Origin of the sequence: Acidaminococcus nyctereutis (genome assembly GCF_052216985.1) — a bacterium.
Classification (GTDB): Bacteria; Bacillota; Negativicutes; order Acidaminococcales; family Acidaminococcaceae; genus Acidaminococcus; species Acidaminococcus fermentans_A.
Genome location: NZ_JBQOUY010000015.1, coordinates 1 through 56,454 on the forward strand (window position 1 = coordinate 1; position 56,454 = coordinate 56,454).

Annotated in this window: 54 protein-coding genes (1 of these 54 only partly in view); 30 read left to right on the plus strand and 24 right to left on the minus strand. The window is 55.5% G+C overall.

The window, feature by feature from the left end; translation table 11 throughout:
• Positions 1-117: 117 nt before the first annotated feature.
• From ACTUHY_RS08210 to ACTUHY_RS08220, 3 genes are read right to left on the minus strand one after another with little or no spacing between them, the layout of a single operon-like run.
• Positions 118-561: a Fur family transcriptional regulator gene (locus tag ACTUHY_RS08210; RefSeq protein ID WP_442827342.1), complete on the minus strand. Its 444-nt coding sequence runs from the start codon at positions 559-561 to the stop codon at positions 118-120.
• Complete coding sequence (locus tag ACTUHY_RS08215; protein WP_442827343.1) at positions 548-1,366, minus strand: metal ABC transporter permease; 819 nt, start codon at positions 1,364-1,366, stop codon at positions 548-550. The genes ACTUHY_RS08210 and ACTUHY_RS08215 overlap by 14 nt, the downstream gene beginning before the upstream one ends.
• On the minus strand, positions 1,359-2,033 hold the full coding sequence (locus ACTUHY_RS08220) for a metal ABC transporter ATP-binding protein (RefSeq protein WP_442827344.1): 675 nt from the start codon (positions 2,031-2,033) through the stop codon (positions 1,359-1,361). Before ACTUHY_RS08220 ends, ACTUHY_RS08215 begins: the two co-directional genes overlap by 8 nt.
• 217 nt (positions 2,034-2,250) lie before the next feature.
• Between ACTUHY_RS08220 and ACTUHY_RS08225 the strand changes: the two genes are divergently transcribed.
• The 5 genes from ACTUHY_RS08225 (at position 2,251) to ACTUHY_RS08245 (ending at position 6,181) form a co-directional block, all read left to right on the plus strand.
• The gene (locus tag ACTUHY_RS08225) at positions 2,251-3,153 is read left to right on the plus strand and encodes a metal ABC transporter substrate-binding protein (RefSeq protein ID WP_442827345.1); all 903 of its coding nucleotides are present in this window, start codon (positions 2,251-2,253) and stop codon (positions 3,151-3,153) included.
• Positions 3,154-3,311: 158 nt separating this feature from the next.
• Entirely contained in the window at positions 3,312-3,602 is a 291-nt protein-coding gene (locus ACTUHY_RS08230) for a hypothetical protein (protein ID WP_442827346.1), read from the plus strand.
• 72 nt (positions 3,603-3,674) lie between these two features.
• On the plus strand, positions 3,675-4,391 hold the full coding sequence (locus ACTUHY_RS08235) for a response regulator transcription factor (RefSeq protein WP_442827347.1): 717 nt from the start codon (positions 3,675-3,677) through the stop codon (positions 4,389-4,391).
• A gap of 4 nt (positions 4,392-4,395) precedes the next feature.
• Positions 4,396-5,556, plus strand: a complete 1,161-nt coding sequence (locus tag ACTUHY_RS08240) for a sensor histidine kinase (RefSeq protein WP_442827348.1) — start codon at positions 4,396-4,398, stop codon at positions 5,554-5,556.
• 130 nt (positions 5,557-5,686) lie between these two features.
• Positions 5,687-6,181 carry a DUF6803 family protein gene (locus ACTUHY_RS08245; protein WP_442827349.1) on the plus strand — a complete coding sequence of 165 codons (495 nt, stop codon included), beginning with the start codon at positions 5,687-5,689 and terminating at the stop codon, positions 6,179-6,181.
• Positions 6,182-6,308: 127 nt separating this feature from the next.
• Here ACTUHY_RS08245 and ACTUHY_RS08250 read toward each other — a convergent pair whose 3' ends face one another.
• Entirely contained in the window at positions 6,309-7,133 is an 825-nt protein-coding gene (locus ACTUHY_RS08250) for a type 1 glutamine amidotransferase domain-containing protein (protein ID WP_442827350.1), read from the minus strand.
• A 122-nt stretch (positions 7,134-7,255) separates the two neighbouring features.
• On the minus strand, positions 7,256-7,579 hold the full coding sequence (locus ACTUHY_RS08255) for a winged helix-turn-helix transcriptional regulator (protein WP_442827351.1): 324 nt from the start codon (positions 7,577-7,579) through the stop codon (positions 7,256-7,258).
• Between the two features lie 126 nt (positions 7,580-7,705).
• On the opposite strand from ACTUHY_RS08255, the gene ACTUHY_RS08260 reads away from it, so the two are divergent.
• Positions 7,706-8,272, plus strand: a complete 567-nt coding sequence (locus ACTUHY_RS08260; RefSeq protein ID WP_442827352.1) for a flavin reductase family protein — start codon at positions 7,706-7,708, stop codon at positions 8,270-8,272.
• Positions 8,273-8,627: 355 nt separating this feature from the next.
• Here the strand turns inward: ACTUHY_RS08260 and ACTUHY_RS08265 are convergent, their stop codons facing one another.
• Entirely contained in the window at positions 8,628-9,485 is an 858-nt protein-coding gene (locus tag ACTUHY_RS08265; RefSeq protein ID WP_442827353.1) for a LysR family transcriptional regulator, read from the minus strand.
• Between the two features lie 355 nt (positions 9,486-9,840).
• Between ACTUHY_RS08265 and ACTUHY_RS08270 the strand changes: the two genes are divergently transcribed.
• From ACTUHY_RS08270 to ACTUHY_RS08290, 5 genes are all read left to right on the plus strand, one after another.
• Positions 9,841-12,135 carry a hydratase gene (locus tag ACTUHY_RS08270; protein WP_442827354.1) on the plus strand — a complete coding sequence of 765 codons (2,295 nt, stop codon included), beginning with the start codon at positions 9,841-9,843 and terminating at the stop codon, positions 12,133-12,135.
• 544 nt (positions 12,136-12,679) lie between these two features.
• Positions 12,680-13,354 (plus strand): response regulator transcription factor, encoded by a 675-nt coding sequence (locus ACTUHY_RS08275; RefSeq protein WP_278674594.1) that lies wholly within the window; start codon positions 12,680-12,682, stop codon positions 13,352-13,354.
• Positions 13,338-14,765: a sensor histidine kinase gene (locus tag ACTUHY_RS08280; RefSeq protein ID WP_442827355.1), complete on the plus strand. Its 1,428-nt coding sequence runs from the start codon at positions 13,338-13,340 to the stop codon at positions 14,763-14,765. The genes ACTUHY_RS08275 and ACTUHY_RS08280 overlap by 17 nt, the downstream gene beginning before the upstream one ends.
• 126 nt (positions 14,766-14,891) lie before the next feature.
• Complete coding sequence (locus ACTUHY_RS08285) at positions 14,892-15,590, plus strand: hypothetical protein (protein ID WP_442827356.1); 699 nt, start codon at positions 14,892-14,894, stop codon at positions 15,588-15,590.
• A 15-nt stretch (positions 15,591-15,605) separates the two neighbouring features.
• Positions 15,606-15,935: a hypothetical protein gene (locus tag ACTUHY_RS08290; RefSeq protein WP_278674589.1), complete on the plus strand. Its 330-nt coding sequence runs from the start codon at positions 15,606-15,608 to the stop codon at positions 15,933-15,935.
• A 273-nt stretch (positions 15,936-16,208) separates the two neighbouring features.
• On the opposite strand, the gene amrS is transcribed toward ACTUHY_RS08290, so the two are convergent.
• The 12 genes from amrS to rsxC form a co-directional block, all read right to left on the minus strand.
• Positions 16,209-17,051 (minus strand): AmmeMemoRadiSam system radical SAM enzyme, encoded by an 843-nt coding sequence (gene amrS, locus ACTUHY_RS08295; protein WP_442827357.1) that lies wholly within the window; start codon positions 17,049-17,051, stop codon positions 16,209-16,211.
• Positions 17,048-18,445 carry an AmmeMemoRadiSam system protein A gene (gene amrA, locus ACTUHY_RS08300; RefSeq protein ID WP_442827358.1) on the minus strand — a complete coding sequence of 466 codons (1,398 nt, stop codon included), beginning with the start codon at positions 18,443-18,445 and terminating at the stop codon, positions 17,048-17,050. Before amrA ends, amrS begins: the two co-directional genes overlap by 4 nt.
• A gap of 62 nt (positions 18,446-18,507) precedes the next feature.
• Positions 18,508-19,155: a uracil-DNA glycosylase gene (locus ACTUHY_RS08305; RefSeq protein WP_442827359.1), complete on the minus strand. Its 648-nt coding sequence runs from the start codon at positions 19,153-19,155 to the stop codon at positions 18,508-18,510.
• A 38-nt stretch (positions 19,156-19,193) separates the two neighbouring features.
• Positions 19,194-19,721: a Gx transporter family protein gene (locus ACTUHY_RS08310; protein ID WP_442827360.1), complete on the minus strand. Its 528-nt coding sequence runs from the start codon at positions 19,719-19,721 to the stop codon at positions 19,194-19,196.
• Complete coding sequence (locus tag ACTUHY_RS08315; RefSeq protein WP_278674579.1) at positions 19,702-20,079, minus strand: NusG domain II-containing protein; 378 nt, start codon at positions 20,077-20,079, stop codon at positions 19,702-19,704. Before ACTUHY_RS08315 ends, ACTUHY_RS08310 begins: the two co-directional genes overlap by 20 nt.
• Positions 20,080-20,088: 9 nt before the next feature.
• Entirely contained in the window at positions 20,089-21,090 is a 1,002-nt protein-coding gene (locus tag ACTUHY_RS08320; RefSeq protein WP_442827361.1) for an FAD:protein FMN transferase, read from the minus strand.
• A gap of 13 nt (positions 21,091-21,103) precedes the next feature.
• Complete coding sequence (locus ACTUHY_RS08325; RefSeq protein ID WP_278674576.1) at positions 21,104-22,021, minus strand: RnfABCDGE type electron transport complex subunit B; 918 nt, start codon at positions 22,019-22,021, stop codon at positions 21,104-21,106.
• Between the two features lie 18 nt (positions 22,022-22,039).
• Complete coding sequence (locus ACTUHY_RS08330; protein WP_012937509.1) at positions 22,040-22,615, minus strand: electron transport complex protein RnfA; 576 nt, start codon at positions 22,613-22,615, stop codon at positions 22,040-22,042.
• A complete protein-coding gene (locus ACTUHY_RS08335; RefSeq protein ID WP_278674574.1) occupies positions 22,608-23,204 on the minus strand; it encodes an RnfABCDGE type electron transport complex subunit E in 597 nt (198 codons plus the stop codon). Before ACTUHY_RS08335 ends, ACTUHY_RS08330 begins: the two co-directional genes overlap by 8 nt.
• 5 nt (positions 23,205-23,209) lie before the next feature.
• On the minus strand, positions 23,210-23,779 hold the full coding sequence (locus tag ACTUHY_RS08340) for an RnfABCDGE type electron transport complex subunit G (protein ID WP_278674572.1): 570 nt from the start codon (positions 23,777-23,779) through the stop codon (positions 23,210-23,212).
• Positions 23,776-24,810, minus strand: a complete 1,035-nt coding sequence (locus tag ACTUHY_RS08345) for an RnfABCDGE type electron transport complex subunit D (RefSeq protein ID WP_442827362.1) — start codon at positions 24,808-24,810, stop codon at positions 23,776-23,778. The genes ACTUHY_RS08340 and ACTUHY_RS08345 overlap by 4 nt, the downstream gene beginning before the upstream one ends.
• 26 nt (positions 24,811-24,836) lie before the next feature.
• Positions 24,837-26,204 (minus strand): electron transport complex subunit RsxC, encoded by a 1,368-nt coding sequence (gene rsxC / locus ACTUHY_RS08350; protein WP_442827363.1) that lies wholly within the window; start codon positions 26,202-26,204, stop codon positions 24,837-24,839.
• Between the two features lie 298 nt (positions 26,205-26,502).
• Between rsxC and ACTUHY_RS08355 the strand changes: the two genes are divergently transcribed.
• From ACTUHY_RS08355 to ACTUHY_RS08385, 7 genes are all read left to right on the plus strand, one after another.
• The gene (locus ACTUHY_RS08355) at positions 26,503-27,411 is read left to right on the plus strand and encodes a radical SAM protein (RefSeq protein WP_278674567.1); all 909 of its coding nucleotides are present in this window, start codon (positions 26,503-26,505) and stop codon (positions 27,409-27,411) included.
• A 61-nt stretch (positions 27,412-27,472) separates the two neighbouring features.
• Positions 27,473-28,171: a C40 family peptidase gene (locus ACTUHY_RS08360; protein WP_442827364.1), complete on the plus strand. Its 699-nt coding sequence runs from the start codon at positions 27,473-27,475 to the stop codon at positions 28,169-28,171.
• A 21-nt stretch (positions 28,172-28,192) separates the two neighbouring features.
• The gene (locus tag ACTUHY_RS08365; protein WP_442827365.1) at positions 28,193-30,106 is read left to right on the plus strand and encodes a sigma-54-dependent Fis family transcriptional regulator; all 1,914 of its coding nucleotides are present in this window, start codon (positions 28,193-28,195) and stop codon (positions 30,104-30,106) included.
• 253 nt (positions 30,107-30,359) lie between these two features.
• Positions 30,360-31,001 (plus strand): tRNA (guanosine(46)-N7)-methyltransferase TrmB, encoded by a 642-nt coding sequence (gene trmB / locus ACTUHY_RS08370; protein WP_442827366.1) that lies wholly within the window; start codon positions 30,360-30,362, stop codon positions 30,999-31,001.
• Positions 31,002-31,017: 16 nt separating this feature from the next.
• On the plus strand, positions 31,018-32,214 hold the full coding sequence (locus ACTUHY_RS08375; RefSeq protein ID WP_442827367.1) for an FtsW/RodA/SpoVE family cell cycle protein: 1,197 nt from the start codon (positions 31,018-31,020) through the stop codon (positions 32,212-32,214).
• Complete coding sequence (locus tag ACTUHY_RS08380) at positions 32,211-34,331, plus strand: penicillin-binding transpeptidase domain-containing protein (RefSeq protein WP_442827368.1); 2,121 nt, start codon at positions 32,211-32,213, stop codon at positions 34,329-34,331. The genes ACTUHY_RS08375 and ACTUHY_RS08380 overlap by 4 nt, the downstream gene beginning before the upstream one ends.
• A gap of 110 nt (positions 34,332-34,441) precedes the next feature.
• Positions 34,442-35,260, plus strand: a complete 819-nt coding sequence (locus ACTUHY_RS08385; RefSeq protein ID WP_442827369.1) for a bifunctional 5,10-methylenetetrahydrofolate dehydrogenase/5,10-methenyltetrahydrofolate cyclohydrolase — start codon at positions 34,442-34,444, stop codon at positions 35,258-35,260.
• On the opposite strand, the gene ACTUHY_RS08390 is transcribed toward ACTUHY_RS08385, so the two are convergent.
• Entirely contained in the window at positions 35,261-35,656 is a 396-nt protein-coding gene (locus ACTUHY_RS08390) for a thioesterase family protein (RefSeq protein WP_442827370.1), read from the minus strand.
• A gap of 75 nt (positions 35,657-35,731) precedes the next feature.
• On the opposite strand from ACTUHY_RS08390, the gene ACTUHY_RS08395 reads away from it, so the two are divergent.
• Both ACTUHY_RS08395 and ACTUHY_RS08400 read left to right on the plus strand, forming a co-directional pair.
• On the plus strand, positions 35,732-37,228 hold the full coding sequence (locus ACTUHY_RS08395) for a class I adenylate-forming enzyme family protein (RefSeq protein WP_442827371.1): 1,497 nt from the start codon (positions 35,732-35,734) through the stop codon (positions 37,226-37,228).
• A complete protein-coding gene (locus ACTUHY_RS08400; RefSeq protein WP_442827372.1) occupies positions 37,225-37,983 on the plus strand; it encodes a hypothetical protein in 759 nt (252 codons plus the stop codon). The genes ACTUHY_RS08395 and ACTUHY_RS08400 overlap by 4 nt, the downstream gene beginning before the upstream one ends.
• A gap of 125 nt (positions 37,984-38,108) precedes the next feature.
• Here ACTUHY_RS08400 and ACTUHY_RS08405 read toward each other — a convergent pair whose 3' ends face one another.
• The 3 genes from ACTUHY_RS08405 to ACTUHY_RS08415 all read right to left on the minus strand — a co-directional run bounded on the left by ACTUHY_RS08405 (position 38,109) and on the right by ACTUHY_RS08415 (position 41,086).
• Positions 38,109-38,489, minus strand: a complete 381-nt coding sequence (locus ACTUHY_RS08405; RefSeq protein WP_442827373.1) for a carboxymuconolactone decarboxylase family protein — start codon at positions 38,487-38,489, stop codon at positions 38,109-38,111.
• 4 nt (positions 38,490-38,493) lie between these two features.
• Positions 38,494-39,903 (minus strand): pyruvate carboxylase subunit B, encoded by a 1,410-nt coding sequence (locus ACTUHY_RS08410; RefSeq protein ID WP_442827392.1) that lies wholly within the window; start codon positions 39,901-39,903, stop codon positions 38,494-38,496.
• Positions 39,904-40,072: 169 nt separating this feature from the next.
• A complete protein-coding gene (locus ACTUHY_RS08415; protein ID WP_442827374.1) occupies positions 40,073-41,086 on the minus strand; it encodes a LacI family DNA-binding transcriptional regulator in 1,014 nt (337 codons plus the stop codon).
• 291 nt (positions 41,087-41,377) lie between these two features.
• Between ACTUHY_RS08415 and nifJ the strand changes: the two genes are divergently transcribed.
• The 8 genes from nifJ to ACTUHY_RS08455 all read left to right on the plus strand — a co-directional run bounded on the left by nifJ (position 41,378) and on the right by ACTUHY_RS08455 (position 53,244).
• The gene (nifJ, locus tag ACTUHY_RS08420; RefSeq protein ID WP_442827375.1) at positions 41,378-44,908 is read left to right on the plus strand and encodes a pyruvate:ferredoxin (flavodoxin) oxidoreductase; all 3,531 of its coding nucleotides are present in this window, start codon (positions 41,378-41,380) and stop codon (positions 44,906-44,908) included.
• A 106-nt stretch (positions 44,909-45,014) separates the two neighbouring features.
• Positions 45,015-46,121, plus strand: a complete 1,107-nt coding sequence (locus ACTUHY_RS08425) for an aconitase family protein (RefSeq protein ID WP_442827376.1) — start codon at positions 45,015-45,017, stop codon at positions 46,119-46,121.
• A 16-nt stretch (positions 46,122-46,137) separates the two neighbouring features.
• Positions 46,138-47,934: an aconitase/3-isopropylmalate dehydratase large subunit family protein gene (locus tag ACTUHY_RS08430; protein WP_442827377.1), complete on the plus strand. Its 1,797-nt coding sequence runs from the start codon at positions 46,138-46,140 to the stop codon at positions 47,932-47,934.
• Between the two features lie 20 nt (positions 47,935-47,954).
• Positions 47,955-48,851, plus strand: a complete 897-nt coding sequence (locus ACTUHY_RS08435) for a phosphate acyltransferase (RefSeq protein ID WP_442827378.1) — start codon at positions 47,955-47,957, stop codon at positions 48,849-48,851.
• Positions 48,852-48,870: 19 nt separating this feature from the next.
• The gene (locus ACTUHY_RS08440; protein WP_442827379.1) at positions 48,871-50,217 is read left to right on the plus strand and encodes a 2-hydroxycarboxylate transporter family protein; all 1,347 of its coding nucleotides are present in this window, start codon (positions 48,871-48,873) and stop codon (positions 50,215-50,217) included.
• A gap of 76 nt (positions 50,218-50,293) precedes the next feature.
• Complete coding sequence (gene buk, locus ACTUHY_RS08445; RefSeq protein WP_442827380.1) at positions 50,294-51,400, plus strand: butyrate kinase; 1,107 nt, start codon at positions 50,294-50,296, stop codon at positions 51,398-51,400.
• Positions 51,401-51,437: 37 nt separating this feature from the next.
• On the plus strand, positions 51,438-52,262 hold the full coding sequence (locus ACTUHY_RS08450) for a YitT family protein (RefSeq protein WP_442827381.1): 825 nt from the start codon (positions 51,438-51,440) through the stop codon (positions 52,260-52,262).
• 106 nt (positions 52,263-52,368) lie between these two features.
• The gene (locus ACTUHY_RS08455) at positions 52,369-53,244 is read left to right on the plus strand and encodes an alpha/beta fold hydrolase (RefSeq protein WP_442827382.1); all 876 of its coding nucleotides are present in this window, start codon (positions 52,369-52,371) and stop codon (positions 53,242-53,244) included.
• A 388-nt stretch (positions 53,245-53,632) separates the two neighbouring features.
• Here ACTUHY_RS08455 and ACTUHY_RS08460 read toward each other — a convergent pair whose 3' ends face one another.
• On the minus strand, positions 53,633-54,592 hold the full coding sequence (locus ACTUHY_RS08460; RefSeq protein ID WP_442827383.1) for an RpnC/YadD family protein: 960 nt from the start codon (positions 54,590-54,592) through the stop codon (positions 53,633-53,635).
• 387 nt (positions 54,593-54,979) lie between these two features.
• Here ACTUHY_RS08460 and ACTUHY_RS08465 point away from each other — a divergent pair, with 387 nt between their 5' ends.
• Together ACTUHY_RS08465 and ACTUHY_RS08470 are read left to right on the plus strand one after the other, a co-directional pair.
• Complete coding sequence (locus ACTUHY_RS08465) at positions 54,980-55,378, plus strand: DUF190 domain-containing protein (protein WP_442827384.1); 399 nt, start codon at positions 54,980-54,982, stop codon at positions 55,376-55,378.
• Positions 55,379-55,428: 50 nt separating this feature from the next.
• The gene (locus tag ACTUHY_RS08470) at positions 55,429-55,905 is read left to right on the plus strand and encodes an S-ribosylhomocysteine lyase (RefSeq protein WP_442827385.1); all 477 of its coding nucleotides are present in this window, start codon (positions 55,429-55,431) and stop codon (positions 55,903-55,905) included.
• 90 nt (positions 55,906-55,995) lie between these two features.
• On the opposite strand, the gene ACTUHY_RS08475 is transcribed toward ACTUHY_RS08470, so the two are convergent.
• A protein-coding gene (locus ACTUHY_RS08475) for a LysR family transcriptional regulator (protein ID WP_442827386.1) crosses the window boundary here: on the minus strand, positions 55,996-56,454 show its end. Its footprint extends 483 nt past the window's final position; only the last 459 of its 942 coding nucleotides appear in the window; the start codon falls outside the window, past its right edge — the gene reads right to left on this strand; the stop codon is at positions 55,996-55,998.

A 56,454-nucleotide genomic window follows, 5' to 3' on the forward strand; every position in this document is an offset into this window, starting at 1 on the left:
GTTTGGGAGTACCATAATACACAGTTAGGTTTTTCATAGCAGTTAAATTCTAACACGAAAAAGGACTTTCGATTCACAAGAATCGAAAGTCCCTTTCGTTTTCATGGAGCTATTATTTCACAGCCCCTTTTTCCTGCACTCTTCACAATATCCGTACAGTTCCAGATAATGGCCCACAATCTCGAAATGGGTCTTTTGGGCCAGGTCTTCTTCGAAACCGTGGAGGGGGCAGCCGTCGATGTTCACCACTTTGTGGCAGCCCAGGCAGATCAGGTGATGGGTATGGCTGAGGGTGTACAGCAGGAAGCCGTATTTCCGGCTCTGGGGCAGCAGGACTTTTTCTGTGAGTTTCTTTTCTGTGAAAGTTTCCAGGATCCGGTATACTGTGGAGAAATTCAGGCGGGCCCCGGTCTGGAGCAATTTTTCATAGATTTCATCGGCACTGAGCACTTCCCGCTGGCACAGGAGCATGTCCAAGACCTGGAGACGGGAACGGGTGCATTTCAGGCCGCTTTGCCGGATCAGATGTTCTGCATCCAGAGGCGTTTCAGTTTTGGGCATGGTGGGCCTCCCGTTTCTGGCAGCAGGATTGGAAGAAGATCACCAGGAGGAGCAGCAGGACCGAGACAATGGCCGTGATCCCTCCTGGAGCGGCGCCGACATAATAGGAAGCGAAGAGCCCGGCCATGACGTCGAGGAAACTGAAGAAGACGGCCAAAGCCATGGTCTTCTTGAACCCCTGTCGGAGTTGGAGAGCTGTGGCCACCGGCAACGCAATCAGGGAACTGATTACCAAGATGCCCACGATCCGGAGGGAAACGGAGATGGTGGCGGCCACCAGGATGGAAAAGATGTAGTTGATTGCCCGGGCTTTCACCCCCAGGATCCGGGCTCCGTCTTCATCGAAGGACAGCAGGACCAGTTGAGGGAAAAGACCGAAAATGGTCAGCAGGGAAACCACTGTCAGGATGGCCACGATGGTCACTTCACCTTGACTGACCGTCAGGATGCTGCCGAACAAGAAAGAGTCCACATTGGCATGGACCAAACCGGAGCTGATGATGGTGATGGCGATCCCCACGGATAGGGAAAGGACGATGACCAGGGTCAGTTCCGCATATCGGCGGAATTTCTCTCGGAGCACTTCGATCAGCAGACCGAAAAAGGAAGTCAGGCAGAAGGCACTGATGATAGGGTTGGCATGGAACAAGAGACCGGTGGCCACTCCGGCCAGGGACGCATGGCTCAGAGCATCCCCGATCATGGAATAACGGCGGAGAACCAGGAAGGTGCCGATCAGGGGGCAGATTAGGGAAATCAACAAAGAGATCAGGAAGGCGTTCCGCATGAAGGCATAATCAAACATGGGCGCAGTCACCTCCATTTTCTGCCAGGTATTCCTGGATGTATTCGTGGGGGGTGCAGAAATGGCCCTGGCCCCGGACCACATGGAAGAAACTGGACGCGTTGTGGGCCGCATACCGGAGGTTGTGCTCTACGGTGATGACGGTGATCCCTCGTTCTTCATTGAGATGGTGGATCAGCGGATACAGGTCGTCCTGGCTTTTCAGGTCCATACCAGTGGAAGGTTCATCGAAGATCATCAGGTCCGGTTTTCCCAGGAGGGCTTTGGCAATCATCACTTTTTGGTACTGGCCTCCGGAAAGGGCTCCGATCAGATGGCCTTGGAGGGATGTGACGTGCATCCGGTCTAGGGCCCGGTCCACTGCGTTCCGGTCTTTGATCCCCAGGACCTGCCGAGTATAATCCAGGACTTCCCGGACGGTGATGGGGAATTGTTTGTTGACCATATTCGTGGGCTGGGGCACGTAGGCCGGCCGGCGGAAGGTGCTGCGGATGGTGCCGCTGCTGGGGGAAAGGAGCCCCAGGATCAGCTTCACCAGGGTGCTTTTGCCGCTGCCGTTTTCACCCACGATGGCCACATAGTCTCCGTCCTGGATATCCATGGACAAGTCATGGAGAAGGTAGGGCTCCTGCTCGTAGGCAAAGGACAGATGAGAAATCTGAAGCATGGTATGACCTCTTTCTGTATAAATGATGCAAATGCAAATAGTTTGCGTTTATTGACGAAACATATTCTATATGATATGATATCTCACGCAAAAATGCAAATGGTTTGCAATTTCGGGCTGCTGTGCAGCCCGGGGTCTCGCGTCTCACATCTCGCGTCTCGGGCTGAAGAAAAAAATTTGCACACTATGGAAATCTCTAAACGAAAGGAAACAATCGATGAAACGGATTTTATTTTTGCTGATGGCGGGGATTTTGGTCCTTTTGGCCGGATGCAGTAGAAAACCGGCTCCGGTCAAAACGGCAGAGGGTAAACTACCGGTGGTGGCCAGCTTCTATGCCATGAAGGAAATGACTGAAGCCATCGGAGGGGATAAAGTTTCGGTGACCACCCTGATCCCGGAAGGGACGGAACCTCATGAATTCCAGCCCACCACCCGGAGCATGAAGGACCTGAGCCGGGCCCGGGTGCTGGTGCTCCAGGGCTTGGGGATGGAACCCTGGGCCGAAGAAATGGTGAAAGCTGCGGCAAACCAGGACTTGGTCCAAGTCTTGGCAGCCCGGGATGTAGCTCCCATTGCCAATGAAGATCAGGAAGAAATCCGGGAGCATGGCCAGTACGATCCCCATGCCTGGCTGAGCCCGGTCTGCGCCCAGGTGGAAGTTGCGGCCATTGTCCGGGGGCTGTCCCAGGCGGATCCGGACAATGCAGCCTATTACCAGTCCAATGGAGAGAAATTCATCGGACGGCTGCGGCAGCTAGAGGAAACCTACAAAGAAAAATTCCAGTCGGTCCCTCGGAAAGACTTTGTCACTGGCCATGCAGCTTTTGCTTATTTGTGCCGAGATTTCGGTCTGGAACAGAACAGCGTAGAGGGAGTCTTTGCTTCCGGGGAACCCAATGCCCGGCAGCTGGCGAAACTGGTAGAATACTGCCGGGAACACCAAGTGAACACCATCTTTACGGAAGCAGCGGTCAGCCCCAAGACCAGCCAGGCCCTGGCCCGGGAAGTGGGGGCGAAAGTGGTGCCCATCCACACCCTGGAAGGGGGAGAAGGAGAAGGGGACTATCTGCAGCAGATGGAAGAGAATCTGGTGCGGATTTATGAAAGTTTGAAGTAGGGGGTCTCGGGTCTCGAGACCGGTGTGTTGCACATAACATGCAACACACCCTTCACATTTTCTTCATATTTTCCCAACAACTTGTGCATGAGGAACCGGTATAATAAAGACAAAGAAGAAACAAAACCCTCTGGACAAGGAAGAAAGGATGATCCATCATGACAGCAAAATTCAAGACTTTGGCAGTGGCAGCGGCGTTCTTTGCAGTCGGCAGCGTGGCAGGACCTCGGCTGTTTTCTGTGACGCCGGTTCATGCAGCGGAAGCAGTGACAGAAAATCAACCGGTTGTACAAGCCTTGGACGACCAGGTTGGATGTCCTTATTACAACCAGAACGGACGGCACTGGAGAGGCGGACGCCGGGGTCGGGGAGGCTGCTGGAACCAGGGCCAACAGCCCCCCTGCTGGGGAGATAATGGCCAGGGACAGAGTCAGGGTCAGCAGAGTTGACCACTGACAAAGAAGGGGGTGTTGCACAGCAACACCCCCTTCTTATATAATGTTCCCAGCAAGGAGGCGCTTATGGACAACTACTCTGTATTGTTGGTGGACGATGATCCCAAGCTGCTGGATCTTCTGGTCAACTATTTCCAAAATGAACAATTTGCGGTACTGACCGCCCGGGACGGAGAAGAAGCTCTGCGGGTCTTTCGGAAGAAGCAGCCTCAGATGCTGGTGTTGGATCTGATGCTGCCCAAAATCGACGGCCGGGATGTGTGCCGGACCATTCGGCAGGAAAGTACGGTGCCCATTATCATGCTTACCGCCCGGGATGCGGAATTCGACCGGCTCATGGGGCTGGAGCTGGGAGCAGATGATTATGTGACCAAGCCTTTCAGCATGCGGGAACTGGTGGCCCGGGTACGGGCTCTGCTCCGGCGGACTTATGGGGCCTATGGCCAGCAGAAAGAGGACAAACCGGAAACCGTGATCCGGGCCGGGGATCTGGAGCTGGATCTGGATCGGCATCTGCTGCTGCGTCAGGAAGAAGGAGGGTCCTGGAAACCCATCGAGCTGACTCCCATCGAATTCAGTCTGCTGGAAGTCCTTATGAAAAGCCCTGGCCATGTATACAACCGGCTACAATTAATGGAAAACAGCCATGGATTTGCTTTTGACGGTTATGAACGGACCATCGATGCCCACATCCGGAATCTGCGGAAGAAAATCGAGCCGGATTCCAAAAGTCCCCGGTACATCCTGACGGTGTATGGCATCGGTTACAAATTCGGAGGATAAAAGCATGCATTTTCACAGTGTGCGGAACAAGATGATGATCAGCACCTTTCTGTTGATCCTGATCTGCGCCCTGATCGTCATTGCCATCTGCAACCAGCAGATGGAGACCCATTTTTTTCAGTATCTCCAGGATCCCTCCGCCCTGGCCGGACAGCACGGGGGAGAAAACTGCGGACAGGGACTGGGCAGGGGCATGATGGGCGGTGGTATGGGGATGGGTGGCATGCGCCGTCGGATGATGCTGGGAGTGGCGGAACGGACGTTTGTGGAATCCTATCACAAATCCCTGTGGTGGATCGGTTTTCTGTTTGCTGGAATCGGGCTGGTGGTGAGTTTTTTCCTGTCCGGGAACATCACCCGTCCCCTGCGGCAGCTGTCCCAGGCAGCGGAAAAGATCCGTCAGGGGGAACTGAAGCAGGAAGTGCCGGTGGAAACCCGGGATGAAGTGGGACAGCTGGCTTCCGTATTCAACCAGATGTCTGCGGAACTGGCTGCCAACGAAAGCACCCGGCAGGAACTGCTGGCCAATATCGCCCACGAGCTGAAGACGCCGCTGGCGGTACTCCAGGGCCATCTGGAGAGCATGCTGGACGGGGTGGAACAGCCGGAGCCGGATAAACTGTTTTCCATGCAGGAAGAAGTGATGCGGCTGACCCGGCTGGTGGGGGATCTCCGGGATCTGTCCCTGGCCCAGGTCCACCAGCTGGAACTCCATCTCCAGCCAGTGGATCTGAGGGAAAAAACGGAACGGGCGGCAGAACTGCTGGAACCTCTGCTGGAGGAAAAGAAACTCCATTTTGTGAAGGAAATTGCTCCGGATCTGCCGGTACGGCAGCTGGATCCAGACCGGATGAACCAGGTCCTGTACAACCTGATTATCAACGCCATCCGGTACACCACCCCGGGGACGGCCATCCTGCTGAAAATGGAAGCGACAGGCGAAAAGGTGCGTCTGACCATTGCCGATGAGGGACCGGGGATCCCGCCGGAAGATCTTCCCCATGTGTTCGAACAGTTCTACCGGGGGGATAAATCCCGGAACCGGGCCTCCGGGGGCAGCGGCATCGGTCTGTCTCTGGCCAAAAGCTTCGTGGAAGCCCAGGGAGGGCATATAGAAGCCAGGAACCGGCCCCAGGGCGGGGCGGAGTTTGTGGTGGAAGTGTAAGGAGGGGGTGTTGCACGTTCTGTGCAACACCCCTTCATATTTTCTTCACATTCCCTTCCCACCATCTGCATATTGTATACCTATAATAATGCTATGAAATAAAACAAACCCAACGAAGGAGCGATGTGCAATGGTTATGACAAATTATATGGATCTTTTGGCGGCCAACCAGCCCTGGAACCTGATCCTCTTTATGGTGATCCCGGTGGTGCTGGCAGAATCCCTGGTGGCTACAGAATTCTATACCACTTATTACAACGGCAAAGCGGCTGGCTGGAAGGCCTGGAACCACCGGCTTGGGATTGCCGCTGGGGTGTATTTCGCCCTGGTAGTGCTGTATCTCCTGGTGAACGTGGTGCCCGGGATCCACTGGAAGGGCTGGGCGGACCAGCTGGCCATCGTTGCCTATCTACTGGGAATCGTTCCCTTGGGAGCCATTGCCCTGATGGAACTGGGGGTCACCGGGAAGCACATGACGGAACAGCAGCGGACCCTGCGGCATTTCGGCCTTTTGATCGGGTTCCTGGTGGTCAGCCATGTGGCCATGGTATTCGGCATGGTGGATCCCACCATCACCGGCTGGCAGCCCATGCCGGCGCAGATGCACCAGATGGGACATATGTAAGAAAAGAGGCAGCGCAGAATGCTGCTCTTTTCTGTCAGGGAGCAGCATAGCTGCTCTGTCACATGTGACCAGTGACCAAGGGGCTGTTGCAAGTGTGTGATTTTCACACATGCAACAGCCCCATTTTTCATTTCTTCAACGCTTTCTCCAGTGTTTTGGCCAGTTCCAGATCGGAGGCCGGATTCTGGCCGGTAATCAGTTCCCGATCTTTGACCACATGGCTCTGATTCATGCCCTGGACCTGGATTTTTCCTCCGGCCAGCTGGAGAGCCTGTTCCAGATGGAAGGGCATTTCCGTCCCTTTGGCCACTTCGCCGGGCCATTCTTCCGCATCAGAAAGGGCGGTCATGGCATAGCCTTCGTAGATCCACCCCTTGCCCAGGGTAAGGACACTTTTTACGTCCTGGTCTACCAGGGCTTTCCGGTAGCCGGCGGGATCCGGCAGGGCTGCCAGGGCGGCAGCCGGCCCGTGGCAGATCATGGCGGTGGGCTTCTCTTTGGTGTGGAAATCCTTCAGGATGGTCCCCAGCTCCTGATTTTCCATCAGGCTGCCCATAGGTGCATGGCCTCCGGGAATAAACAGGGCATCATACCGGTCCAATCCGCCCTGGATGGCCTGCTGGAAGGAAATGGGCTTCAGGCCGTTGACGAAGGCTTCCGCCCGGGCGCGTTCAGTTTCTTTGCCCTGGAAGAATTTTTTGTCATTGGATCCCTGGTCCATGATGGGATCCTTCCCTTCCGGGGTGGCCAGGACGATTTCCCAGCCTTTTTGGGCCAGGTATTCTGTGGGGACGGCCAGCTCGTTCAGGAAGAACCCGGTGGACATCCGGGTGTGGTCGGCCAGCTCTAGGGTTCCCTCACTGGAGGCAATCACCAGGATCCGGCCTTTGACCGGGGCTGCCTGGGCGGACAGTGCACCCAAGGGCAGAACCAGCATGGCAGTCAGTATCATTCTGAAAAAACGCTTCATGGTATCAGCTCCTGTTTTTCATGTTGTCTATATTTTAGAAAATAGGGGCTCTTTTGGGAAGTACGCACTTTTTGGTCCCTAAGTACCCAAAAAGGAACTCTCTGTTAAAAAGTGCCGGCCATGTACTCCCGGCCCCAACTGCAGATGGCCATAATGATGGGGCGGAGAGATTCTCCCCGGTCTGTGAGAGTATATTCGGTTTTGGGCGGGACCACTGGGTAGACGGTGCGGTGGATCAGTCCATCTCCTTCCAGTTCCCGCAGCTGCTGGGTAAGCATCTTGGCGGTGGCCCGGGGGATGTGGCGCTGGAGCTGGCTGAAACGGAGCACGGATTCCGTCATCAGGTAGTACAGGATGATGGCTTTGTATTTTCCGCCCAGCTGGCTCAGGGCCGCTTCCACCGGACAGTTGTATTTCTTTTCGTTCATGGGGCCTCCTTATAGTTTCTAAAAAGATAGTATCATACAAAAAAGTGCATTCTTGTGATTTAGATAGATCGGGGATAATATTAGCACAGTCAATCCCAAAATACAAGAAAACAGGAGGAAATTCATATGCAAAAAGATATCGGTGCGGTCATGGGGCTGTATCCCACTCCGCTGACCATCGTGGGAACTGTGGCGGAAGGCCGGGTGAACTGGCTGCCGGTGGCCCATGTGGGCGTGGTGGAGCATACCCGGTTCCTGATCAGTGTGGATAAGGCCCACGAATTTTCCGTCCGGGGAATTGAAACCAACGGGACGGTATCCGTCAGCCTGGTGAACCGGGACATCCTGGCAGCGGCCGATTACTGCGGCCTGCACAAAGGTGCTCAGGAAGACAAGTCCCAGGTGTTTCCCCATCATTTCGATGAGGTGGAAGGGGCGCCCATACCGGACAATGCCCCGCTGGTGATGACCTGCCGAGTCATCCGGAAAGTGGAGGTGGGACAGTTCAACAATTATATCCTGGAACCGGTCCATACTTATGTGGAGGAACGGTATCTGAATGAACGGGACAAGCCGGATTATGCCAAAATGCGGCCCATCCTGTTCGAATTCCGCAATGCCCTCTATCTGGAAACCGGGGATGTGGCCGGCCGGTGCTGGCAGATCGGACGGGAATTCCAGGTCCGGCGGTAGAGTTGTATCGTTTCTGTTCCAAGGCAAACGCCAGCCACGTTTGCCTACCTTCGTCCAGAGACCAGTGACCGGGGGTGTTGCACGTTACGTGCAACACCCCCGGTCTCATAAGCCGCATAGCGGCTCGGTCTCGGGTCTCGAGTCTCGAGTCGAATGAGAAATTTGCAAGCAAATTTTTTAAATGTACAAACCCTAATCTGCTAACGATAAGATATTCGTTTCTATATCCAGCACGATACTGCTTCTACACCTTCAAAAGAACCTGGCCATGGGGACAGGTTCTATCCAACGTCTCGAGACTCACGACTCGAGACCCGAGACCTCAAAAAGAGGCTGTTGCTCATGCAACACCCCCTTAATACTTCTCCTCCATAAACTCCACAAAGGCCCGGACACTGGTCAGGAGGCGGTAATTGTGACGGTAGTACATCCAGGTCTCCCGTAAAAGGGGCTTCCCTTCCGGGGTGGTGAGCACGGTAGGGGTGATCCGGGGGGTGTCCTGGCCGCAGCTCCGGGAGAGCAGGGTGAAGCCCAGGCCTTCCTGGACCATCTTCAGGCAGGTGTCCATGGCATCGGTTTCGATGATCGTAAAAGGTGGCTTCTTGTAATGGGCGTACCACCAGTCATCCAGCACGTTCTGGAGCAGGGGATCGGTCACATAGTGGATGTAGGGATAGCTGGGCAGCAGATCCATGTTGAGGGACTCCCGGCTGAAGGCGCAGAGGGGATCTTGCCACAGGAGCCGTTTTTCCTCATTCCAGTTGTGGTCTCCCCGGACAATGCAGATATGGTACTTTCCTTCCAAGAACTCCCGGTAGCGGTCATGGCTGAATCCGCTGTTCATGTGGATCTCGATCCGGGGATAGATCTTTCGGAACTGGGTCAGGATCCGGGGCATGTGGTATTTGGCAAACACATTGGAACAGGCGATGGAAAGGGTCCCTGCCGGATGGATCCGGGCGTCGGACAGACTGTCCCGGATCTTCTGGTAGGAGGACTCCATCTGGAGGAAGAATCGGTAGAGCATTTCCCCTTCAGAGGTGAACTGGATGCCCCGGGGCTGACGGAGGAATAGGGTACAGCCGAATTCTGCCTCCAGCCGTTTCAGCCGGTCGGTGAGAGCGGGCTGGGAAAGGAACAGCCGTTTGGCAGTGTGGGTGATGTTCTTTTCTTCGTACAGGGTCTTCAGCAGCAGGATGTCTTTATTGTCCATGGGAACCTCCTTACAGGATGGGTGATGAAAGATAGATTTATTTTATCGCAAAACCCCAAAAAAACCTATTTGTTTTTTGCGGGAAGAAACGGTACACTGAAAAGCAGAGAACGGATCTCGGGCAGCCCCTTGTGGGGAAAGGTCCATCTCTTAGGAAACCAGCAAGGGAAAAGGACGGCGGATAGGAATGCCGTCCTTTTTTCTGTCCGGGGTGGATCCAACGGCATGATCCATAGAAAAATTTGATGACAGATACAAAAAAACACGTATTTGTATTATTTCACGAGGAATCCTATGATAAAGCCGTGCAGAAAAGAACCATCTGATCTGAGAGAAGCAGGAGGCATGAACAATTATGGTAGAACTGATCCATGAGGGCGTTTTTTACAAGGACGGACAGCTGCTGACGGAGGCAGGACTGGCCGCCCAGGGAATCAAGGCTGACAAAGCGGAGGGGACCCGGAAGACCCTGGCCTATCAAGTGCTGGAAGCCCATCAGCAGGGAGAGGGGATGGAGGATCTCCATCTGAAATTCGATGCCTTGACCAGTCACGACATTACCTATGTGGGGATCATCCAGACGGCCATTGCCAGCGGCCTGGACCATTTCCCCGTTCCCTACATCCTGACCAACTGCCACAACAGCCTGGCGGCCGTAGGGGGCACCATCAACGAGGACGACCACGTTTTCGGGCTGTCTGCGGTGAAACGGTTCGGAGGCCAGTACGTACCGCCCCATATGGCAGTCATCCATGAATACATGCGAGAAAAAATGGCCGGTGGCGGGAAGATGATCCTAGGTTCCGACAGCCACACCCGGTACGGGGCCTTCGGGACCATGGCCATCGGGGAAGGGGGGCCGGAACTGGTGAAGCAGCTCCTGGGCCATACCTACGATGTCCAGCGGCCCCAGGTGATCGCCATCTATCTGAAAGGGAAAACCCGTCATGGGGTGGGACCTCAGGATGTGGCCCTGGCCATTGAAAAAGCTGTGTTCAAAAACGGCTTTGTGAAGAACAAGGTGATGGAATTCATGGGCCCCGGCATTGCCGGGCTGTCCATGGACTTCCGGAATGGCATCGACGTGATGACCACGGAAACCACCTGCCTGACCACCATCTGGTCCACGGACACCACCGTGAAGGATTACCTGGAACTCCACCGCCGTCCGGAAGCTTACCGGGAAATGGAACCCGGCGACCTGGCGTACTACGACGGAGCCGTGGTGGTGGACCTGGACAAAGTAGAATCCATGATTGCCATGCCCTTCCATCCCAGCCATGTGTACACCATCAAAGAGCTGAACGAAGGCGGCCGGGACTTGCTGGAAGAAATCGAAAAGCAGGCAGTGGACATGCTGGACAACAAGGAATTGTCCCTGGGTCTGTCGGATAAATATTATGACGGGAAGATGCACTGCGACCAGGGACTGATCGCCGGCTGCTCCGGCGGTCTGTACGAAAACCTGGTGGCGGCGGCCCACATCCTGAAGGGCAAGAGCATCGGCAATGAACGGTTTGCCTTCAGTGTGTATCCTTCCAGCCATCCCATCTACATGGAACTGATGCGCAACGGGGCCCTGGCCGACCTGATGGATGCCGGCGCCGTGGTCCGGTCCGCGTTCTGCGGTCCCTGCTTCGGGGCCGGGGATACCCCCAACAACAAGGGCTTCAGTGTCCGGCACACCACCCGGAACTTCCCCAACCGGGAAGGGAGCAAGCCCGGCAAGGGACAGATCGCTTCCGTGGCCCTGATGGATGCCCGGAGCGTGGCTGCCACCGCGGCCAACCATGGAGCGCTGACCCCGGCCACGGAAGTGGAATACGACGACAGCGTGCCCGCCTACCATTACGACAGCCTGCCCTATGACCACAAGGTCTTCGACGGGATTGGCCAGCCGGATAAAAAAGAAGAGTTGGTGTATGGTCCTTCCATCAAACCCTGGCCTTCCATTGAAAAACTCAATGAAAACGTGCTGCTGAAGGTGGCTGCCTACATCGATGATCCGGTGACCACTACCGACGAACTGATCCCTTCCGGGGAAACTTCTTCCTATCGGAGCGACCCCTATGCCCTCAGTGAATTTGCCCTGAGCCGGAAGGTACCGGAATATGTGGGAAGGGCCAAAGCGGTGCGGACTCTGGAAAAAGCCCGGCAGGACGGTAAGGTCAGCGGAGAACTGGAAGCAGTCTATCTTGCAGTGAAACATGCCTTGGCGCTGCCGGAAACGGTGGAGGAGATGGCAAAGGATACCTCCTTTGGCTCCGTGGTCTATGCCAATAAACTCGGTGACGGTTCCGCCCGGGAACAGGCAGCTTCCTGTCAGCGGGTGCTGGGAGGTGCCGCCAACATTGCCCTGGAATATGCTACCAAACGGTACCGGAGCAATGTGATGAACTGGGGGATGCTGCCCTTCCTGGCTTCTTATGACGATTCCCGGAAACTGGCGGTGGGTGACCTGGTATACGTCCCCCATGTCCGGAAAATCCTCCTGGGAGAAACGGACGAGTACAAAGGATTCCTTGTCCGGGACGGAAAGAAAGTGGGAGAGATTGTCCTGCACCTGGGTACGGTGGAACCTTCCCAGAAAGAGATCCTGGCTGCAGGCTGTCTGATCAACTACTACGCAGGCAGCAGAAATAAGGAATGAAAAACAAAACCAGCGGCAGAGCTGCGCTTCTCTGCCGCTGGTTTTGTTTTGAAGGTTGACAATAAAAAAGGTTGGGGGCTGGAGAAACCGGAGGAGTAAAGGTTTCTCCAGGAGAGAGGGGAACCGCCGGGGCACACATTCCGGGGTCCCTGTATGACAATCAGCTGAAAACCTTTCAGAAGAAAGGTCCTCAATGACAATCAGCAAGGGGAGTGGCTAATGGTTAGGAAAACCTAACCATTAGCCTTGAAAAAAATAAAGACAATGCGGTTAGTCTTTACTTACAGGAATTATTCTAGCATAGATCCAGGAAGGATGCAAGCTTTTTTTGAAAAATTCTTTCGGATTTTCACTCCTGTTTCTTTCCCCATGGAATATTGTACGCTGATTTTTGAAAAAATCAAGGAAAAATGCGGATAACAGCAAAAATATTACAGATTAGTTAACACTAATTTAAAAGGCAAATAGTTTCTTTCCTCTTTTTCACCGGCGTTTCATTTTCCTCTGCTATCCTGTAAAATATATAAGTAGGGAGGGATGCTGCATGAAGATCCTGGTGGTGGAAGATGAACCCACGCTGAATAAGATCATCGCCAAACGGCTGAAAATCGAAACCTATTCGGTGGACTGCGCTTTTAACGGGAAAGAGGCCCTGGACTACCTGGATGCGGCGGAATACGATCTGCTGATCGTGGATATCATGATGCCGGAAATGGATGGCCTGACTTTGGTGAAAAAAATCCGGGAAAAGGGTGGCCGGGTACCGGTCCTGTTCCTGACCGCTCTGGACAGTACCCAGGATAAGGTCACCGGACTGGACAGCGGCGGGGACGACTATCTGGTGAAACCTTTTGAATTCGATGAGCTCCTGGCCCGGATCCGCAGTCTGCTCCGGCGGAGCAATGTCCAGCAGACGGCAAGGACACAGCTGATTCTGGCGGACCTGACCCTGGATACCCGGACCCATCAGGTGACCCGGAGCGGGCAGGATATTTCCCTTACCCCAAAAGAATTCTCCGTGCTGGATTATCTCCTGCGGAACCAGGGCACGGTGCTTTCCCGGGAACAGATCCTGGAACATGCCTGGGATTTTTCCTACGAAGGCTATTCCAATATGGTGGATGTCTACATCAAGACCCTGCGGAAAAAAATCGACAAAGACTTTGAACCGAAGCTGCTCCATACAGTACGGGGGACCGGTTATGTGCTTAAAGTGTAGGATAGCCCTGGGTCGCCGGCTGCAGCGGGGATGGAAACGGCTGAAGAATCTGCCGGTCTCCCTTCGGGTCACCCTGTGGTACACCCTGTTCCTGTCCATCATCCTGGTGTTGTTTACCGGGGTAATCCTAAAGGTGGGGGTGGATTACGAAAAACGGGCTGCCGGCCGGACTCTGATCAAGGCGGTGGAAAAAGCCGGAGACCGGTACAAGGAAAAAAAAGGAAAGTTCCGGTCCTTTGACGACAATGTGTACCTGTCCCTCCAGACCCATCGGGGAGAACTCCTGGAAGGGACAGAACCGGAAGGGGCTCCTCGGGGGATGCAGCCGGTGTTCGGCCGGGGTCCCCAGGCTCTGGTCATCAATGGGGTCCCATACCATTATTTCGATCTGCCCCTGCGGCCGGATGAGCAGAAGATCCGGTCCGGCACCTTCCGGGGACCGGGGCCGTTCATCCGGGGGTATCTGACGGATACGGTGTATTCCCGGCATTACCGGGTGCTGCTGCTGGGGGCCCTGATCGCTTTGCCCCTGTTCCTGGTACTGGTGACCCTGGGAGGCTACCGGATCATCAAACGGAGCTTTGCTCCGGTCCAGGCCATCAGTGAAGCGGCCCGGGCCATTGGGGAAACTGGGGACCTGTCCCAGCGGATCCCCTTGGACGACAGCCGGGATGAAATCCACCAGATGGGACGGACCTTCAACTGGATGCTGGGCCAGATCGAAGAGCTGCTGGAACGGGAGAAACGGTTCACATCCGATGTATCCCATGAACTGCGGACTCCTACGGCGGTGATCATGGCGGAAAGCGAATTTGGCAAAGATTATACGGCCGATCTGGAGGAAGCCCGGGAGGAATTCCGGCACATCTTCCAACAGTCTCGGCGGATGAGCCAGCTGATCAACCAGCTGCTGGAACTGTCTAGGCTGGGGAATCGGAAACATTTGGAGCTGGTCCCTGTGGACCTGAGCCGGCTGGTCCAGGAAACCTTGGAAGATTACCAGAAACTGCCCCAGGCAGGGAATTTCCAGTGGAAAACCTCCGCCCAGCCGGATCTCCAAGTGCTGGGGGAGGAGGCGCTGCTGACCCGGATCCTGAGCAATTATCTGGACAATGCCCTGAAATTCACCCGGAGCCGGATCGGCGTGATCCTGGAAGAACGGGACGGCAGAGTCCGTCTGTCCGTAACGGACGATGGGAATGGACTGCCTCCGGAAGAACTGGAAAAGATCTGGAACCGCTTGTACCAGGCGGATCCGTCCCGGAACAAGAAACAGAACATGGGCCTGGGGCTGGGGCTGTCCTTTGTGGCGGCAGCTGCCAAGCTGATGAAGGGCCAGGCAGGGGCCGAAAGCCAGGTGGGAAAAGGCAGTACTTTCTTCCTGCAGCTCCCTGCTGTCCGGAAATCATGAGAACACGGGAGAGTTGTGAAATACAGTACACAACTCTCCCGTGTTCTTTCATTTCCGCTTCATTTTACCCTTATATACTGGGTCCATCAAACAGGGAATAGGAATTCCCGCTGAGGAGGGACCGACATGGACAAGGAAAGAATGGAACAGAGCAAAGTACGGCTTCAAGAAGCCGTCCATTGGGGCAGGAAACAGATCACCCCTCAGCGGTTGAAAAAGGGAGCCGGATGCCTGCTGGCACTGGCGGTTGTGGCGGGGGGAGGCAAGTTCGCCTTGCACCGGGCCAAAGCAGAAGCCAGGAGCCAGGAAGCCCAGGCACGGACGAAGATGCTCCAGAATCTGGCGGCCCAGAAGAACCTCCCTCTGGCTTCTATTGATGCGGTAAAGGAAAACATCGCCAGTATCCTGGGAACCGATGTTTCCAACATCACGTTCCAGAGCATCAACCTGGATGACCGGAAGCCAGGGGTAGGAAAGCCCTGGGACAAAAAGCTGGAGAAGAAGGAACGGAAGGAAAACAGACGGGAAATAAAGGCAGATGACAGCCGGAAGAAGCCGGAAAAACGGCCGGAAGGCGGACAGCCCGGACGGCTGGAGGAAGGGAAAGAAAGGGCGGACGGCCGGACTGGGGCCACTCCTAAACAGACGGAGGGCAGCCGAACGGAAATGGCCAACCCCGTTGCGGGAAATCATTTCCCGGGCGTATACCTGGCCCGCTGTGAAAAAGGTGGCATGGGCTACCTGTTCTTGGTAGATGCCCAAAGCGGACAGGTCATCCACGGCCGGGTCCATAAACTGAATCCTATCCAGCAGCTGCTGGGGTAAAGGAGGTCGACCATCATGACGAAAATCGTAACCTATGCCATGGCAAAACCCTATGGATCCATAATCCACCGGTTCAAAAAAATCACTAGCCTGTTCCTGCTGGGGGTCACTCTGGTGCTGGGAGCCAGCGCCCTGGTGAGCAGCCGGGCCGAAGCCGCTACCCCGCCTACGCCCCGGGAAGTCCATCAGGTAAGGCTGGAGCGGCACAAAAAGACGGCTCAGTACCGGAAGGAAGTCCGGAAAGAACGGGTCAAAGCAAGAAAGCACCGGGCCGAGGAAAGGAAGAAACACGCAGAAATCCGGAGAGAACACCGGCAGGAGAGGGAACAGGAAAACAGGTGGTGAAGAAGTGGGGGCTGCTGCACGTGCTGTGCAGCACCTCGGTCTCGATTCTCGAGTCTCGGGTCTCGAGCCGAATGAGAAATTTGCAGGCAAATTTTTGAATAGGGAAAACCTGTTCCGCCCATGATAAGATATTCGTTTCTATATCCAGCACGGCTCTGGTTTTGTATCTTCAAAAGAACCTGGACATGGTACAGGTTCTATCCAGAGGCCCGAGACTCACGACTCGAGACTCGAGACCTGAAAAGGGGCTGCTGCACATGCAGCAGCCCCTTTTCAGCAATTCCCCTCATACACGTACTTCAGCCACTGTCGGGCCAGGGCGGCCAGATGGTATACAGTTTCTACCGGGGTGGGGGGCAGGTCCAGGTGCCAGCGGGGGAAATACCGGGTAATATGCAGAGGAAGTTCCGGAGACAGGGAGGCCAGCCATTGGGCCTCTTTTTTCATATCTTCCTCTCCGTCATTTTTCCCCGGAATCACCAGGGTGGTCACTTCCACATGGCAGCCGGCTTCCACCGCCAACTGGATATTGGTTTTCACTGTTTCCAGATTTCCCTGGACCCACTGATAGAATTCTGGAGTGAAGCCTTTCAGGTCGATGTTGGCGGCGTCCACCAGGGGCAGCAGGGCTTCCCAAGGATCCTGGCAGAGAGTCCCGTTGGTCACCAGGATGGTGCAGAGCCCATTTTCCTTCAGCAGCCGGGCGCAGTCCCGGACATATTCATAACCTACTAGGGGTTCGTTGTAGGTGAAGGCCACTCCGATGCTGCCGGCTTTATCCCGGTATTCCAGGGCCAGGGCCATCAGCTGCTCCGGATCCAGATGGAGCCGGGCGGTTTCCGGGCCGGCTTGGGAAATGGAGGCGTTCTGACAGAAGGGGCAGCGGAGATTACAGCCCCAGCTGCCCAGGGATAGGATCTGGCTGCCGGGATGGAACCGGCGGAGGGGCTTTTTTTCGATGGGGTCCAGGGCCAGGGAGGTGAGGAAACCGTAATTGTCCGGGCGGATCTTCCCCTCCCGATGGCTCCGAGCCCGGCAGAAACCGGTCTGCCCGGGGGCCAGCCGGCAGCGGTGGGGGCAAAGGGAGCAGGTAAGGATTTTCTCCGGGGCCGTCATCTGTGTCTCACCACCTGGAACCGGAACAACTGAACTAGCTCTGTGGCCGCGATATTTCCTTTCTGACGGGCGATGGCAATCTGGTCATCTACGGTATCCACTCCGTCCAGATCGGGCAGCAGAAGGCCTCTCCGGTCGTCCTGGGCGCTTTTCACGATGACCCCATACTTCCGGGGATCCAGCTGTTCCGGTCCGGAAATGGGTTCCGGGGTGGTGAGTACATCCACATTGTATTCCAGATAGGGCAGTTCTTCCGGCTGGACGGCGGGGAAGCGAGGATCCCGGGTGGCGGCAGAGATCCCGTTCAGCAGGATCTCCCGGGCCAGGCAGTCCTGGGTGGGCAGGAAGGTGCCGATGCAGCCTCGGAGCTGCTCCTGGAGATGGAGAGATACGAAGGCACCAGCCTGGGTCTGGAGCATTTCCGGGGGAAGATCAGCCGGCAGCGGGGCGATTTCATGGTCCTTCACATAGGTTTCCACGGCCAGCCGGGCCAGTTTCACATAGGGATCCTCCCGGGCGATCCGCTCTTCCCGGCGCTTTTTTTCAGCGGCCAGCAGGGGGGACAGGAATTTTCTCCCGGGATCCGGTGCTCCCGGCAGGAAGGCGGCCACCCCGTAGCCCACGCCGAAGGGGCCTTCATAGGAGAGGAGACGGGATCGGACAGCGGTGCCGTCCCAGGCCCCGGCCATGATCCAGAAGGAACGGAGGCCGCATTCGGCGGCACGGGTGCACAGGGAATGGTCCAGGGTCAGGAGCCGGAAGAAATCGCCTTGGCCCAGGGCTTCCGTACACTGCCGGTCGAAGACGGGGCCTTCCGGAACATAGCCGTAAGGACCGTCTTTTTTCAGCTTATGGGACAGATCCCCGCTGGCGATGAATACTGCCCGGCGACCCAGCTTTTCCGTGGCCTCCCGGATGTACCGGCCGAAGAGATAATGGACATCGGGCCCCAGGCCGGACAGGCCGATCCGGACCACCTTCACCTTGTCCAGGGAACCGTATTTCCGGTAAAAATACAGGGGAATCATGGTACCGTGGTCCAGAGCCGGATCCCGTTCTCCCCCGAAACCGGCGGGGATCCCTGATTGCCGGGCTTCCTCATCAATCAGGGACGCCAGATCCCGGTCATACCGGACGGACAGTTCCACCTGGGGCGCCCGGAACTGGGCGAAATCCCCCTGGGCACCGCTGCCTGGGGCGATGTGGAAGTAATCCATGTACATTTCCCCATGGGGACTGGTGATGATCAGGGTATCTGGCTGGAATTCCGCCGCCTGTTTCATGACCGCCTCATAGGCAGCTGTGGTAGCGGCAATTTTCCGCTCTTCCCCCCGGCCCACTTCCGGCAGGATGATGGGGGGGTGGGGAACGGCATATGAAGCAAGGATTGTCATAGGAAACACCTCTCTTTCTTCTATTTTAACACAGAAAAGGCTGCCGCAATGCGGCAGCCTTTTCAGCTTCTTTTCCTGAACAACTCAAACAGATGCACCGGGGCTCCGCTGTTCCAGCTGTACCCGGGGCACTGCTCTTCTATCTTGGCCTTCACAGCTTCCAGGTCGTGGAAGACTTCCCATTTGGCGGCAATCTGGGACTGGCCGGTGAGCCGGAGCAGATAGGAAGGGTGGAAGGTGGCCAGGCAGGGGATCCCCTCAGCGGTGGTGAACCATTGGCCTCGTTCTCGGGTGATCCGGGCTTCCGGTCCCTTGAAATACCGGAGGGCCACACTGCCAAGGGCCAGGATCACCTTGGGCCGGAGCAGCCGGATTTCCTGTTCCAGCCATTTTTGGGCACAGAAGGCCCCTTCTTCCACGGTAGGGGTCCGGTTCCCTTTGGGCCGGCATTTGATTACATTGGTGGTGTAGACCCGGTCCCGGGTGATCCGGACGGACCAGAGGGCCCGATCCAGCAACTGGCCGCTGGGGCCGATGAGGGGACAGCCGTAGTCGTCCTCCACGCCGCCCGGTCCTTCTCCTACGATCATCAGGGGGCTTTCCAGGCTGCCGAACCAGCCCACCGGGGCCTGGCAGTCCTGGCGCAGCGGGCAGGCCGTACAGTCCTCCAGTTGTTTTTTCAGTTCGTCAAAGGTTTTTGCAGGTTCCATGGGTTTGAAGCTCCTTATATGGTTGACGAGACTGCTGCTTAAGCAGCAGTCCCTTTCTCCTTCATCCTCTCCAGGAAGAAGCTGGCCAAAAAGCCGGTGAACAGGCCGGTGGGGATGCCGATGGCGATCAGCACCGGCAGGTAGGAGAACAGGGCCGGGGTCCGCATGATGGCCACTGCCACCAGGATCTGTCCGCAGTTGTGGAGGAAGGCTCCCAAAAGGCCGATCCCGATGATGGAGAACCAATGGTGCTTCTCTCCCAAAGCCATGCCCACAAAGCTCAGGGCCGCGCCCCCCAGCCCGATCAGGAAACCGGGTGTCAGAAGCCCGGTGAAGAGCAGTCCGGTGAGGAGGATGCGGCTGGCCAGGAACAGGGTTCCTTTGCCCGGACCGTACAGGTACAGGACGATGATGGTCACTGTATTGGCCAGTCCCAGGTGGGCTCCCGGCAGAGGCAGCAGCCAGGCCAGGCTGGTTTCTGCCAGCCGGAGAGCGATGGCAGCTGCCAAAAGGACTCCCAGCTGGGTGATTTCATGGATGGATAGTTTAGCGGAGGATGGCGTCATGATCATTCTCCTTTGCTGCAGTGGTAAGAGTGACAAGGACTTTTTCCGGTACGCAGGCAATGGTCTGGCCGGAACGGGTGATCTTGCCCTGATGGACGCAGACCTGGTCCGGACAGGGGGAAGAAATCACCCGGCCGCCGTCTTTGTCGTAGGCGATCACCAGTTCCCCATGTTCCACGGGGACGATCAGCTTGGTCTCCGAGGTCACTTTTTTCAGTTCGATCCGCTGGAGCACCTGTTGGTCTTTCCGGACCACCAGGACTTTATCCTTGGCCGTACTGTCGGAACGGAACAGGAACCAGCTCCCTGCTGCCAGTACCAGCAGGACCAGGATCAGCCAAAAATCATTCTTGCGCATAAGGTCTCCTTATTTTTCCGGGGTATAGATGTCTTTCAGGCCGGAAGATACATAGGTCTTCCCCTCCAGGTCCACATAGAGCATTTCCAGGTTGGGATCTTTTTCCACCAGGGCCATGGCTTTGTCTTCCGGCAGGACAAAGAGCAGGGTGGAATAATAGTCTGCCCAGAAGGCCGAATGGGTGACTATGGTGACGGAGCGGGCATGCCAGGCGGGCCAGCCGGTCCGGGGGTCCAGGATGTGGTGGTACCGCTTCCCGTCCACTTCATAGTATCGCTGGTAATCCCCGCTGGTGGCGATGGCCGTACCATCTTTTACCGCCAGGGTCCCGATGATCCTCTGGGGATTCCGGGGATCTTGGACGCCGATTTTCCAGGGGCTGCCGTCATCTTTGGTGCCCAGCACCTTGATGTTGCCCCCGGCGTTGATGAGGGCGGTCTTGACCCGTTTGTCCCGGCTCAAGAGGTCCGCCGTCTGTTCCACCGCATAGCCTTTGGCCACTGCACCCAGATCCAGCTGGGCACCGGGGGCCAGAGTCACCGTATTGGCGGCTGTGTCTACAGTATACTTCTCAGGACCGGTTTTGGCCAGTGCCTGGGTGATTTCCCCTTCACTGGGAACGGTTTTGGCTTCTTTATGGGCGTTCCACACCTGGATCACTGGACCCAGAGACAGATCCAGATTTCGGTTCCCCATGGGCCGTACCTTGCTTAGGATGTCCATGAGATAGGGGGAGGCCTTGTGAGGCCCCTGGCCGGCACTTTCGTTCACGGCGTACAGGTCTTCCGGACCCTGTTTTGTATAGGGATCCGTCTGGTTGGCGATGGTCTGGAACAGTTGGAAGGCGTCATTGGCGGCGCTTTCCAGGTCTTTTTTGCTGTCTCCGGTGGTGGTGATGGTCACGATGGTGTCCATCATGAACCGGGTGTCTTCGTGTTTTTCGGCTTGAAAAAAGCAGCCTGCACAAGTCAGGCTGCTGAAAACCAGAAGCGAAGCTAATAGTTTTTTCATAGAAGTCCTCGTTTTATCTCTGCTTTTGGGCTTGGGCGGACGGGCACTGGTCGGCCATGGCACAGCAGGCGCAGCCGGTGGGTTCTGCCTTGGCAGGAGCTTCAGGCGTACCGGTGACAGGATTGATCTTCACCAGGCACTTCCGAGGGCACTTCATGGTGCACAGGCCGCAGCCCACGCACTTGGTGTAGTCGATGACCGGGATACTGCCGTTGGGCCCGTCTTCCAGGGTGATGGCCTGTTTGGGGCAGGTCTTCACGCAGATGCCGCAGCTGATGCAGGACACCTTGCAGTTGGTCATAGCGGCTTTGCCCTTTTCCCGGTTGTTGCACTGGACCAGGACTTTCTTGTCCGCCGGGATCATTTCGATCAGCAGCTGAGGGCAGGCTTTGGAGCAGGCACCGCAACTGACGCATTTGTTGTAGTCGAATTCCGGCAGTCCGTTCTCGCCGATCTTCAGGGCACCGAAGTTGCAGGCGTCCACGCAGGCACCGTCTCCGAAGCAGCCGAAGTTGCACTGGCCAGGGCCGCCAGCATTGGCAGCTTTCACATAGCAGTTCTTGATGCCTGCCCGGTTGGCCACAGGGGTCCGGTTGGCGGTGCAGCCATTGCAGTGGAGACGGGGGATGCTCCGGACGGCGTTTTCGTCATCGTTGCTTTCCACACCCATGACAGCGGCAATGGCTTTTTTGTTCTCAGCGCTGCAGACTACGCATTTGGTGGCGTCTTTTTCCTGACCGGAAACGATGGCATCAGCCATGGCGCCGCAGCCGGCATACCCGCACCCGCCGCAGTTAGCGCCGGGCAGCAGGTTGGTGATCTCCCCGATCCGGGGATCTTCTTCAACGGCAAATTTCTTGCTGGCCGTAGCCAGTACCAGGCCGAATGCGCCACCCAGCACTGCGACCAGAATCACAGCAGTCATAATCATAATTATTCAGCTCCTAACTCAATGGATGCCGCTCATCCCCATCATGGAAATGGACATGCAGCTGGCGGTGATCAAAGCAATGGGAAGGTTCTGGAGGCATTTGGGCAGAGCCTTTTCGTCCAGACGTTCCCGGATGCAGGAGAACAGCAGGATGGCCATGGTGTAACCAATGGACGTACCGATGGAGTTCACGCAGGAATCCAGGAAGCTGTAGTTGCTTTCCACGTTGATCAGAGCGATACCCAGGATGGCGCAGTTAGTGGTGATCAGCGGCAGGTAGATACCCATGGCTTTGTGCAGGGAGGGCATGGCCTTTTTCATGAACATTTCGACCAGCTGTACCAGGGTGGCGATGGCCAGGATGAAGACCAGGGTCTTCAGGTATTCCAGGTGATAGGGCACCAGGAGCAGATGGTAGCAGGCGTAGGAGAGCATGGTGGACAGCAGCATGACGAAGGATACGGCAGCACTCATGCCTACGGAATTCTTGAAGTTCTTGGAAACCCCCAGGAAGGAGCACATTCCCAGGAACCGGGACAGGATGATGTTAGAAACGAAGATGGAACTGAAGAGAATGCCGAAAGTACTATGCATTGTGAGCACCTCTTTCTTTGAAGTAGTTGACCGTAGCGAAGACAAAGCCCATGGTCAGGAAGGCTCCAGCCGGCAGGATGAAGATCAGCACCGGCTGGTACGCAGCGGGCAGGACGGCATGGTCGAGCAGTTTGCCGGCTCCGATCAGTTCCCGGAAGCAGGCGATGCAACTAAGGGCGAAAGTGAAACCGATGCCCATGCCGATGGCATCCAGAGCGGAAGCGATGATCCCATGGTCGCAGGCGAAAGCTTCCGCACGGCCCAGGACGATACAGTTAACTACGATCAGAGGAACGAATACGCCCAGGGCTGCGTACAGCGCCGGCACGAAAGCGTTCATCAGCATTTCCAATACGGTCACCACAGATGCGATGACCACGATATAGCAGGGGATGTGGATCTGGTCCGGAATCAGTTTCCGGATGGCAGCGATGATCATGTTGGTGAATACCAGAACGAAGGTAAAGGCACAGCCCATACCGATGGCGTTGGTCAGAGAAGTACTGGTGGCCAGCGACGGACACACACCCAACAGCTGGACGAACAACGGGTTTTCCTTGATGATACCTTTGGTCAATTCATGCAGCATCTCGATCAGTCCTTTCCGTTGGCATGATTCTTCATGTAGTCTTCCCGGGCGGCATTGACGCCGGTGACCACAGCTCTGGAAGTGATGGTCGCCGCAGTGATGGCTTTGATCTCATTGGGTTTGCCCGCTTCCTGTTTAGTGACCACAAGAGCCTCTTTCAGAGGTTTGCCTTTGAATTGGGCCTGCCAGGCGGGTTCCGTACTCTTGGCACCCAGGCCAGGGGTTTCGCTGTGGTTCATGACCTTGATCCCGGTGATTTTGTCTCCATTCTTGGAGATGCCCACCATCAGGGTCACTTTTCCGCCGTAGCCGCTGGGGGTCACGGTGTAGATGTAGCCGTTGGGCTTGCCGTTCTTGTTGGACTGCTGCACATCGGTGATCAGTCCGCCGGGAGCCGGCAGCTTCTTCAGGTCGCCCAGTTCCGGCAGCACTACCTTGTAGGCAGCCCGGGTATCGGCTTCGTGTTTTTTGGCGATGGTATCCTTGGTCCCTTCATTGGCAGCAGCTACGAGACCTACGCTGACGCCGCAGATGACGGCCAGGATGCCGGTGTATTTAACAAAGAGGTTGCTCATTTTTTCTGACCTCCTCCGAAGGATACATTCCGTACGAACCGGTCAATCATAGGAGTGACCATGTTCATCATCAGGATGGAATAGCACACGCCTTCCGTGTAGCTGCCCCGCAGACGGATCAGGGAAGTCAGGACGCCCAGTCCGATGGCATAGATGATCTTGCCCTTCTTGGTGATGGGGGAAGTGACCCAGTCAGTAGCCATGAAGAAGGCACCGATCATCAGGCCACCGGCAAACAGATGGTACAGAGGGAAAGTGGAAGGATACCCCATCACAGCGCCGTAGATCCCAGTGAGCACGGCTACCGTGGCCAGATAGAACACAGGGATACGCCAGTCGATGAGCTTTTTCCAGATCAGGTACAGGCCACCCAGGACCAGAGCCGGTACGCAGGTTTCACCCAGGGAACCGCCGATGTTGCCGATGAAGAGATCGGACAGAGGAGGCAGCTGGGAAGCAGCGGCACCGCCAGCTTGCCATACTTTTTCCGTCATACGCATCACAGCCAGAGGCGTAGCGGCGGTGGTGGCATCTGCCCCGGCCGTGGCAGCCGTTACAGCAGCCGCTTTGGTAGCGGGGATGACCCAGGTGGTCATCTGCTGGGGGAAAGAAGCCAGCAGGATGGCACGGCCGATGTGGGCCGGGTTGAAGATGTTCTTGCCCAGGCCGCCGAAGATGGCTTTGCCGATCACTACGGCGAACATGCCGCCCAGGACAGACATGTAGCTGGGCAGGGAAGCAGGCAGGCACAGGGCCAGCAGCAGGCCGGTGAGGGCTGCGGAACCGTCCTTGACGGTATCCTTCTTCACGCCCATGACCTTATTGGCCAGTTTTTCAAAGATAATGGCAGAAAGCACGCAGCAAACGATCACACGGACCGCATCTACGCGGAAATAATAGACAGAAGCCAGGACAGCCGGTACCAGTGCCAGGATGACTTCCCGCATGGACTTGCTGATGGTGAGCCCACAGTGCATGTGGGGAGACGAGGAAACGAGAACCAGCGGTTTCGGTTCTTTAATAGGTTCCATAATCGATATCCAGTCCTTTCGCGAAATTATTTGTCGAATTTATAGAAGGGGTTGTGACCGCCGTCACCTTTCCCTCTGATAAATTGCTTGCCCATCCGGATGTACTGCACCAGAGGAATATGGGCAGGGCATACGAAAGCACAGGAACCGCATTCGATGCAGGCATGGCAGAAGAACCGTTCCGCATCTTCCCAGTTCTGCTTCTTCACAGCCTGGACGATTTCCGTGGGTTCCAGCTTCATGGGGCAGGCATCCACACAGCGGGCGCAGTGCACGCAGGGATCCGGTTCATGATACTGGGCAAAAGGAGAGTTGGAATTGAAGATCAAGAGACCGCTGGAACCTTTGGTGATGGGGTAATCCAGGGAGTTGACGGCAAAACCCATCATCATCCCGCCGGAAACGATCTTGCCGGGAGCTCCTTCCAGGCCACCGGCGGCTTTTTCCACAGCGTCGCTGTAGAGGGTCCCCAGACGGACGATATAGTTCCCCGGTTTCTTCACGCCGTCACCGCTGATGGTCACGACTCTTTCGTACAGGGGGACATTGTTCTTCACAGCGCGGCAGGCTGCTACAGCAGTGCCTACGTTGTCCACGATGACGCCCACATCCGCTGGCAGGCCCCGATCAGGGCCGGTACGGCCGGTAGCGGCATAGATCAGGTGCTTTTCAGAGCCCTGAGGATATTTTTCCTTGCAGACGCAGACTTCGATGTTGGCTTCGCCAGCCACTTTCTTCTGCATCAGTTCGATGGCATCGGGTTTGTTGTCTTCGATGCCGATGACGCCTTTGGCAGCGCCGGAGGCCAGCATGAAGTACTTCAGCCCTTGGATGATCTCGTCAGCGTATTCCAGGAGGGTACGGTGATCCGCCGTGACGAAGGGTTCACATTCGATCCCGTTCAGGAGGATCGTGTCGATGGGGCAGTGGCCTTCCTTGGGAGGAGCATACTTCACCGCCGTGGGGAAGGTGGCGCCGCCCATGCCGGCGATCCCTTTTTCCCGCAGGACCTGACGGATCAGATCCGGGGTGATCTCTTCTTCGCTGCGGGGTTTGATATCCTCGCACAGGGTGTCCTGGCCATCATTCTTGATGACCACGCACTGGGAAATCATGCCGTTGGGCATATACCGATTTTCCAGCTTCATGACCATGCCGCTGACGCTGGCATGGATGTTGGTGCTGACGAAACCGCCTGCTTCACCAATCACCTGTCCGATCGTGACCTTATCCCCTGGTTTCACCACCGGTTTTGCCGGAGCACCAATGTGCTGGGAAAGAGGAATGTACACCACGTCCGGAGCCGGGCATCTTTCGATGGCCACTTTGTCGGTCAAGGACTTGCTGGGGGGTACTTCTACACCGCCCATGAAACTTGCTTCTTGTGCAGACATTCAGTTCACCTCTAACCTTTCATGTGTCAAACTTCAAGTAAAAATTATATATTGTTAAATCACAAAAAACAAGGGGCTGAAAGGACTCTCTTAAAGGAAGCAGGCAGAATACGGGGAAAAATTTTCTTCTCAAAAAGTTTACAAAAAAACATGCAGGAGAGTGTAAAATAGTTTATAATAATGGACGTAGCCAGTGGAATTTTGTACAAATGTAAGAATTCGAGGAATCTTGTGAAAAGACTGTCTATAAGGATGTATATATTGAAGAAATTTTTACAGCATGCGGGAGGAAATGCTTATGTTCGGATTGTATTTCGATGATTACGATACTCCGGTATTCCGTCCCCCCAGTGAAGCCAACAGCTTCATCCTGCGGGTGACCCGGGGGTGTGCCCACAATACCTGTACCTTCTGTGCCATGTATAAGGACGTACAGTTCGCCCTTTGCCCCAATGAAGAGATCTCCCGACAGATCGCCTTGGCGGCCCGGTATGCCCAGGATCAGGTGAAACGGATCTTCCTGGCGGACGGGGATGCCCTGGTGCTTCCTACAGAGAAGCTGCTGAAGATCTTGGCTGTGCTCTACCAGACCTTCCCCCATCTCCAGCGGGTGACTTCTTACGCTGGACCCCGGGATATCCTGCGCAAGAGCGATGAAGAGATGCGGCGGCTCCGGGAAGCGGGGCTGAAGATGCTGTATTTCGGCCTGGAAACCGGGGACGATGCCCTCCTGGCCCGGATCAAGAAAGGCGTCACGGCGGAAGAAGCCATCGCCGCCGGACAGAAGGTGGTCCGCAGCGGTATGAAACTGTCCATGATGGTGATCGCCGGCCTGGGCGGGAAAGCGGACAGTGAGCGCCACGCCGTGGAGACAGGGAAAGCGGTGACCGCCATCCAGCCCAATATGCTCAGTGTGCTGACCCTGCGGCTGTACAAGGGGACGGAAATGCTCCGGCAGTTCGAAAATGGAGAATTTGAGCTGCTCTCCCCAGCTGGCCTGGCTCAGGAAGCCCATACCATGCTGGAAAATGTGGAGATCCGGCCAGAGAGCCATACCCTGTTCCGCAGCAACCACATTTCCAATTATGTGGCCCTGGCTGGGACGCTGCCCCAGGACAAAGGACGGCTGCTCCAGGAACTGGAAGTGTCCATCGGTAAACTTTCCAAATTGACGGATTGGGAAGTTTATACTAATATGGAGTATTGAGAATGTTTCATTTTTGCCAGATCTGACAAGATCCGTTGTTTTAGGAAAAGAGGCACCTCGTATGAAACTGCATAAGTTTGTCACAGCGCTGGTCCTGGCTGTATTGGCCCTGCCCCTTTCAGTAGGCGCGGTTGCCCGCAAGGCGGCCCCTCTGAAAGTCGGGGACAAGGGCTGGAAAGTCAAGACCGTGCAGATCAAATTGAACGCCATCGGCATGAAGACCCCCCTGACCGGGAGATATACCCGGGACTTGGAGGAACAGGTACGGAACTTCCAGCGCAGCCATAAACTGCAGGCTACAGGAAGGGTGGACGATACCACCTATTTCCGGATCCAGGAGGCGGCCTTTGAAAAAGAGGGAATCCACGGCGTGAAGGGGGAAGACGTGGTCCGGACGGCTTCCCGGTACAAGGGAGTGCCCTACAGCTTCGGCGGGACCACCCCCCGGGCCTTCGACTGCTCCGGCTACGTCCAGTACGTGTTCCGGCAGCATAAAGCCCAGCTGCCCCGGACGGCGGATCTGCAGTTCGAAAAAGGGCTCTTCGTGACCCAGCGGCAACTGAAGCCGGGGGACCTGGTGTTCTTTTCCACCTACGAACCGGGAGCTTCCCATGTGGGGATCTATGCAGGGAACGGGTTGTTCTGGAATGCCACCTCGTCTAAAGGGGTCCGGCTGTGCAGCCTGTCCGATGAATACTGGAAGACAAGATATTACGGTGCCAAGCGGGTCCTGGTCCCGGTACATAAATCATATCGCTAAAGCGAATCAGGGGGTAAATCGATGATTAGGGAACGACGCAATAAGGAAAAATTGACCAGCTACTACAATAAGTTCATTGACGAGGGGATTATCGATCCCAACGTCCATCCGTGGGTCGCGGAGTCCTGGCGCCGGTGTGAAGCCCGGAAGCTGAACCATGAGACCATGCCGGCCCATGGGGTGCGGCTGTCTCCTCAGGAACTGGCGAGAGCGCTGGAAGTCCATGAGGATGTGGTGAAATATGTGGACGGGCTCTTTGAACAGAACAAGCAGTACTTCAACTCCCATAATCTAAGCATGCTGCTGGTGGATGAAGAAGGGTACGTGCTGAAGAACTATGCCCTGCCCTTCTTCCAGCGGAGCATCGAGGACATCCAGGGCATGCGGGTCCTGGAAGAAGATGTGGGGACTTCCAGCATCTGTGTGGCACGGAGCCACGATGTCCCTTTCCTGATGTTCGGGCCGGAAATGTGGATCCGGGAAAGCCATTCCGGGGACGCTTGCTCGGCTCCTATCAACGTAGCTGGCCAGGGCCGGTACATCCTGTCCCTGTTTTCCTTGGACCAGAACGACCTGCCCTATGATATCCTCCTGAGCCTTTTGATGACCATGAAGTATTCTGTGGAGAACTTCCTGACCATGCTGGCCTACTGGAAGGTCTGCGGGCTGATCTCCGAAGAGATCCCGGCCTCTGTATATTGGGTGAATCCCGATGGGTCCCTGCGCTACAGCAACGCCAATGGAAAGAAGCGCATGGAGGGCAAGGAACGGCTGGATGAAGTGTTCCTGAATTATGAGCACATCCCCATCCAGAAGGGCCTTTCCGGGAAGAGCACCATCCGCAAGGAGATCACCTGGATCACCCAGGACCGGACCTATGAAGATGTGACCAGCGTCCTGCCGGTGCGGGCCGGGGGCAAGGTGGACAGCGTGGTGATCATCACCATGGCCATCGAGGATCTGAAGACCACCATCGCCCATGCCACCGGGTACAGTTCCCGGTACAGCCTTTACAGCATGGTGGGGAATTCCAGCGAATTCCTGGCTCTCCAGCACAAGGCAGCCCGGGTGGCACGGGGAGACAACAACTTGCTGCTCCAGGGCGAACCGGGGACCGGCAAACAGCGGCTGGCCCACGGGATCCATCAGGCCAGTCCCCGGGCGGCGGCCCCTCTCATCACGGTACGGGGCCATGAAGGAGCCGAGGCGGAACTGGAAGCGGAATTCTTCGGCAGTGACGATGGAGCCGGCCATGTGACAGCAGGGGCCCTGGAATTGGCCAACGGCGGGACCCTGTTCCTGGATGAAATCGAGAAATTCCCCACCCGGCTGGAAGATGTGCTGGCCGATGCCCTGCGCAACGGAGTGCTGAACTGGGAAACCGGGACCCGGCGGAAATTCAATGTCCGGGTGATCGCCGCCTGCGATTCCAACCTGAAACGGCTGACGGACAAGGGACTGTTCTCCCGGAGCCTGTACGAACAGGTCATCGGGACGGTGATCCGGGTACCGCCCCTGCGGGAACGGGTGGAAGATGTGGAAGTGATTGCCAACCACATCCTCACGGAAATGGCAGCCCGGCACAATATGCCGGGGAAGACCCTTTCCAAAGAGGCCCTGCAGCTCCTGAACAGCTGCCAGTGGCCCGGGAATATCAAACAGCTCCAGGGAGTCATCGAACAGGCTTTCTTCCATACCTCCGGCAGCGTCATCGAGGCCTCCCATATCAAACTGCCGGGAGAACACCGGATCGAGAAATCCTGGAAGCATGATAAAGATGCCTTTGTGGCGGCCTGGAAAGCGGCCGGGGGCAATATCAGCAAGCTGGCCTTGATGCTGGATGTGAGCCGGGTGACCCTGTACCGGTATCTGAAGAAATTCAACCTGGGCCCGGAAGAGAAGAAGGCACGGGGAAAGAGAGCGAAAAAGGAATAGACGGACGGCTGTTGCATGGGCAACAGCCCCGTCATACGTCATAGGTCATACGCCGATGGAAGCGAAGCCAGCTTTGCTGGCTCTGGATTTGAGAAAATCAATTGATGTATGAAATAGGTTTTGAAGTTCCAAAATCAATTTGTGAAAATTGATTTCTAAAAGCGTATGACGAATGACGACTGACGTATGACGAAGGGTGTGTTACACAAAACGTGCAACACACCCTCTTATTCAGACGATAAGGAGAAATTGCATGCGTTTACGAAAGAAACCCTGGATCCCCCAGGCACTGGAAGAGTATCGGGGAAAAGAACTGCTGGAAGATGGGTTGGAACAGTATAAGGGGCAATGGTCCCAACTGGTCCTGGGCGGCCGGCCGGTCCAGCTGGAAATCGGCTGCGGCAAAGGGCAGTTTCTTGCGGCCATGAGCGGCCTCCATCCGGAAATCGGCTACCTGGGCATCGAGACCCAGCGGGAGGTCTGCTATTATGCGGTGAAGAAGCTCCGGGAAGGGGAGATCCCTAATGCCCGGATCGTCCATGCCGATGCCGCCCATCTGCTGGAATGGTTCGCCCCCGGGGAAGTGGATCAGATTTATTTGAATTTCAGCGATCCCTGGCCCAAAGCCCGCCATGCCAAACGGCGGCTCACCTACCGGACCTTCCTGGCCCAGTACAAAGAAATCCTGAAGTCCGGCGGCCATCTCCGCTTCAAGACGGACAATGATGATCTATTCGCCTTTTCTGTAGAGGAGTTCAAAGAATTCGGCCTGGAAATCGCAGCACTCACTACGGATCTCCACCATACGGACATCCTCAATGAGGCCCAGACCGAATATGAGCAGAAGTTCAGTGCCCGGGGCAAGAACATCAATTTCTGCGAAGTGGTTTTTTAAAGGACCGAGGCAAAGCATGGGAAAACGGTTTTTAATCCTCTGGGCGAATCCTAGGGACGCCCTGGTCAGCCTGGTATATGTGCTGATGATCGTGGGGGGCGAGAACATCTTCAGTGCCAGCTTTGTGGCGGCCCAGGATATGTTCGGCAATGGGTATCACTACCTGATCCGCTACTGGGCCTTTGGGCTGCTGGGCCTAGTGTTGATGCACACTATCGGAAGGAAAGGGGATTACCACAAGATCTTCCCGTATGTCCAGCGGATCTGTGTGTTTTTGATTGGGCTCCTGCTCTTTGTGGATGGCTATGGGAAAACCCTCAAAGGGGCCCAGCGCTGGCTGATCCTGGGTCCGCTCTCCTTCCAGCCGTCCGAACTGGTAAAACTGGCGGTGATCCTCCTGGGAGCCAATTATCTGGGCCGTCTGATGGAAGAGGGGAAACGGCCCCATCTGCTCCGGAAGGGCACCTGCCTGGCCTTCCTGGAAGCGGCCTTCATGTCCTTTTTGGTGCTGGTTCAGCCGGATATGGGCACCGCCGCCATCATCCTGTCCTTGATGATCGTCCTGTATGTGGTGGCCGGGCTCCCCTACCGGGAGATTTTCGCTCTCCTGGCTTCGGGGGCTGCCCTGGCCACGGTTGCCGTCATCCAGGCCCCTTATCGGCTGAAACGGGTCCTGGTCTGGATCAATCCCTATTCGGATCCCCAGGGGAACGGCTATCAAGCCGTCCAGTCCTTTACGGCCATCGGCAGCGGAGGGATCAGCGGCATGGGCCATGGTATGGGCTCCAGCAAGTTCTTCTACCTTCCCGAAGCCCATACGGACTTCGCCTTTGCGGTTTTCTGCCAGGAATGGGGATTCCTGGGAGCCCTGCTGATGCTCCTGGTATTTATCATCATGGGGCTGGCCCTGTACCGGATCGGGAAGGAGACCCAGGACCGGCGGGGCTTTTTGCTGGTCAGCGGGATCAACTTCCTGGTGGTGGGCCAGGCCATTGCCAACATGGCCATGGTCTGCGGCATTCTGCCGGTAATCGGGGTCCCGCTGCCCTTCATCAGCTACGGGGGTACGTCTCTCTTGATTACCCAGGCTGCCATCGGTCTGGTGCTTTCTGTCTGCCGGCTGGAAAAAAAAGGCAGGGAAAGGGCGGAAGCCCCGCAGGGACCTATCCGGTTCCAGTCTGAAAGAAAAGGACCAGGGAGGTGGCGTCCTTGAAGTTTCCCAAATTCCCGGGCTTTCCGGGATTCCATAAAAAGAAGGAAGTAAAACGGTTTCCTGGAGGAAAAGATAGGGAGCCTTCCCTGCTACACCTGGATCCCTCCCATCAGGATGTGCTGGAAAAAGGCAACCGCAGGGTGATCACTCTGGGCTATGTCCTGGGATTCGGTATCCTCCTGGTAGTGGGGAGACTGTTCTATCTCCAGATCATCCAGGGGCGGTCCATGGAACAGAAGGCCCTGAACCAGATCAGCGGGGAATATGTCGAAATCTCTCCCCGAGGCAGCATCCTGGACCGGAACGGGGAAGAACTGGCTGTCAGTGTGGTGAGCAAATCCCTCTATGTGGATCCTCAAGAACTGGTGGATGACCCAGCCCGGTGGCCGGTGGGGAAAATGCCCAGCCGGGATCCCAAAAGGGCAGCGGCAGATGCCCTGGCACCGGTGCTGGGCCTGCAAGCAGCGGAGCTCTATCAAGAGTTCTGCGAACCGGACCGCCGGTTCGTCTGGGTGAAACGGACCCTGGATCCTCATGAGGCGGATCAAGTGGAAGCCATCTTGAAAGAACAGAAGTTCAGCGGCTTCCATTTCAAAGAAGAAAGCAAACGGTTCTACACGAAAAATAACCTGGCGGCCCAGGTCCTGGGGTTCGTGGGGACCGATGACGAAGGATTGGAAGGAATCGAAGCGTCCCAGAATGAATACCTGAAAGGCCAGAACCAGAAAAAGATCAGTTTCTTCGATGCCAAGGGAAACCTGGTGGGACCCAGTGCCATGAACCAGGTCCAGGCCCGGCGCATGAACACCGTCCAGCTCACCATCGATGCCCGGATGCAGTTCATCTTGGAAAAAAGTTTGGATGAGGCTATCAAGAAGACCCATGCAGCCAGTGCAGCGGCCATCCTGATGGATCCCAATACCGGGGAAATCCTGGGGATGGCCAGCCGGCCCACCTTTGACCCCAACCATTTTGCAAAGGCCCGGGAGGGGGCCTATATGAACCGGGGCGTGGGCATCGTCTATGAACCGGGCTCTGTGTTCAAGCCCATCATGGGGTCCGCCGGTCTCATGGAAGGGATCATTACCCCCTCCACACCCTTCAATGATGAAGGGTCCATCGATGTAGGCGGACGGAGGATCCGGAACTGGGACGGCAAAGGGATGGGCCATGTGACCTTTACCGATGTGATCAAATTTTCCCTGAATACAGGGATGGCCGCTCTCGGCCTGAAACTGGGGGGCGAACGGGAAACGGAATACGCCAGGGATTTCGGCTTCGGCAGCGTCACCGGCAGTGATGTGCCGGGAGAAGAAGCCGGGATCCTGTACGATCCGGAAGACATGGTCCCCTCTGACGTAGCCACTATGGCCATCGGCCAGGGAATCGCCGTGACACCCCTCCAGATGCTCCGGGCCATCTGTGCCATCGCCAATGGGGGAACGCTGGTGAAGCCCTATATCGTACAGAAGATCGTATCCCCTGAGGGAGCCATCCTGAAAGAGGGAAAGACAGAAGCGGTCCGGAAAGTGATCACCCCGGAAGTGGCGGAAGAAATGCGGACCATGATGGAAAAAGTAGTCTCCGAAGGGGGCGGTAAGACGGCCCAGATCAAAGGCTATAAAATCGCCGGCAAGACGGGGACCGCAGAAAAGCTATCTCCCAAGGGAGGGTATATCCCTGGAGTGTACATTGCCTCCTTTGTGGGTTTTGTGCCCAGTGACGCTCCCAAATACGCCATGATCATCATGCTGGATTCTCCCAAAGGGGCCTTCTACGGTTCTCAGGTCTCTGCTCCGATTTTCCGGGATACCCTCCAGCAGATCCTGGTGGCGGAAGGCATCCAGCCCAGCAACTGGGAGGGCCTCCCTACGGTGGAATCCCTGCTGGCCAAGACCGCCAAGGAAGCGGCGCCGCTGGCCACCCTGGAAGCTGGGGAAGACGGCTCTGTGAAACTGCCCAACTTGGCAGGCCATTCCATCCGGGAAGTGGCCGGAGCCTTGGGCGGAGCGAAGCTGTCCCTGATCCCCATTGGCAGTGGGACCAGCTGGAAACAAAATCCGGCCCCAGGGACGGTCCTCCACAGCGGAGATACGGTGACCGTCTATTTCCGATAGACACGCACCCTGCCGCCAGGCCTCTTTTCAGCCCCAGTGGCAGGGTGTAGAATAATAGAAAAGGAAAGAGGGGCTGCTGCGCAAGCAGCAGCCCCTCACAAGGAGATACAATGGAACAGATCATCATGGCCGGGAAGCCGGTAGCAGAAAAAATACGGAAGGAACTCCAGGAAAGATTCGCGGGAAAGGACCTGACCCTGGCCACGTTCCTCATTGGGGACAATCCGGCGGCACAGGTCTACAAACGCAGCCTGCTCCGGACGGCGGCCAGCCTGGGGATCCAGACCCGGGATGTGGTTCTGCCCAAAGAAACCAGTCAGGAAGAGGCAGAAAAAGTCCTGCGGGGACTCAGTGACGATCCCCAGGTCAGCGGCATCCTGCCCCTGGTCCCCTTTCCCCAGCATATCCGCCGGATGGACCTGGTCCAGCAGATGGATCCGGAAAAGGACATGGACTGCATCCATCCCATCAACGGAGGGAAGTTCTACCTGGGCATCACCCCTTGGGCACCCTGCACCCCCCGGGCCTGCATGGCGATCCTGGACTATTACGGGATCCCTCTGGCAGGACAGAATGTGGTGATGGTGGGCTACGGCGAAGTGGTAGGACGGCCGCTCACCCTGATGCTCATGGGCCGCTATGCCACTGTGACCGTCTGCCGTTCCCGCACAAAAAATCTGCCTGCCATTACCCGGCAGGCAGATATCATCCTCAGCGCGGTGGGCAAGCCCAACCTCATTACTGAGGATATGATCCAGGAAGGTGCTGTAGTGGTGGATGTAGGCATCAATTCTGTGGATGGGAAACTGGTAGGAGACGTGTCCGAAGCCGCGAAGATGGCCAAAGCTTCGGCTTATACCCCGGTTCCCGGCGGAGTAGGTGTGGTCAGCAACCTGATGGTGATGGAGACCCTTACTCGCTGTCTCTGATCATTTATTGTCTTTGGCAGCCAGTTTGCCCAGGAATTTGGCCTTGTTCACCAGGAACCGTTCGTGGGTGGCCTGGCCGATGGTGCCGTAATTGTCAGAAACGGTGATCTTGAAGGTCAGTTTCCGTCCGTCCACGCCCACCAGTACCGCTTTGGCCGTAACGGTCTTGCCTACAGCGGTGGCTGCATCGTGGGACAGGTTCACGCTGATCCCCACACTGGTGGTCTCGTCATCCAGGCAGGGATCGACGATGGCGCAGGCAGCCTTTTCCATCAGGGCCAGCATGGCCGGGGTGGCATAGACATCCAGGGAACCACTGCCCATGGCGGCTGCAGTGTTGGTGTGGAGCACGGTATCCGTGGCTTCGCCCACGGCGCCGATACGGAATTCTTTCATGATATCCACTTCTCTCTTTTAGATTTTTGACAAGTCCATCTTACTCGTTTTTTACCGGAAAGGCAAGGAGGCAGCATGTTTTATGATGAGTTGCTGAAGGGGAAGGCTCCTGGCCAAGTGGCCCTGGTGGACCAGGAACAGGAGCTGACCTATGGGGAACTGGAGGCAAAAGTGGAACGCTGGGCCGCTTTTCTCCAGGCGAAGGGGCTGCGGAAGGGGCAGCGGGCGGCCCTGGTGAGCCGGAACTGCAATGGCTTCGTGGCCGCCTATCTGGCGGTGATCCGGGCCGGGGGCGTCATCGTCCCCATCAATTTCCAGCTGGTCCCCCGAGAAATCGCCTATATCCTGAAAGATGCAGGGATCTCCCTTTTGATCAGCCGCCAACCGTTGGAGCTGGGAGCGGCCCTGGAAGAAGCGGGCATCTCCGGAGTCCAGCAGTTCCTATACGAAGACCTGGATGGACCAGTGGACTGGACTTTCCAGCCCCCCCAGCGGCGGGAGGAAGAAAACTGCACTATCATCTATACCTCCGGGACAACCGGCCACCCCAAGGGAGCCATACTGAGCCACCGGAACCTATTGACCAATGCCCAGGCCTATTGTGAGGCGGTGGGACTGGTGCCGGAAGACCGGATCCTCTGCCTTTTGCCCATGTACCACTGTTACGGCTGGACGGTCTGTGTCACCAGTGGCCTCCTCCTGGGGGCCCGGATCGTGATCCAGACCAACTATAATTTCAAGACGGCCCTGCGGCTGGTGGTCCGCCAGCAGGTATCCATCTTCGTAGGAGTTCCGGCAGTGATGGAACTGCTGCTCAATGGGGCTGACCTGGCGGATCTGGCTTCGGTGCGGGCCTTCATCTGCGGCGGAGCGGTCCTGACCAAGGAACTGGGCGAACGGTTCTCGGCATGGAGCCGGAAACCCCTGCTGGATGGATACGGACTTTCGGAAACGTCTCCTGTGGTCAGCTTCAACCGGCCGGGCAAGACCCGGTTCGGGACTATAGGGATCCCCATCCATGGAGTGGAAGTGGCCATCCTGGATCCGGAAGGCCGGACGATGCCCCAGGGAAAGACTGGGGAAATCGCCGTCCGGGGACCCAATGTGATGCTGGGCTACTTGAACCAGGAAAAAGAGACGGAACGGGTTTTCCGGTACGGCTGGTTCCATACAGAAGATGTGGGCTTCTTCGATGAGGAGGGGTTCCTGCATCTGGTAGACCGGCTGAAAGACCTGATCATTTCCAGCGGGGAGAATATCTATCCCCGGGAAGTAGAACGGGTCCTCCTCCAGTATCCGGGGGTGGCGGAGGCTGCGGTCATCGGCTATCCGGACCCCCTCCGGGGCCAGTCCGTTGCAGCCTGGCTGGTCCCGGAAGCGGGGGCCCAGGTGGATCTCCGTGCCCTGCGCCGGTACCTATTGGACCGGATCGCTCCTTACAAAGTCCCGAAGAAATACTTCCTGAGGGAAAAATTTCCCAGGACCAGCCTGGGGAAGGTACAGAAGAACAGGCTTCGGGATGAAACCTTGAAGCTTTTGGAAAAGAACAGAACAGCCGGGAGGGCTTTATGAGAAAAATTATGCTCCTTGGGTGCCTGCTGCTGAGCCTTCTCTTCAGCGGCTGCGCCAAAGGCCATATCACGATGGAAATCACCCGTCTGGGTGCGGCCGACCTGACTTGCAGACTGGTGACGGCACCGGTGCTGAAACCTACGGTGGATGCGTTCCAGGAAGATTTCCAAAAGGACGGATACGCTGTCCAGCCTGCCAAAGAAGGGCAGTATGAAGGCTTCATCGCTACCAAACACTACAACCAGGTGAAAGACATCAAGGATTCCAAGGTACTGAAGACCTTCGATATCCGGACCTGGGAACAGGCGGCCCAGGAGGCAGCCGGGTCCCAGGACGGAGGGAATGGGAAAAGGGCGGAACTTCCCAAGGGAGAGAAGAAACCCATCGTCCAGCTCCAGGGCGGGCTGCTCTTCGATACCATCAGCGTCCATACAGGGATCAACATGGCCCCTAAAGAAGAACTAAAGAACCGGGATGCCCAGGCCGTGCTCCAGAGCATCCTGAAGCAGTTCGACCTGCGGTTCACACTGATCCTGCCTACGGGAGTGGATGATACCAATGCCACCCAGGTCAGTGACGACAAACGGACCCTTACCTGGAAGCTGCCCTTGGGAGAAGAGACCCCCATGGACGCTACCGTCACCTACTTGAACCCGGTGAAAGCTGCCGGCTGGCTCATGGTACTCTTGGTAGTGGGCGGCGTAGGAGACGCCTATTACCGGAAGCGGAAGCGGATGAAGGGGACTGGGGCGTGAGCCGCAGCCCTTTTCCTAATAAAGCAAAGCCCTGTTGGATGAAAGAGGGGGGAGCATCCAACAGGGCTTTGTGTGGTTTATGGACAAACTTTTAGAAGGTATGCAGAAGTAAAAATGACAGCAGGCTAGTCTTCCACCGGTTCCAGATCCAGTTTTTCCAGGATGGGCAGGAGTTTGGTGACGCCGCAGGTGAAGAAGATAATCCGGATGACTTCGCAGATATCATCTACGGTGGCGCCATTTTCCAGGGCCAGGCGGGAATGGACTTTCATGGTGGTCTCTGTTCCGGTGGCCATGCCAATGGCCATGACGATCAATTCCCGGTACTTCCGGGGAATCTGGGTGTCAGAGGCATTGTCCGTATAGCCGTCCAGAAAGGCTTTGACCAGCATGGGATCATTGCCCATTTTCCGGTGGCTGTCCATAATGGCACCACCCCGGGCTTTTTTCAGTTCTTCCAGGAATTTCCGGCTTTTGGCCAGTTTTTCAGCATTTGTCTGTTTCATGGTTTCAGGCCTCCACATGATATTTTTTCTTCAGGAAATCAGGGGCAACGGTGGGGAACAGGGCATAGGTCAGGATATCCTCTTCCGTGCGGGCCAGGTTTCCGGCTTCCGCTTTGGCTTTTTCCCAGCCAGGTTCCAGCAGACTGGCCGGACGGCAGTCAATGGGTGGCTTGCCGCCCAGGGCTTTTTGCAGCAGCACTGGATCGATGGGTCCGGGAGGGCACCCGTACATGCCCCGGCAGTAGTCCCGCATTTCTTTGCTGATGAATTTGTACCGCTCGCCCATCAGCACATTGCTGGTGGCCTGGGCCCCGCAGATTTGGCTGCTGGGAGTGGCCAGGGGCGGGTACCCCATATCTTTCCGGACCCAGGTGACTTCTTCCAGGATTTCCGGCAGCCGGTCCAGGGCGTTCATGGCTTTCAGCTGATTTTCCAGGTTGGTGAGCATGCCGCCGGGCACCTGATGCTGGAGACATCCCACATCCACGCCTACCAGCCGGCTTTCCACATCCTTGTGGATTTCCCGGAGATACTGGAACCCTTTGTTCAGTGCAGTAAAAGGAGCCAGGTCAATATGAGGATCCCGGCAGGTACCGCGTAGACCGGCGATGAAACTTTCAATGGGGGGATGGCCGGGCCCCAGGCCCAGACTGGAAACACAAACATCTACTCCGTCGGCACCCGCCCGGATGGCTTCCCAATAGCACATTTCCGCCATGCCTCCGGTGCAGTGACAATGGAGATGGACAGGGATGTCCAGGGCTTTTTTCAGGGCACGGATCAGGGTATAGGCCATGGGCGGGGTCATCAGACCGGCCATGTCTTCCACGTGCATGAGCTGGGCCCCCATTTCCTGCTGGGCCAGGGCATTTTCCACAAAAGAATCAATGGTGTTGAGGGGGCTCAGGTTGTACTGGAGGCTGCCCTCGATTTTTTTGCCTATTTTTTGTACCGCATGGAAAGCAGTCTCACAGTTCCGCAGATCCTGCAGGGCATCAAAGATCAGGAACACATCGATGCCGGCTTTGGCGGCACATTCCACGAATTTTTCCACGATATCATCAGGATAAGCGTGGTAGCCCACCAGGTTTTGGCCTCGGAGGACCATCTTCAGAGGGGTGTGCTTCATATACCGCTTGAAGGTACGGACTCGGTCCCAGGGATCATCTTGGAGAAAACGGATGCAGACGTCAAAGGTGGCGCCGCCCCACATTTCCATGGATGCATAGCCGAGCTGGTCCATCCGGGAAAGAAATGGAATCATTTCTTCGGTTTTTACTCGGGTAGCCAGCAGAGACTGGATCCCGTCACGGAATTCCACACTGTTGAATTGTACCGGTTCCGAACTGGCAAAAGCAGATCCGCCGGTGAAGGCTTTGGTATTCTTTGTCTGTTGTTCCGCCGCCAATTTCATCACAACTCCTTTCCCTGTCAGGGGTGAAAGTTCTTTTTTGCAAGTCTTGCTAAAACGTTTCACTAAATCGTTTAACTTATTCTTGCATGATTTTCAGATTTTGTCAACAAAAAAAACGGAAAGGCGAAAAAAGTCACCTTTCCGTTTTTCTTTTTCTGCTGGCAGGGTCTTACAGGGTAAAGGATTCATGGAGTTCGATCCGGGCTTCACTTTCAATATGGACCGGTTCCCGGCTGCCGGTGGCAATCTGGGCCATCAGGATGCCCACTGCCTGGCGGATGATGTCATCGCCGGGCATAGCCACTGTGCTGACGGAAGGAATCAGGTAGCGGGTATTCTGTGGATTCTGGGTGGCAAAACTCAGCAGTTCCATATCTTCCGGGACCCGGAATCCGTATCGGTGGAGGGTATAAAGAACGCCGGAAACCATTCCATCGCTTTCGCACAGGATCATCCGGGGCTTGTCCTTACAGGCGCAGAGATTTTCTGCCGCAGAGGCACCGCCTTCCGGGGTGTTGGTTCCGTTGAAGATCCAGGCTTCCGGGACCTGGATCCCGAACTGGCGGCAGACGAAGAGAAACGCTTCCGTTCTCCGTGATGTGGCCATATAGCGGGTTCCGTTGCGGATGAGGGCCACCTGCTTGTACCCTTTCTGCCGGATCAGACTGGCGGCCTGGAGGGCAATTTTGTTGCTATCACAGCCGGAGGTGCTGTATTTGTTGCTTTCCCGGTTGATCAGGACCAGGGGTAGCTGGAGATCCAGGCTTTCCAGGTATCGGATATCCTTTTCACTGGCGGCACCGATGATGGCCCCGGTGTAATTGTTCTTGATCAGCTCGGAACAGGCATCGGAGATCCGGTCGTTGATATAGGGGTGGAGCAGCAGCTCACAGTCCTTTTTCTTTTCTTTCAGGGCTTTTTGGATCAGGGACAGGAAATAGCCCATCAGGGTGAAACGGTAATCCAAAGGCCAGAAGAAGGCAATGACCGGTTTGTGTTCGTTTTTGTCATGGAGCCGGCGGGCATTGAGATTGGGCTGATAGCCCAGATCCCGCATGGCGGTACGGATCCGTTGGATGGTGCTTTCCGGGATCCGGTGTTCCGGTCCTCGGCCGTTCATGACCAGGGAAACCGTGGTGGGAGAAACTTTGGCCGCAGCGGCCACATCTTTTATGGTTGGCATGGAAACGCTCCTTTGTTCAGAACAAACCTTTTAGTAAATTATAGTAAACATCACTAAAAATAGCAAGGATTAGTAAATTTAGTAAAACAAAAGCAGAGAAAGAATCCAGAGATAAATGGAAAAAAATCAGGTAATAATCGGGGATAATACCAGTAATTGAATAAACAAAAAATACAGTTAAAGGGAATTGACACAGCTAAAACGATTTACTATAATACAGATGAGTAAAACGTTTTAGCTATTCTGGTCACGCGTAATCTGAGAAACAAGCATCAGAAAGGGAGAATTCAAATGGCACACAAAAAAACCATAGACGGGAATGAAGCTGCGGCATACGCCTCCTATGCGTTTACGGAGGTTGCAGCCATTTACCCCATCACGCCGTCCAGCCCCATGGCAGACCATGTGGATACCTGGGCTGCCAACGGAATGAAGAATATTTTCGGTCAGCCGGTGAAACTGGTGGAAATGCAGAGTGAAGCCGGTGCGGTGGCTTCCATGCATGGTGCTTTGGATGCCGGCAGCCTGGCTACCAGCTACACGGCCAGCCAGGGCATGATGCTCATGATCCCCACCATGTACCGGATTGCCGGAGAACTGAAGCCGGCCGTCATCCATGCCGCTTCCCGGAATGTGGCAACCAACAACATTTCCATTTTCGCTGAACATTCCGACGTCATGGCCTGCCGGCAGACCGGCTTCGCTCTCCTGGCATCCTCCAGTGTGCAGGAATGCATGGATCTGGGTGCAGTGGCGCATCTGTCAGCCATCAAGGGTCATGTTCCTTTCCTGCACTTCTTTGATGGGTTCCGGACTAGCCATGAAATCCAGAAAATCGATGTGCTGGACTTCAAGGATCTGGCTAAGCTGGTGGACCGGACGGAACTGGAAAAATTCCGGAAACGCAGCCTGAACCCGGAACGTCCTCTGCTGCGGACGGCCGGCCTGAACGCGGATACCTATTTCCAGTGCCGGGAAGCCATGAACCCCTATTATGATGCACTGCCCGCCATTGTGGAAGAATACATGGGGAAAATCAGTGCCCTGACCGGGAAAGAATATCACTGCGTCAACTACTACGGAGATCCGGAAGCGGAACTGGTCCTTGTGGGGATGGGCAGCGTGGCGGAAACCGCTGCGGAAACCATTGACTACCTGCGGAAACAGGGCAAGAAAGTGGGATATTTGAATGTCCATCTGTACCGGCCTTTCCCGGTGCAGTATCTGCTCCAGGCTCTGCCTGCCACGGTGAAAGCCGTAACGGTGCTGGACCGGACCAAGGAACCGGGGGCCACCGGAGAACCTCTGTATGAAGATGTCTGCTCCGTGCTGAAGGAATTCCGCAGTGACCTGCCGGTCTATGCCTGCCGTTTTGGCCTGGCCTGCAAAGATACCACGCCGGCCCAGATTGTGGCCATGTATGAAAATATGGAAAAAACGGAACCGGCCAACCATTACACCATCGGCATCAATGATGATGTAACCCATCGATCCCTGGCCGTGGGGAAAGAAATCAACATCATCCCTGCCAGCACCTACAGCTGTAAATTCTGGGGCCTGGGTTCTGACGGGACCGTAGGGGCCAACAAGAACACCATTAAAATCATCGGGGACCATACGGACAAATATGTCCAGGCCTATTTCGAATATGACGGGAAAAAATCCGGCGGGGTCACCAAGAGCCATCTCCGGTTCGGCGATACTCCCATCCGCAGCAGCTACCTGGTGCGTCATGCGGATTTTGTGGCCTGCCACAACAAAGCCTATGTCCAGACCTATGATCTGATCAGTGACCTGAAACCGGAAGGCAGCTTTCTGCTGGCCTGTGACTGGAAAACGGTGGAGGAATTGGAGGCCCATCTGCCGGCTGCCATGCGCCGTGCCATTGCCCAAAAACACATCCGTTTCTACGTGATCGATTCCGTATCCATTGCGGCAGAACTGGGGCTGGGCAACAGGACCAATACCATTCTCCAGGCAGCTTTCTTCCACATCACCGGGATCATCCCCGATGACAAAGCAGTCCAGTATATGAAAGAAGCCGCTCTGAAGAGCTACGGCCGCAAGGGTGAAAAAGTGGTCAACATGAACTATGCGGCGGTTGACCGAGGCATCAAGGGTGCCGTGAAAGTGGATTATCCGGCTTCCTGGGCCGATCTGCCGGAAGAAAAAGTCCAGCCGGCCAGAAATGTTCCGGAATTCATTACGAAGATCCTGGAACCGGTGAACACCATGCATGGGGACGAACTGCCGGTCAGCGCTTTCCGCGACTGGAACGACGGGACCTGGCCCCAGGCTACTTCCAAATACGAAAAACGGGGCGTGGCAGTGAAAGTCCCCGCCTGGGATGCGGCCAAATGCATCCAGTGCAACCAGTGCTCCTATGTCTGCCCCCATGCAGCCATCCGTCCCTTCCTGCTGACGCCGGAAGAGGTGGCCAAGGCTCCGGAAACCATGGCGGCGGCCGATACCAAACCCAAGGCCAGTGCCCTGAAATTCCGGATGCAGGTAGCCGTGCTGGACTGCCAGGGCTGCGGCAGCTGCGTCAGTGTCTGCCCGGTGAAAGCCATTGCCATGGAACCCCTGGACAGCCAGAGAAAAGAAGAAGCCAACTGGGAATACCTGGACAGCCTGCCGGAAGTCCGGAATCCTTATGGGGTACAGAATGTGAAGAACAGCCAGTTCAACCAGCCGCTGCTGGAATTCAGCGGTGCCTGCGCCGGCTGCGGGGAAACGCCCTATGCCAAACTGGTAACCCAGCTCTACGGGGATCATATGTATATTGCTACGGCCACCGGCTGCAGCCAGGTATGGGCCACCAGCTTCCCCAGCTTCCCTTACTGCAAGAACAAGAAAGGGTTTGGACCGGCTCTGGGCGGTTCCCTGTTTGAAAACAACGCGGAATTCGGCATGGGCATCAGCCTTTCCGTGGAACAGCAGCGGAAAGCCCTGTACAGCAAGGCGGAAGAACTGCTGGCAGCCCTGCCGGCGGACAGCGGACTGGCGGAGGCTGCCAGAGCCTGGATGGACAGTTTCGATGATGAAAAGACGAGCGGGACGGCCAGCGATGCCTTTAAAAAGGCGTTGGCACAGGCCCAAGTTCCGGCTCAGGCTCAGGAAGCCCTGGGTTATATCCGATCCAATGCAGAACACCTGCGGAAAAAATCCATCTGGATCTTTGGCGGTGACGGCTGGGCCTATGATATCGGCTACGACGGCCTGGATCATGTGATTTCCACCGGAGCCAATGTGAACATGATGATCTTCGATACAGAAGTCTATTCCAATACCGGCGGACAGGCTTCTAAATCCAGTCCCCGGTCTGCTGTGGCCCAGTTTGCGGCCGCTGGGAAGCGGACCAAGAAAAAGGACCTGGGCATGATGGCCATGAGCTATCGGGATGTCTATGTGGCCCAGGTGGCCATGGGAGCCAATCCTGGCCAGCTGCTGAAAGCTGTCCAGGAAGCGGAAAGTTATCCTGGCCCTTCTGTGATCATCTGCTATTCCCCCTGCATCAACCATGGCCTGCGCTGCGGCATGGGAAATGTGATGGCGGAGATGAAGAAAGCTGTAGAATGCGGCTACTGGCAGCTGTACCGGTATGATCCCCGTCGGATCGAGGAAGGGAAGAATCCTTTCCAGTTGGACAGCAAGGAACCTACCGGCGATTATCAGGCTTTTCTCCAAGGAGAAGTGCGGTATTCCAGCCTGGCTCGGAAGTTCCCGGAAATTGCGCCGACGCTCTATGCCAAGAGTGAACAGGATGCTCGGGAACGGTTTGCCTGCTACAAAGAACTGGCGGCAATGAAAGAAAATCAATAACAGACAGCATCAGAAATGGAACAACAGGCTGAATTCCTCTGCTTCCTGGGAAGAAGCAGAGGAAAGCAGTCTGATAAAAAGGAGACGGTAAAAAATGGCAACTCCCTTGATTGAAAGAATATTGGATGCTCCTGCAGGGACTGTGGTTTCCTTCCAGCCGGACTGGCTGCTGGTGACCAATGGCGTGGCCCATCAAGCGGTATTGGAAGCACAAAACGTGGCACAGCCAGCCAAGGTCCAGCTTTATTTTGACCACAATGTCCCGACTGGAGATCCGGAAGCGTCCCATGTGTTCGACATCCTCCGAGATTTTGCTAAAAAATATGGGATTGCTTTCCATCAGGCGCTGGGAAGTGCGTATGAATGCCTGCTTCATATCGTCCAGCCGGGACAGATCTTGGTGGGCGGCGGCTCTCATGCTTCTATTCTGGGGGCAGCAGGGGCCTTGGGCATCGATGTAAGCCCCTTGGAACTGGCAAGAGTCCTGGAAAGCGGAAACTATCAGGTGGTGGTGCCAGAGACCTTGACAGTCAAGATCCAGGGAATCCTGCCGGAAGGAATCAGCAGCATGGATGCAGCACTACAGTTTTTGACTGAAAATAAAGACATTTCAGGAAAGATGCTCCAGATCATCGCTCCCCAGTGGAATCTCCATCAGAAAAGCGTATTCTGCAGCATGGTCTGCGGAACCGGCGCTTTTTCAGCAATTTGTACAGATGCCGGGACGCCTGATCGGGTCCTGAAACTGGACGGCTGCAGAACCATGGCCGTAGGCCCCTGCGGCCGCCGGGAAAATCAAAAGACGGCGCCCATCTTCCCAGTTTCCCAACTGCGGGGCAGGTCGGTGGAAGCCGGCCAGATCGGCGGGTATACAGGCGGGACCATCGAGGACCTGCGGCGGGCTGACCGTCTGATCCAGGGAAAGCAACTGGCCAAAGGCTTCCGGCTGAGCGTTTGCCCGGCCACCAGTGCAGATTACATCAAGGCCATGGAGGAAGGAATCATCGAACACTTCATCGATTATGGGGCACAGATCCAGGCAGCAGGGGACCGCAGTGAAGTACGGCAGGGAGCCGGCGTCATCGGCAGGGGAGAAACTCTGGTGACTACGGGGCTCTATACTTATGCCGGCTGTATGGGGGTGCCGGACTCCTCCGTGTATACGGCTTCTGTGGAAACGGTGATCCGGGCATCCTGGACCAAAAGTTTATAAAAGGGGAGAAGCAATTATGGAGAAAGTTTTCAGCGGAAGGATCTGGACCTTTGGCAATGATATCGATACGGATACCATCATCCCCGGCAAGCGAGGCACCATTCCCACCATCGAAGAAATGAAAAAATATGCTTTTGAGCTGCTGAAACCGGAATTTGGGTCTACGGTACGGCCAGGGGATATCCTGGTGGCCGGCAGCAATTTCGGCTGCGGGTCTTCCCGGGAGCAGGCAGCTACGGTCCTCAGCCACAACGGGGTCCGGTGCATCATCGCCAAAAGCTTTGCCCGGATTTTCTTCCGGAATGCCTTCAACAGCGGGATCATCCTGCTGACCTGCGACGGGATCCAGGATGTGGTCAAAGGCGGGGACATTGTTACCGTTGACCTGGAACAGCACAAGGTCAGCGCCAACGGAAAAGAATTTTCGGTGGGCGCCATTCCTCAGAATCTTTTCGATATTGTGGCTCACGGCGGTCTGATTGCCGATACCAAACGGAAGCTGGCAGAAGGATTCAAACCGCAGCCCCATCAGGAACTGGACGAACAGGAACGGCGCAGAAAGGGATTCACCCTGGCGGAAAAGATCCTGCGGAAAAACGCAGGGGTAAAACAGGTGAAACCTGGGGATATTGTGATTTCCCATCCGGATATGTTTATGGTCCACGATATCTACACCCCCTATCTGCTGGATACTCTGCATCAGATCGGGGCCAGGAAGATTGCGGACCCCGACCGGGTGACCATTGTGTTCGACCATTGCATGCCTACGTCGGTAGCGAAAAATGACTCGGCTCATTATGATGCAGGACTGGAACTAGCCAAAGAGTACGGAATCGAAAAACTCCACATCGGGGAAGGAATCTGCCACAGCCTGATGCATGAAAAAAAGTATGCCAGACCGGGCTGCGTGGCCACAGCAACGGACAGTCATACCACCACCTACGGAGGAGCCGGGTGTTTCTGCAGCGGCATCGGGACGGCGGAAATGGCGGCGGCCCTGATTACCGGGGAACTGTGGTTTAAGATCCCGGAAGCCATCAAAATCGTCCTGAACGGTCATCTGCCCAAAGGGGTTTTGTCCAAGGATGTAATCTTAAAAATCCTGGGCGATATCAAGGCGGATGGAGGACAATACAAGAGCCTGGAATTTACCGGTCCGGCCGCTCATGAAATGAGCATGGATGCCAGGTTCACTGTGGCCAACATGGCCTTGGAAGCAGGAGCCAAATGCGGTCTTTTTGAGGCAGATCAGAAAACGGCCGATTACTATGGCGTCCCCCTTTCGGAAATCGATTGGGTGACCATGGACGAAGAGGCCCAATACGAAAAAGTCCTGACCTATGATGTGAATGAATTGGAACCCCAGCTGTCCTGTCCTCAAGGAGTGGATAATGTCCATCCTATCCGGGAGGTGGAAGGGACTCCCATGGATGAAGTTTATCTGGGCAGCTGTACCAACGGGAGCATCGAGGACCTGGCCATTGCTGCAGAAATCCTGAAGGGAAAACACGTGCCGGAAACCATGCGGTTTATTGTGGTCCCTGCCACCAATGCGGTCTTTAAGGAAGCCATCCGGCGGGGCTATATCCGGACCTTCATCGAAGCAGGGGCTGTCATCTGCCATCCTTGCTGCGGGCTGTGCTGCGGCATGCCCTATGGGCTGATGTATGACGATGAACGGATCTTGTCCACGGCCAACCGGAACTTCATCGGACGCCAGGGGACCAAGAAGACCCTCAGCTATCTGTGCAGTCCGGCAGTGGCAGCGGCTACGGCCCTTACCGGCGTGGTCACGGATCCCCGGAAACTCTGAAAAGGAAGTGTCACGCAGTCATGCTGAAAAATTTTGAACAGATGAAAGAAATGCTCCGGCAGCAGCCGGGAAAACGGCGGGTGGCCGTAGCTGTGGCCCAGGATGAACATACCCTTCAGGCTGTGAGCCAGGCTGCCCGGGATGGGCTGGTCCGCCCGGTACTGATCGGGAAAGAAATGGAAATCCGAGCTATCCTGGAAAAAATCGGATGTCCGGAACTGGAAGTGGACATCATCAATCTGGAAGATCCGGTGGAGTGCATCCAGAAGGCCGCCGACCTAGCCCGGGAAGGGCAGGTGGACTGCATCATGAAAGGCAAATGCCAGACCGGGACGTTGATGAAGGTCCTGGTGAACAAGGATACGGGAATCCGCACCGGGGACATCATGAGCCTGGTGGGGTTCTTTGAAAGTCCCTATTATCACAAGGTGTTCGCCATTACTGATCCGGCCCTTCTGACCTATCCGGATCTGGAGCAGAAAAAAGCGGAAATCCGCAATGCCGTGGGAGCCTTCCATGCGCTGGGAGAGAACAGTCCCAAAGTGGCCATGATCGCAGCAGTGGAAAAAGTCAATCCCAAGATGCCGGAAACGGTGGAAGCGGATGCCATCAAAAAGGAAGGGATTCCCGGCTGCGTACTGGAAGGCCCCATCAGCCTGGACCTGGCCATGGACCCGGAAGCGGCCCGGATCAAAGGTTATGAAAGTCCAGTGGCAGGGGATGCGGATCTGCTGGTGCTGCCGGATATCGTGGCCGCCAATGCGGTGGCCAAGACCATCACGGTCATTGGAGGCGGCCGGACCGGCGGAGTGGTCCTGGGTGCAAAAGTTCCAGTGCTCTTGGTTTCCCGGGCCGCTTCTGCTGATGATAAATACATGTCCATTGTAGTGGCTGCCCTGATCGGCCACGGCTGTTAAAAGACAAGGGGAATTTTATATGAAACAAGGTATCCAATTCCAAGTTTGCGGACTGCAGTTTAAATATTTCCTTCCATTCTTCCTGATCATCATGATCTGTACCTATATGGGCTGGCTGCCTACGGTTACGGTTTATGCCAACGCCGCAGGAAAATATATGGCCACCAACTACATTGCCACCGGGGCCTTCCTGATGGCGGTGGGAGGACTCTTTTTCTGGCTGGGCGATGCGGTGCCCATTGTGAACAAATATCTGGGCGGTGCCTGTCTGCTTCCCTTGTTCGGGGCTTCGCTCATGAACTATTACGGCCTGATTCCCAAAACACTGGTGAATGGCTGCCGGGTCCTGATGAAGACGGGTTTCCAGGACGCGTATATCGCCCTTCTGCTGGTGGGGTCCGTCCTGGTCATGGACCGGAAAGTGCTGCTGAAGGCTACGGTCCGGTATCTGCCCACGGTAATCGGGAGCCAGGTATTTGCCCTGGGCTTCTGCATCCTGGGAGGCTGGCTCACCGGGTTTGGGTGGAAGGAAGGGCTGTTCTATGTGGGAGCGCCCTGCATGTCCGGTGGTTCTGCCGGCGCCATGACTACCCTGCCGGCCCTGTATTCCAATCTGGCGGGAAAGGATTTGACGGGGCTGGCAGGACAGTTCCTCTGCTATGCCTCCATTTCCAATGTACTGGCCGTCCTCTTTGCCGCTATCGGCGGGCCTCTTACAGAAAAAATCCCCGGTCTCAATGGACGGGGGAAGATCCTGATGAATCAAGATGCCATTGAAGCAGAAGATGAAGTCAAAGGGGAAAAGAGAGACGTGACTTCTGCTGATTATAAGAAATTGGGCGGGGGCATCTTCATGGCTCTGGTCCTCTACTTGGCTGGCGTTCTGTTGGCCCACATCCCGGGGTTGAATCACATTGCCGGCCTGGCTTGGACCATCATCCTGGCCATCCTGATCAAGACCACCAACATCCTGCCGGAAGATGTGTCCTATGATTGCGTCTATTCCATGCAGTTTGCCTTGAAGGCCATGCTGCCCATGCTGATTGCCGGCATCGGGGTCTGTTCCCTACGCTTCACTGATCTGACCAGCTATTTCTCCGGCGGTGTGCTCCTGGTGATCTTCTTGGGAGTCCTGGGTGCCATGGTGGGAGCCATGCTCTTCGGCCGTCTTGCCGGGCTGTATCCCTATGAAGCCGGAGTCACCGCCGGCCTGTGCTGCTGCAATATCGGCGGTTCCGGAGATATCGCCGTGCTGACCGCTGCCAAGCGGATGGACCTGCTGGCCTTTGCCTCCATTTCTACCCGGATCGGCGGAGCCCTGATGGTCATCTGGCTGGGTCTCCTGTATCCCATGTTTATGCTGTAAAGCCGACTTTGCCAGGAGCCGGAAACTGCCAAGGTTTCCGTTCCTGGCATTTTTGTCCTGCAAGGAGGAACTGTGAATGAAAAAATATAAAATGTTTGCCATCAATCCGGGTTCGACTTCCACCAAAATTGCCCTGTTCCAGGGAAACAAGGAAATCTTCAGCCAGAACATTACCCATGAAGCGGACGAACTGAAGAAGTTCCAGGAAATCCTGGACCAGCTGGCTTATCGCAAGAAGGCCATCCTGGAAGCCCTGGAGCAGGCTCATCAAAGCCTGGAAGGTACCGATGCCTTTGTGGGCCGGGGCGGCGGTCTGGTCAGTGTGGTGGGAGGCACGTATCCCGTCAATGACAGAATCCTGGCTGATCAGCGCAATAAAGTCAGTGTCCAGCACCCGGCCATTTTGGGCGCCCAGCTGGCCCATGAATTTGTGGAGAAATACGGGGGACAGGCTTTCATCGTCAACCCGCCTGATGTGGATGAATTTATTGATGTGGCCCGGATTACCGGCTTGAAAGGACTGTACCGGGAAAGCAAGCTCCATGCCCTCAACCAGAAGGAAATCGGTATCCGGTACGGTAAAAGCCTGGGGAAAAAATATGAAGACCTGAATCTGATCATCTGTCATATCGGAGGGGGCATTTCCGTAACGGCCCACCGGAAGGGGAAAATGATCGATTCCAATGACATTGCCCAGGGAGACGGCCCCATGGCGCCTACCCGCTGCGGAGCGCTGCCGGTGAAGGACGTGGTGCGGATGTGCTTTTCCGGGAAATTCACGGAAGGAGAAATGTATCAGAAAATCACCAAAAACGGCGGGCTGGTTGACCATCTGGGAACCAGTGATGCCCGGGAAGTCGGCAAAATGATTGCTGCCGGGAATCAGTATGCCAAACTGGTCTATGACGCCATGATCTATCAGATTGCCAAACAGGCCGGCGCCATGGCCGCTGCCCTGGAAGGAAAGGTGGACGGCATTATCCTGACCGGGGGCATCAGCTATGACCCCTATGTGGATGCAGAACTGAAACGGAAACTGCAGTTCATTGCGCCGGTTACGGTGATGGCCGGAGAATTTGAAATGGAGGCACTGGCGGCAGGAGCCCTGCGGGTCCTGGATGGGGAAGAACAGCCAAAAACCTATACGGGGATTCCCTCCTGGAGTGGATTCCATTTTGAATAAAAAAAAGCTTGCAATGAATTGGCCTCCCTGCTGCCAAATGGGACTGCGTTATGGGAGCATCCTGCTGGGATGCCTTCTGATGGCCGGGGCATTCCACATTTTCTTCGTTCCCCATCATTTTTTGACAGGGGGGCTGACCGGCCTGGCCATCATTTTCTACTACCTTTTCGGGTGGCCGCCCGGAATGGTCGGCTTCCTGCTGAATTTTCCCCTGTTTTACCTGGCCTGGCGGTATATCAGCCGGAAGTTCTTTGTGGACAGCCTGATTGGAACTTTCCTTTTTTCAGCAACCCTGGATGGGTTGTCTTTTCTCCAGGGGAAAGTGCAGGTGGAGGATCCCATCCTCAGTCTGGTTGCCGGCGGAGTCCTGACAGGACTGGGCTATGCCCTGGTGTTCAGGGCCGGCTCCACGACCGGGGGAGTGGACATCCTGGGGTTCCTGACTCAGAAATACTACAATGTTTCCGTGGGGACCACCAATTTCTTGTACAATTTTACCCTGATGCTGGCGGCTCTTTTCTTCCTGGGGCTGACTCCGGTGCTGTACAGCATGATGATGTTCTTTGTGATCTTCAAATCCACTAATACATTCGTGGTAGGGTTCGATTTCAAGAAAAGCGTCCTGATTATTACAGAACAGCCAGAGGCTGTCAGTACACGGATCCTCCATGAAATGAATCGGGGTGTGACTTTCCTCCAGGGAGAAGGGGCTTATTCCCGCCGGAAACTGCAGATCCTCCTGGTGGTCCTGAAACTGACCCAGCTGGCCCAGTTGAAGGCCATCGTACAGGAAGAAGATTCCCGGGCTTTTGTGGCCATCCAGGATGTGAATGAGGTAGTAGGGAAGGGATTTACCTGGTGAAAAATCTTTTCTTGTCTTTGCTTCACATTGATTTTAGGAGGTAACAATGGGTTTTGTCGATAAAGAATCAAAAGAATGTTGTCCCAGTCAAACTTTAAAAATTTCTTTGCATAAACGGGAAATCAAACAAATTTCTGGCATTATCTATGAACAGGTTTCCTGCCATGGGTATCCCAATATGCCCATGGCACTGGATCTGCTGCAGCCTCAGCAGGAAGCGCCGCTGCCATTGGTCATTTTCCTGACCGGCGGGGGATTCATTTTCAGCAATCGGGATAATGGACTGCAGCTGCGGTATTATCTGGCGGAAAGAGGCTATGCGGTAGCTTCCGTCACGTATCGGGTGACACCGGCTGTCCAGTTCCCTGAACCGTTGGAAGATGTGAAGGGGGCTGTCCGTTATTTACGGGCCCATGCAGAGCGGTGGAATCTGGATGCTTCGAGAATCGCTCTGATCGGTGCCAGTGCCGGTGGGTATCTGGCCTCTTTTGCCGGCATCACAAATGGTGTCAGGTGTTTTGATAAAGGGGAGAACCTGCAGGTTGAAAGTGATGTGCGCTGTGCGGTCAGCCTGTATGGACCTTCTGATTTAGCCAGAGCGGCAGAGGATTACAGTGAAGAAATCCAGCGCTTCCACCAGTCCGAAGGGTCTCTCCAATCACTTTTTGTCAATGGCATACCCCAAATCGGAGGCAGTCCGGGAGGACTCCAGGCTAACCCGGAAAGCGCGTCTGCGGCCAATCCCCTTTGCTATATCAGTGAAAAAAGTTCACCTGTCCTGCTCATGCATGGAAGCGAGGATCCAGAAGTTTCGCCCAGCCAGACTAATCTGCTTTTCCAGGCACTCAGGGCTAAGAGTGTACCCAGTGAACGGTATGTGATACCGGGCGCCGGCCATGGGGGAGCATACTGGGTCCAGGATGAAGTGTTCCAGGTCATTGAACGTTTTGTCGATGTATGCTTGAACAGAAAAAATGTATAGGGGAAATTAAGGAACACGGTACGTTGGTGTTCAAAAGAGCCGGGAGGCCTTGCAAAGAAATCAGACACGGCCCTAACGAGCCTTGAGACATCATGAAAAGATGTCAGACACGGCCCAGAGAGCCTTGAGACGTCAGACGTCAGCTTTGTTAGGCTTAAAGGCAGGTCCATCCTGCTTATCGCCAACAAGCTTATGTCTGACTTCTGAAAGGCCCGCAAGGGCCGGTCTGAAATCGTATAGCAAGAGCTGTTTTCCATAAAAAAAGAACCCGCCAGCCGCGGGTTCTTTCCTTCGTCCAGTGACCAGAGACAAGTGACCAGTGACAGGACCGCCGGAGGTTCCGGCGGCCTTTCCATTCGGAAGGAAAACGCCCAAAGCGTTTTCCAACCTAAAGAAGCCCATGCAATTTCCCTAGCTTCTGGATCTGGTCCAGGGAATAATGGGTGATCCGGGAGATGGTTGCCATAGGGATCTTTTCCTTGAGCATGGCAACAATATTGGCTTCCCGTTCTTCCATACGGCCTTTTTCCAAGCCTTTTTCCAAGTTCTTCTTTGCAATGGCGTGTCCGATACCGCACATGGTTTCCGCCTCCCTTTTCATCTCAACAGTCATGGGAATATCATATTCCCGTTCCAGGATTTCTTTCTTTACGTCAGGGTCCATTTCTGTGGACAAGAGGACGCTGAGCAGGTGGATGATATCTTCCTGCTGGCGGTCCGGCTGTCCCAGGCAAATCAGCATCATGGACACTATATCATAATTCATTTTATCATATTTGGCTTGTCCCACCAAATTTTCCTCTTTCATACGGAATGCAGTCAGGGTGTTCTGCTTGGATTTCGGCGGGTCCAGACAGACCCAGAGAGAATAGACTTTCTGGAGTTTCTGGTAGTCAGAATGCTGGAAAACAATCCCTTTCTGCCGGGACAGGAGCCTTCCACAGTAATAGGCAGCCCGCTTTAGCAGGGGATAACCAGGACTCCAGGTATCTTGGCTCTCCACATTGATGAAAATCTGTCGGGATTCGCTGCCATTGGGGGTACGTGCTGAAAACAGGATGTCAAAATTCACATTCCCTTCCGTGATGCTTTTGTCCGCCGTATTTTCGCCTCTGCTGCGTCCGGGGTCCTGGACATCTTGATCCACAGCGACAGAACAGACGGCAGGCGTACCCTCCAGACAGGGAAGCAGTTCGGGAATGGAACAATGCTCGTATTCTGGAAGGCATCCCTGGAGAATGTGGACCAAAATGATTTTGTTGGCCAGGAGCCGACAGCAGGCTGCGTCTAAGGCTTGTTCTTCCTGCCACGTGCCCAGATCCAGGGCAACAGTGGTAGCGTTTTTCATGGAATCACCATCTTTCTGTTATTTTTGCAAGGGTCCAATGGTGATATCATTCGTCAGGAAACAAGGACTTCCTCCCTGGGTGGAAAAAGACCGTCATTAAGTGCAAAAAAGTGTTGTGAAGGGAAAAAAGAAGGCAGACACGGCCCAGAGGGCCTTGAGACGTCAGACGTCAGCTTTTGTTCGGTTAAGCAGCAGGTCCGATTTGCTTATCGCAGGTCAATCTGACGTCTGACTTCTGAAAGGCCCGCAAGGGCCGGTCTGACGTCTTAAATCTGCCTTCTTCCTGAAAAGTCTTTTCACACCCGCCTTCCCTATTACGGAAAAAATGAATTTATGTTACAATAAAACCAAGAAAAGACAAACTTATCCGAAATGGAGGGAAGACGTATGGCTGCTGAATTCCTGAAACTGACCAAACTGACCATCTATGTAGGCGAAGATTTCTTTTACAAGGACAAACCTTTTTACAAAGCAATCTTTGACATTGCCGGGAAATACAAAATCGCTGGCTGTACGGTGCTCCGGGGGACCCAGGGCTATGGGAGCCGGGTGCGGGGGAAGGAACGGAGACTGTTCATCAGCGTCTCCGAGGCCATCAACCTGCCGGTGATCATCACCATGATCGACAAAAAGGAGCAGATCGAACTGCTGTATCCTTTCCTGGAAGAAAACCTGCGCCACGGGGTGGCCACGGTGGAAGACATCGACATGCTGGCCACCAATTTCGTCAAGGAAGAGTACCAGAAAAAAATCGCCAACCGGGACAACCCGGCGATGCAGAAGTGAGGATAGGGGCTGTTGCATGTGCAACAGCCCCTGCTATTGGAGGTATATAAATGGAAAAAGTCATCATCGAAAGTTTCACCCTGGACCATACCAAGGTCAAGGCGCCCTATGTACGGCTGATCGGTCAGGAGACCGGGGAACACGGGGATATCGTTTCCAACTTCGACATCCGGCTCTGCCAGCCCAACCAGCAGGAAATCCCTACGGGCGGGATGCACACTCTGGAGCATCTGCTGGCCCTGTACCTGCGGCCCCGGATCAAAGGGTATCTGGACTGCTCTCCTTTCGGCTGCCGCACCGGGTTCCATCTCCTGTGCTGGGGCATCCATGACCCCAAAGACGTGGCCAAGGCCCTGAAGGAAGCTTTAGAACTTGTGGTCAAGACCACCTGGGACCAGGTGCCCGGGACGAAGGAGAAGGAGTGCGGGAATTACAAGGATCATTCCCTGTTCTGTGCCCAGGAATGGGCCAAAGAGATCCTGGCCAAAGGGATCAGCAGTGATCCCTATGAGAGGAAGATCGTTTAGCCGCGGCTCGCGACCGGGGGTGTGAGTTTTTTCACACCCTTTTTTGTTGTCGGTACACAACTGGTTTTGTGGATGTCCGGCTGCTTTTGGTTACTGCCAGAGTGTTTCTCCGGCTGCTTTTTTCCACAGTGCAGCAAATGCGGATGCGGCTTTGGTAAGATATCGCTTTTTGTTTGTCAGCAGATAGAATGTCCGGTGCAGGCTTGGGTGATCAATCTTATAGATGTGCATTGCCTTGGGCTTTCGATGCCTGAGCATCTGTTCTCCCACAAAGGCAGCACCAATTCCTGCACAGGCCAACTGAAGGGAAGTTTCCTGCTGTTCTGCTTGCAGAACGATATGGGGCTGGTGATGGGCATCTGCATAAGCATTCCTGACACAGGCCTGGAGATTGGAAGGTGCCGCCAGAAGGATGATGGGAAGCTGGAACAAGGCATCTGAAAGGGGAATGGATTTTGGCTCTGACCAAGGCGGACCCTCTAAATCCAATTCCCATGGCAGCCAGTCCGGCTGATTATAGGCATCTGGAACGGCGAGATAAATTTGATC

Excerpts from the sequence above, each read along its gene's own strand:
- ACTUHY_RS08210 (WP_442827342.1), bottom strand. The coding sequence starts at position 561 with ATGCCCAAAACTGAAACGCCTCTGGATGCAGAACATCTGATCCGGCAA.
- ACTUHY_RS08215 (WP_442827343.1), bottom strand. The coding sequence starts at position 1,366 with ATGTTTGATTATGCCTTCATGCGGAACGCCTTCCTGATCTCTTTGTTG.
- ACTUHY_RS08220 (WP_442827344.1), bottom strand. The coding sequence starts at position 2,033 with ATGCTTCAGATTTCTCATCTGTCCTTTGCCTACGAGCAGGAGCCCTAC.
- ACTUHY_RS08225 (WP_442827345.1), top strand. The coding sequence starts at position 2,251 with ATGAAACGGATTTTATTTTTGCTGATGGCGGGGATTTTGGTCCTTTTG.
- ACTUHY_RS08230 (WP_442827346.1), top strand. The coding sequence starts at position 3,312 with ATGACAGCAAAATTCAAGACTTTGGCAGTGGCAGCGGCGTTCTTTGCA.
- ACTUHY_RS08235 (WP_442827347.1), top strand. The coding sequence starts at position 3,675 with ATGGACAACTACTCTGTATTGTTGGTGGACGATGATCCCAAGCTGCTG.
- ACTUHY_RS08240 (WP_442827348.1), top strand. The coding sequence starts at position 4,396 with ATGCATTTTCACAGTGTGCGGAACAAGATGATGATCAGCACCTTTCTG.
- ACTUHY_RS08245 (WP_442827349.1), top strand. The coding sequence starts at position 5,687 with ATGGTTATGACAAATTATATGGATCTTTTGGCGGCCAACCAGCCCTGG.
- ACTUHY_RS08250 (WP_442827350.1), bottom strand. The coding sequence starts at position 7,133 with ATGATACTGACTGCCATGCTGGTTCTGCCCTTGGGTGCACTGTCCGCC.
- ACTUHY_RS08255 (WP_442827351.1), bottom strand. The coding sequence starts at position 7,579 with ATGAACGAAAAGAAATACAACTGTCCGGTGGAAGCGGCCCTGAGCCAG.
- ACTUHY_RS08260 (WP_442827352.1), top strand. The coding sequence starts at position 7,706 with ATGCAAAAAGATATCGGTGCGGTCATGGGGCTGTATCCCACTCCGCTG.
- ACTUHY_RS08265 (WP_442827353.1), bottom strand. The coding sequence starts at position 9,485 with ATGGACAATAAAGACATCCTGCTGCTGAAGACCCTGTACGAAGAAAAG.
- ACTUHY_RS08270 (WP_442827354.1), top strand. The coding sequence starts at position 9,841 with ATGGTAGAACTGATCCATGAGGGCGTTTTTTACAAGGACGGACAGCTG.
- ACTUHY_RS08275 (WP_278674594.1), top strand. The coding sequence starts at position 12,680 with ATGAAGATCCTGGTGGTGGAAGATGAACCCACGCTGAATAAGATCATC.
- ACTUHY_RS08280 (WP_442827355.1), top strand. The coding sequence starts at position 13,338 with ATGTGCTTAAAGTGTAGGATAGCCCTGGGTCGCCGGCTGCAGCGGGGA.
- ACTUHY_RS08285 (WP_442827356.1), top strand. The coding sequence starts at position 14,892 with ATGGACAAGGAAAGAATGGAACAGAGCAAAGTACGGCTTCAAGAAGCC.
- ACTUHY_RS08290 (WP_278674589.1), top strand. The coding sequence starts at position 15,606 with ATGACGAAAATCGTAACCTATGCCATGGCAAAACCCTATGGATCCATA.
- amrS (WP_442827357.1), bottom strand. The coding sequence starts at position 17,051 with ATGACGGCCCCGGAGAAAATCCTTACCTGCTCCCTTTGCCCCCACCGC.
- amrA (WP_442827358.1), bottom strand. The coding sequence starts at position 18,445 with ATGACAATCCTTGCTTCATATGCCGTTCCCCACCCCCCCATCATCCTG.
- ACTUHY_RS08305 (WP_442827359.1), bottom strand. The coding sequence starts at position 19,155 with ATGGAACCTGCAAAAACCTTTGACGAACTGAAAAAACAACTGGAGGAC.
- ACTUHY_RS08310 (WP_442827360.1), bottom strand. The coding sequence starts at position 19,721 with ATGACGCCATCCTCCGCTAAACTATCCATCCATGAAATCACCCAGCTG.
- ACTUHY_RS08315 (WP_278674579.1), bottom strand. The coding sequence starts at position 20,079 with ATGCGCAAGAATGATTTTTGGCTGATCCTGGTCCTGCTGGTACTGGCA.
- ACTUHY_RS08320 (WP_442827361.1), bottom strand. The coding sequence starts at position 21,090 with ATGAAAAAACTATTAGCTTCGCTTCTGGTTTTCAGCAGCCTGACTTGT.
- ACTUHY_RS08325 (WP_278674576.1), bottom strand. The coding sequence starts at position 22,021 with ATGATTATGACTGCTGTGATTCTGGTCGCAGTGCTGGGTGGCGCATTC.
- ACTUHY_RS08330 (WP_012937509.1), bottom strand. The coding sequence starts at position 22,615 with ATGCATAGTACTTTCGGCATTCTCTTCAGTTCCATCTTCGTTTCTAAC.
- ACTUHY_RS08335 (WP_278674574.1), bottom strand. The coding sequence starts at position 23,204 with ATGCTGCATGAATTGACCAAAGGTATCATCAAGGAAAACCCGTTGTTC.
- ACTUHY_RS08340 (WP_278674572.1), bottom strand. The coding sequence starts at position 23,779 with ATGAGCAACCTCTTTGTTAAATACACCGGCATCCTGGCCGTCATCTGC.
- ACTUHY_RS08345 (WP_442827362.1), bottom strand. The coding sequence starts at position 24,810 with ATGGAACCTATTAAAGAACCGAAACCGCTGGTTCTCGTTTCCTCGTCT.
- rsxC (WP_442827363.1), bottom strand. The coding sequence starts at position 26,204 with ATGTCTGCACAAGAAGCAAGTTTCATGGGCGGTGTAGAAGTACCCCCC.
- ACTUHY_RS08355 (WP_278674567.1), top strand. The coding sequence starts at position 26,503 with ATGTTCGGATTGTATTTCGATGATTACGATACTCCGGTATTCCGTCCC.
- ACTUHY_RS08360 (WP_442827364.1), top strand. The coding sequence starts at position 27,473 with ATGAAACTGCATAAGTTTGTCACAGCGCTGGTCCTGGCTGTATTGGCC.
- ACTUHY_RS08365 (WP_442827365.1), top strand. The coding sequence starts at position 28,193 with ATGATTAGGGAACGACGCAATAAGGAAAAATTGACCAGCTACTACAAT.
- trmB (WP_442827366.1), top strand. The coding sequence starts at position 30,360 with ATGCGTTTACGAAAGAAACCCTGGATCCCCCAGGCACTGGAAGAGTAT.
- ACTUHY_RS08375 (WP_442827367.1), top strand. The coding sequence starts at position 31,018 with ATGGGAAAACGGTTTTTAATCCTCTGGGCGAATCCTAGGGACGCCCTG.
- ACTUHY_RS08385 (WP_442827369.1), top strand. The coding sequence starts at position 34,442 with ATGGAACAGATCATCATGGCCGGGAAGCCGGTAGCAGAAAAAATACGG.
- ACTUHY_RS08390 (WP_442827370.1), bottom strand. The coding sequence starts at position 35,656 with ATGAAAGAATTCCGTATCGGCGCCGTGGGCGAAGCCACGGATACCGTG.
- ACTUHY_RS08395 (WP_442827371.1), top strand. The coding sequence starts at position 35,732 with ATGTTTTATGATGAGTTGCTGAAGGGGAAGGCTCCTGGCCAAGTGGCC.
- ACTUHY_RS08400 (WP_442827372.1), top strand. The coding sequence starts at position 37,225 with ATGAGAAAAATTATGCTCCTTGGGTGCCTGCTGCTGAGCCTTCTCTTC.
- ACTUHY_RS08405 (WP_442827373.1), bottom strand. The coding sequence starts at position 38,489 with ATGAAACAGACAAATGCTGAAAAACTGGCCAAAAGCCGGAAATTCCTG.
- ACTUHY_RS08410 (WP_442827392.1), bottom strand. The coding sequence starts at position 39,903 with ATGAAATTGGCGGCGGAACAACAGACAAAGAATACCAAAGCCTTCACC.
- ACTUHY_RS08415 (WP_442827374.1), bottom strand. The coding sequence starts at position 41,086 with ATGCCAACCATAAAAGATGTGGCCGCTGCGGCCAAAGTTTCTCCCACC.
- nifJ (WP_442827375.1), top strand. The coding sequence starts at position 41,378 with ATGGCACACAAAAAAACCATAGACGGGAATGAAGCTGCGGCATACGCC.
- ACTUHY_RS08430 (WP_442827377.1), top strand. The coding sequence starts at position 46,138 with ATGGAGAAAGTTTTCAGCGGAAGGATCTGGACCTTTGGCAATGATATC.
- ACTUHY_RS08435 (WP_442827378.1), top strand. The coding sequence starts at position 47,955 with ATGCTGAAAAATTTTGAACAGATGAAAGAAATGCTCCGGCAGCAGCCG.
- ACTUHY_RS08440 (WP_442827379.1), top strand. The coding sequence starts at position 48,871 with ATGAAACAAGGTATCCAATTCCAAGTTTGCGGACTGCAGTTTAAATAT.
- buk (WP_442827380.1), top strand. The coding sequence starts at position 50,294 with ATGAAAAAATATAAAATGTTTGCCATCAATCCGGGTTCGACTTCCACC.
- ACTUHY_RS08450 (WP_442827381.1), top strand. The coding sequence starts at position 51,438 with ATGGGACTGCGTTATGGGAGCATCCTGCTGGGATGCCTTCTGATGGCC.
- ACTUHY_RS08460 (WP_442827383.1), bottom strand. The coding sequence starts at position 54,592 with ATGAAAAACGCTACCACTGTTGCCCTGGATCTGGGCACGTGGCAGGAA.
- ACTUHY_RS08465 (WP_442827384.1), top strand. The coding sequence starts at position 54,980 with ATGGCTGCTGAATTCCTGAAACTGACCAAACTGACCATCTATGTAGGC.
- ACTUHY_RS08470 (WP_442827385.1), top strand. The coding sequence starts at position 55,429 with ATGGAAAAAGTCATCATCGAAAGTTTCACCCTGGACCATACCAAGGTC.